This is a genomic window from Streptomyces sp. NPDC000594 (genome assembly GCF_040299965.1).
GTDB lineage: Bacteria > Actinomycetota > Actinomycetes > Streptomycetales > Streptomycetaceae > Streptomyces.
This window is the reverse complement of sequence record NZ_JBEPCY010000025.1, coordinates 1-57671: the sequence shown is the minus strand read 5'-3', so window position 1 is coordinate 57671 and position 57671 is coordinate 1. Positions and strand designations below refer to the sequence as shown.

The window sequence follows — 57671 nt, the reverse complement described above, 5'->3', positions numbered from 1 at the left end:
CACGGGCCCAGCTCTCCGCCTCCAGAACGTCCGCCACGGTGAGCGCGGTTCCCCGGTCGGGGGTGCCGTGCTCGGCGACGACCTCGGTGACGGTGTCCATGATGCCGTTGTAGGGCAGCCGCCCGGCGAGGAACGCGTCGACGCACTCCTCGTTGGCCGCGTTGAAGACGGCCGGGGCGGTCCCGCCCAGCTCCCCGACGTGCCGGGCGAGGGCGACGGCGGGGAAGGCCTCGTTGTCCAGCGGCAGGAACTCCCAGGTGGACGCCTTGGTCCAGTCGAAGGCGGGGGCCGCGTCGGGCACCCGCTCCGGCCAGCCGATGCCCACCGCGATGGAGCCGGTCATATCGGGCGGGGTGGCCTGGGCGATGGTGGAGCCGTCCAGGAACTCGACCATGGAGTGGACATAGGACTGCGGGTGCACCACGACCTCGATCCGGTCGAAGGGCACGTCATAGAGGAGATGCGCCTCGATGACCTCCAGGCCCTTGTTGACCAGCGTGGAGCTGTTGACCGTGATCACCGGGCCCATGGCCCAGGTGGGGTGGGCGAGGGCGTCGGCGGGGGTGACCCCCTCCAGCTCGGCCCGGGTCCGCCCGCGGAAGGGGCCGCCGGAGGCGGTGACGACCAGCTTGCGCACATCGGCCCGGACCCCGGCGGCCAGCGCCTGGAAGATGGCGGTGTGCTCGGAGTCGACGGGGATGATCTGGCCGGGCCGGGCGACTTCCTTGACCAGCGGCCCGCCCACGATGAGCGACTCCTTGTTGGCGAGGGCGAGGGTACGGCCCGCCCTGAGCGCCGCGAGGGTGGGCCGCAGACCGATGGAACCGGTGATGCCGTTGAGCACGGTGTGGCAGTCGGACGCGGCCAGGTCGGCGGCGGCGTCCGGACCCGCCAGGATCTCGGGCAGCGGCTCGCTCCCGTACCGCTCCGCCAGCGCCTCGCGCAGCGCCCCGGCCGCCTCGGGGCGGGAGACGGCGACGGTCGGCACCCGCAGCCGGTGGGCCTGCTCGGCCAGCAGCTCCACCCGCCCGCCCGCGGCGGAGAGCGCGGTGACCCGGAAACGGTCGGGGTTGCGCAGGACGAGGTCGATGGCCTGGGTGCCGATCGACCCGGTGGAGCCGAGGACGACGATGTCCCGGCGGCCCTGGACCGGGTCGAAGGCGATGTGCGGATCGGCGAGAGGGGTTAGGCGGTCGCTCATCCCCCCATTGTGGCCGCCCGTCCCCGGCGGGTGGACAGCGCGTCCGGTACCGATGCGGTACGGGGCCGGATTCCCCCCTCCCGGGCCCGGGCATCGGTACCGACCGGCAGCTCCGGACCTGCGGGGGCCCGGGCTCGCGGGGCCCGGGCTCGCGGAGGGCTCCGGACTCCCGGGGGCTCAGCCGCCGGGGCCGTCCGGTTCCGGATCGCCGGCGGGGTCCGCGCGGGGGACGGTCCGGTGGACCGTGGCGTGCCCGGAGGGCCCCGGCGCCGCGTCCGCGATCCAGGGGCCGTCCCCGCTCGGGTCCACGATCCCCTCCTCCAGCCAGGTGTAGCCCCCGGCGAGCACCCCGTCCACCAGCCGGCCGTCGATGTCGTCGGTGTTGGACCAGAGCCGGCCGAACAGCTCCTCCACCCGCAGGGCGGCCTGCCGGCAGAAGACATCCGCCAGCCGGTACGCCTCCCGCCCGTGCCGCCCGGTGTTCCGCAGCAGCTCCGCGCGGACACAGGCGGCGCTCATCGCGAACAGCTCGGCCCCGATGTCCACGATCCGGCCGAGGAAGGCCTGCTTGGTCTCCATCCGGCCCTGCCAGCGGGACATGGCGTAGAAGGTGGAGCGGGCCAGCTTGCGCGAGGAACGCTCGACGTAGCGCAGATGGGCGGCGAGATCGGCGTACCCGGCGGGGTGGAACTCCCCGTACGCGCCGGGCACCCGGCCGGGCCCGGTGACCAGCTTCGGGAACCAGCGGGCGTAGTACGCGGTGGCCGCCGCGCCCGCACGGGCCTTGTCGCCGAGGGACTTGTCGGGGTCGATCAGATCGCCCGCGACGGTGAGATGGGCGTCGACGGCCTCCCGGGCGATCAGCAGATGCATGATCTCGGTGGAGCCCTCGAAGATCCGGTTGATCCGCAGATCGCGCAGGATCTGCTCGGCGGGGACGGCGCGCTCGCCCCGGGCGGCCAGCGAGTCGGCGGTCTCGTACCCCCGTCCGCCCCGGATCTGGACCAGCTCGTCGGCGATCCGCCAGGCCATCTCGGAGCCGTACAGCTTGGCGATGGCGGCCTCGATACGGATGTCGTTGCGGTCCTCGTCGGCCATCTGGGAGCAGAGGTCGAGCACCGCCTCCAGGGCGAAGGTGGTGGCGGCGATGAAGGAGATCTTGGTGCCGACGGCCTCGTGCCGGGCGACGGGCCGGCCCCACTGCTCGCGGGCGGCGGACCACTCACGGGCGATCTTCAGACACCATTTGCCGGCCCCGGCGCACATCGCGGGGAGCGAGAGCCGGCCGGTGTTGAGGGTGGTGAGGGCGATCTTGAGACCGGCGCCCTCGGGGCCGATGCGCCGGCCGGCGGGGAGCCGTACCCGGTGGAAGCGGGTGACCCCGTTCTCCAGGCCGCGCAGCCCCATGAAGGCGTTGCGGTGCTCGACGGTGATCCCCTCGGAGGCGGCCTCCACCACGAAGGCGGTGATCCCGCCCGGGTGGCCCTCGGAGCGGGGCACCCGGGCCATGACCACCAGCAGATCGGCGATGACGCCATTGGTGGTCCACAGCTTGACGCCGTCCAGGAGGTAGTCGTCGCCGTCGGGGACGGCGGTGGTGGCCAGCCGGGCCGGGTCGGAGCCCACATCGGGCTCGGTGAGCAGGAAGGCGGAGATCTCGCCCCGGGCGAGCCGGGGCAGAAAGGCCTTCTTCTGCTCCTCGGTACCGAAGAGCTTCAGCGGCTGGGGCACCCCGATCGACTGATGGGCGGAGAGCAGCGCGCCGATCGCCGGGCTGGCGGTGCCGACGAGGGCGAGCGCCCTGTTGTAGTAGAGCTGGGTCAGGCCGAGCCCGCCGTAGGAGATGTCGATCTTCATACCGAAGGCGCCGAGGCCGCGCAGCCCCTCGATGACCTCGTCGGGGATCCGCGCCTCGCGCTCGATCAGGGCGCCGTCGATCCGGGTCTCGCAGAAGGCGCGCAGCCGGGTGAGGAACTCCTCGCCCCGGCGGGTGTCCTCGACGGCGGGGGTCGGGTGGGGGTGGATGAGGTCGAGCCGGAAGCGGCCCAGGAAGAGTTCCTTGGCGAAGCTGGGCCGGCGCCACTCGCGTTCGCGCGCCTCCTCGGCGACCCGGCGGGCCTCGCCTTCGCTGACCTTGGGGGGTCGGTCCTTCTCCAGTGGTGCGGTCATGAGGTTCACCTCGCCGCGAGTCGGGAGCGGGGGCCCTGACCCCGGAGACGGTCCGGGCGGGCCGGGGCTCGGGGCCGAGCCCTGTACCGATGGGTGCTACTCGTCCGTACTACCTGATTCCGGACCTCTCCACCAGTCTTCGTACCGCGGTCGGGCGAGAACGGAACGTGTCCGCCGCCGGGCGCGGTGGCCAGGACGCCGGGGGTACGGGGCCGGGCGCACCCGCCGCCGTACGGGGTCCGGGTACGGCGACGGCCGGAACCCCCGCACAGTGGCTCCGGCCGTGGCCCTTCGTGAAGATCGCTCCCCGGTCGCTCCCCGGTGGCTCCCCGGTCGCTCCTAGAGCGCGAGGCCCGTCAGGACCAGGACCCGCTCATAGGTGTAGTCGTCCATCGCGTAGGCGACACCCTCGCGGCCCACGCCGGACTGCTTGGCACCGCCGTACGGCATCTGGTCGGCGCGGTACGAGGGCACATCGCCGACGATCACGCCGCCGACCTCCAGCGCGCGGTGGGCGCGGAACGCCGTCCGGACGTCATGGGTGAAGACACCCGCCTGGAGACCGTAGACGGAGTCGTTGACCGCGGCGAACGCCTCGGCCTCGCCGTCCACCCGGGTCACGGTGAGGACCGGCCCGAAGACCTCCTCACAGGCGATGGTGGTCCGGGCCGGGACCTCGGCGAGCACGGTGGGGGCGTAGGTGGCACCGTCCCGTACCCCGCCGGTGAGCAGCTTGGCGCCGGCGCCGACGGCCTCGTCCACCCAGGACTCCACCCGGCGGGCGGCGTCCTCGCTGACCAGCGGGCCGACATCGGTGGCGGCGTCCGAGGGGTCACCGGTGACCTGGGCCTCGACGGCGGCGACGATCCTCGGCAGCAGCCGGTCGTACACCGAGGTGTCGGCGATCACCCGCTGGACGGAGATGCAGGACTGGCCGCCCTGGTAGTTGGAGAAGGTGGCGATCCTGCTCGCCGCCCAGTCCAGGTCCTGGTCGCTGTTCCAGTCGCCGAGGACGACGGCGGCGCCGTTGCCGCCCAGCTCCAGGGTGCAGTGCTTGCGGGGGACCGAGTCCATGATCGCGTAACCGACCGGGCCGGAGCCGGTGAAGGAGATCACCGGCAGCCGCTCGTCCTGGACCAGGGCGGGCATCCGCTCGTTGGGGACGGTGAGCACGGACCAGGAGCCGGCCGGGAGGTCCGTCTCGGCCAGCAGCTCGCCCAGGATCAGGGAGGAGATCGGGGTCGCCGGGGCGGGCTTGAGGATGATCGGCGCGCCGACGGCGATGGCCGGGGCGACCTTGTGGGCGCTGAGGTTCAGCGGGAAGTTGAACGGCGCGATGCCGAGGACGGTGCCCCGGGGGATCCGGCGGGTGAGCGCCAGGCGGCCGGTGCCGCCCGCGTCGGTGTCGAGGCGCTGGGCCTCGCCGCCGTTGAAGCGCCGGGCCTCCTCCGCCGCGAAGCGGAAGACGGAGACCGCACGGCCGACCTCGCCCCGGGCCCACTTGATCGGCTTGCCGTTCTCGGCGGAGATCAGCTGGGCGATCTCCTCGGTCCGCTCGGCGAGCCGGCGCGAGACATGGTCGAGGGCGGCGGCGCGGACATGCGCGGGGGTGGCGGCGAACTCCTCGCGCACCGCGTGGGCGGCGGCGACGGCCTCCTCGACCTGGGCCTCGGTCGGGACGGAGACCGTGCCGACGAGCCGACCGTCCCACGAGTTGGTGACATCGAAGGAGGTCTCGCCGGTGGCCTGGCGGCCGGCGAGCCAGAAGGCGTAGGTGGAGGTCATGTCCCGGCCCTTCCGAGATAGGGGGTGCGTGCGACCACGGTAGGACCGGGGGGCGGATCGGTCGCTTGTCCGGGGTGGAGTGATCGAACCCCCTATCCCTACGGTTTGTCAGGGCCGACCGCCGCCGGTCCGGAGCGGGCGGGCGGTGCGGCGGGCGGGCGGTGTCAGGCCGGGGGCCGGGTACGGGCGGGGGTGCCGGTGCTCTTGAGGGCCAGCCAGAGTTCCATCCGGACATCGGGGTCGTCCAGCGAGCGGCCCAGGATCTCCTCCACCCGGCGCATGCGGTAGCGCAGGGTGTGCCGGTGGACCCCCAGCTCGGCCGCCGCCGCGTCCCACTGGCCGTGGCGGGAGAGCCAGGCGCGCAGCGAGGCCACCAGATCGCCGCGCCCGGTCGCGTCGTGCTCGTACAGATCCCGGAGCATCCCCTGGGCGAAGGCGCGGACCGCTTCGTCGGCGAGGAGCGGCAGGATGGAGCCGGAGGCCAGCTCCTGGTGTTCGATCAGGGCGAGGCCGCGCCGGCGGGCCACCGAGAGGGCCTGCTCGGCCTGCTGACAGGCGGTGGCGGCGGTGGCGGGTCCGGCGGGGGCGGAGAGCCCGAGGACGAGCCGGGCCTCGTCGGCCTCCCGCCCGCCGTACGCGGCCAGTCCCTCCGCGAGGACCGTACCGCCGTCGGGGATCAGCACCACCAGCCGGCCGGCGCCCTCGGCGACGGTGAGCAGCGGCTCGCCCGACCGGGACGCGGCGGCCTCCAGGGTGTCCGCGAGGAGCGGCAGCGGCCGGGCGGCGGGGTCGTCGGCGGGGGCTGGCTCCGCCCCGGTGGCCGGTTCGCCGCCGGTGGCGGGCTCCGCGATCAGCAGCCGGAAGGGGGCGTCCAGCAGGGTGCCGTAGAGGTCTCCGGCGACGGCGCGGGCGTGGTCGGGCTCGCCCGACAGCAGCAGGCCGAGGACGGCGGCGCCGAGTCGCTGCTCGGCCTCCTGGAGGGAGCGGGAGCGCTCCGAGGAGAGGGTCAGCAGGGCGACGGCGGAGTGCACGGCGTACCGCTCCGCCGTGCCGAGGGCGGCCCCGGTGCCGACCGCGAGGACCCCGCGGGCCCGGCGGCCGGTCCCCAGCGACTGGAGTTCGACGCGGTCGTCCCCGCTGTCGGCGACGACCGCGGTCGCGGGCGCGGGCCGCTCCCGCAGCCGCTTGGCGTCGGAGGCGACCCGGGCGGCCCGGCGCGCGGCCCACTCCGGCGCGGCGGCGGTCACCTCCCCGGAGCGGTCGTACAGCGCGGCCCAGCCGTCGACATGGGCGGCGAGCCGGGCGACGACGGCGGCGGGTCCGCCCGCCAGCGCCGCCCGGGTCAGCTCCCGCTGGGCGTCGAAGCCCGCGGTGACCGCGCGGTACTGGTCGGCGGCGATGGCGGCCGAGACGGCCTTGCTGATGGCAAGGAAGGGGGTTCTGCGGGGCACCGCGAGCAGCGGGAAGTCGGCCTCCGTCGCCGCCTCCAGCAGCGCGTCGGGGATGTCGTCGTAGCTGACGCCGATGGCGAAGCCGAGGCCGACCACCCCGGCCCCGGCGAGTCTGCGCACATAGCGGCGCATGGCGTCGCGGTCCTCCGCGTCCAGGGTCATGGCGGTGACGAGCAGCAGCTCGCCGCCGTCCAGATAGGGGACGGGGTCGGCCAGCTCGCTGACATGGGCCCAGCGCACGGGGGTGTCCAGCCGGTCGGCGCCCGCCCGGACGGTGAGCCGGAGCGCCGAGTGCTGGACGAGGGAGGCGAGCGTGGGCGGCATAGGACCTTCAGGGAACGGCGGGAGGACTCCGGCGGATGAACCGTGCCGTTCTGTAGGAACGGCACGGTTCGATTCTGCCAGCCCGTAGCAGTCCGGGGGCGTCCCCGCCGTGTGGTCCTGCCGCCGGCCGTCCCCCGCTCCCCCGGGTCAGGTGCGGAGATCCACCAGGAGCGGCGGGGCGTGCTCCCCCCGTACCGTCGTCAGGGAGAGCACCGCGTGTCCGGCGGGCACCTGGTGGGCGAGGTCGGAGGCGGACCAGCGGGCCCGCTCGACCTCCCGTACGGTGACCGCCTCGGCGGTGGTGGCCTTTCCGGTGACCAGCCGGCGCATCAGATGCATCGCCTTGGTGAGGGGCTCGTCGGAGATGATCTGGCGGTTGGTGACATCGCGGGTCTGCACCCACTCGGTGCCCCAGGCCTCGGCGAACCGGTTGCCGTCCCAGGAGGTGAGCCCGGCGAACGCCATCCGGCAGCCGACCGCGCCGAGCAGCGGGCCGCGCAGGGGTTCCGGCACGTCCTCCAGGGTGCGCAGGGCGAGCACCACCCCGGCGTTGGCGGAGCGCAGCCGCTGGATGGCGCGGACCGCGTCGGGGGTGACCGCGGCCATGGCGTCGTCGAGGACCAGCGCGGCGAAGAGCGAGCGGTCGGCGCGGCCGAGCGCGGCCTCGGCGAACTGGGCCAGCACCAGCCGGGCGATGATCCGGGAGGCCTCGGCGTGGCCGCGTTCGGGGAGGTCGATCCGGACCCGCAGCGGGTGCTCGATGGCGCGGAGCGAGAGCTGGCGCCCCTTGCCGTCGGTCCGGAAGAAGGGGGCGAAGGCGGGCCGGTCCAGGAAGGCGATCCGCTCCCCGAGGAGCACCCCGATGTCATCGGCGCGGGCGGACTGCCGGGCCCGCGCGTCCAGCTCGCGCAGCTGGGCGGCGGCATCGGTGCCGCCCCGCTCCCGCAGGGTCTCGCGCAGCCGGTCGAACGCCTCGGGGGCGCCGCCGAGCAGCTCCCGCAGTTCGGGGACGGCGGGGAAGCGGCCGTGCACGCTGCGGTAGGGGCCGATGAGCTGGGCGAGCGCGGTGGCGGCGCGTCCGCTGTCGCCGCCGGGGAGACCGGCGGCGAGGTCGCCGATCAACGCCTCGGCGAGGGTACGGGCGGCGTCATCGGGGTCGTCGGTCCCCCCGTAGAGGTCCAGATCATGCCCGGAGTCGGCCCGCCCCACCGCGATGACCAGGTCGAACGCATCATCCGGCGCGAGCGCGCGCCCCTGCGCCGTGACCACCACCACCGCGGCGCGGTTGGCCAGCGCCAGCAGACACATCGACTCCACCACCGGCCGCACCAACCGCGCGCTCTTCCCCACCCCGGAGGGCCCGACCGCGAGCAGCGAGGTCCCGAGCAGCGCGGGGTCGAGCGCGACACCGGTGGTCCGGCGGGGGTAGGGGTTGCGGGGGTCGTCCACCGCGGTGCCGATCCTGACCTGCTCGGTGACCAGATCGTGGACGGCGGCGCGCGGAAGCAGATCCCGTACTCCGGAGGGGTGGGTCCAGGCGGCCACGCCCTGGGTCCGCACCGTCTCGTCGAAGGAGGCGAGCAGATCGGGCCGGGTCCGTACGGAGTGCCAGGCCCGCTGGATCCGGGCGTAGTCCACATCGCTCAGGGATCCGGCGGCGGCTGCCTCGGTCAGGCGGTGGGCCGCCGCGTCGAGTCCGGCCTCGCGCAGCTCGGGCCACTGGGACCGGTCGGCCTCCGGGGCCGGGGGGCTCGGGGGTGCCTGGCGCCTGCGGCGCACATAGCGGTGCCAGATCTCCTGGACATGGCCGAGCCGGGCGCAGAAGACGAGCAGCCCGCCGCCGACGAGCGTGTAGTAGACGTTGCTGACGAGGGAGAAGGTCTCCCCGTCCGCCTTCCAGGCGTCGGGGGTGAGGGCGAGGAGGGGCCAGATCCAGTAGTCGCCGAGATAGCCGTTCCACAGCAGTGACCAGAGGAGCCAGCCGCAGAGGAAGGCGATGATCGCACCGGCGAAGAGCCGGGCGGCGGGTACCTCGTCGGGTTCGACGGCGGGCCGGGGCAGATGGCCGTAGCGCCAGATACCGGGCTCGGCCTCGGGCCGGGGGGTTCGCAGCCACTCCGCCGCCGAGGTCCGGGGGGCGTGGCCGGGCTGGGCGGGGGCCGCCGTGGGCGGTGGGGGGCTCACGGGCGGGGCGGGCGCCGGGGCGCCGGGCGGACGGGGAGGGGCGGTGGGCGGCACCGGGGTGGCGGAGGCGGGCGGATGCACCGGTGGCGGGGGTGTCCGGCCGGCGGGGACCTCGCCCGGCGGCCGGTGATACGGCTCGCCCCGGCCGCCGCCGGCCGGGGTCCCCTGATCCCCCCGGGTGCCGCGTGCGTCGAATGCGCCTTCGGTGTCCATGAACCCTCTGCCCCCTGACCAGCCAGGCCCGCTCTGTGCACGGTCAATGTAGTGCCCCGGAGCGGGCAGTTCACGGCTTCGCCCCGGTGGAGCCGTGAACCCTCCGGGTGTACTCCGGGTGTACGGGGGACGGCGCCGCGCCCGCCGCCTATGTCCGGCAAGGACAACCTCTCCCCCTCAACACTCCCGATCGGCGCATGCCCACCCCCCTCCCCCACCCCTAGCCTGCGCATCAGAGAAATCCAGAGAATGTCGAGCGGCTCCAGCAGATCGAGCGGCTCAAGCAGATCGAACAGATCGAGCACCCCCGGGCGACCCGGGCTCCCGGGCGCCCCCGCCATCGGCGCCCCGGACCCCCCGGGCGCCCCGCATCGCCGGCACCCCGGACCGCCGGGGTCACCCCCGGATCCCCCGGATCCCCGAGTCACCCAGGAGTTCCCATGAGCGCCATCCCGCAGGAGCGCCGCGTCGTCACCGCGATTCCCGGACCGAAGTCGATCGAGCTCCAGGCCCGCCGTACCGCCGCCGTCGCGGCCGGTGTGGGGTCCGTGCTGCCCGTGTTCACCGCGCGGGCCGGGGGCGGGATCATCGAGGACGTGGACGGGAACCGTCTGATCGACTTCGGTTCGGGCATCGCCGTCACCAGCGTGGGCGCGAGCGCGGAGGCCGTGGTGCGCCGGGCGTCGGCGCAGCTGGCCGACTTCACGCACACCTGTTTCATGGTGACGCCGTACGAGGGGTACGTGGAGGTCGCGGAGGCGCTCGCCGAGCTGACCCCGGGTGACCACGCCAAGAAGTCCGCGCTCTTCAACTCGGGCGCCGAGGCCGTCGAGAACGCGGTCAAGATCGCCCGCGCCTGGACCAAGCGCCAGGCGGTCGTCGTCTTCGACCACGGCTACCACGGCCGGACCAACCTCACGATGGCGCTGACGGCGAAGAACATGCCGTACAAGCAGGGCTTCGGCCCGTTCGCGCCGGAGGTCTACCGGGTGCCGGTGGCGTACGGCTACCGCTGGCCGACCGGTGCCGAGAACGCCGGTGCCGAGGCGTCGGCCCAGGCGATCGACCAGATCACCAAGCAGATCGGCGCCGAGAACGTCGCCGCGATCATCATCGAGCCGGTGCTGGGCGAGGGCGGCTTCATCGAGCCGGCGAAGGGCTTCCTGCCCGCCATCGCCCGCTTCGCCCAGGAGAACGGCATCGTCTTCGTCGCGGACGAGATCCAGTCCGGGTTCTGCCGTACCGGCCAGTGGTTCGCCTGTGAGGACGAGGGCATCGTCCCGGACCTGATCACCACGGCCAAGGGCATCGCGGGCGGTCTGCCGCTCGCCGCCGTCACCGGCCGCGCCGAGATCATGGACGCCGCGCACGCGGGCGGCCTGGGCGGTACCTACGGCGGCAACCCGGTGGCCTGCGCCGGTGCCCTCGGGTCGATCGAGACCATGAAGGAGCTGGACCTCAACGCGAAGGCCCGGCGCATCGAGGAGGTCATGAAGGGCCGCCTCACCACCCTTCAGGAGAAGTTCCCGGTCATCGGTGACATCCGGGGCCGCGGTGCGATGATCGCGATCGAGCTGGTGCGGGACCCGGCCACCAAGGAGCCGCACCCGGCCGCCGCCGCGGCGCTGGCGAAGGCCTGCCACGCGGCGGGCGTCCTGGTCCTCACCTGCGGCACCTACGGCAATGTGCTGCGTTTCCTGCCCCCGCTGGTGATCAGCGAGGAGCTGCTCAACGAGGGTCTGGACGTCCTGGAGGAGGCGTTCGCCGCGATCTGAGCGGCGGACGGGACCGGCCCCCGGGCGGACCGGACGGACCGGTGGCGTCCGTTCCGGCGGAACGGTCACGACCTGTGAAGAAGCTGTGGGGGGCCGATGGCGGGATGGGGATCCGGCTGTCGGTCGCCCCGCCGCCTGCCGTACGGTTTCTGCAGATGAGAGAAACACCCCGCTCGCAGGGGAATGCGAGCGACGCCGGAGCGGAGCATCCCCCGCCCTGTTCCGGTCGTGCCTTCGCGCACACCACCGGAGCCTCGGGCTCCGGAACTCCTCACCGGTCGGACGGCCGTACGTTCCACACCCCCCGGGGCGAACGGCGAACCGATCCCGCCGGGCGCTTCGGAACCACCCCCCCGGTTCCGAAGCGCCCGGCCTCTCGCGTTTCCCCGGTTCTCGGCCCGCTGTACGGGGCCGCGCTCTGTCTCCTGGGCTTCGCCCTGATCACCTGGCAGGTGGTGGCCGACGGCCCGCTGCGACGGCTCGACGAACGGATCGGCCGGGCCCTGACCGGCCACGGCCCGCGGCCCCTCACCGAACTCCTCGCCGATCTCGGCTCCCTCGCCGTCGCCCTGCCGGTACTGGCACTGGCGCTGGCCGCCGCGTACACCCCGCGCCGTTCGGGACGGCGGGGGCGGTGCACGGCGGGGTGGACGGCCGCCGCCCTCGCCCTCGTACCCCTGCTCGTCGTTCCGCTGCTCGTCGTACCGCTGAAGGCCCTCACCGACCGGCCGGGACCGCTGACCGACGCCACCGGCTACTTCCCCTCCGGCCATACGGCGACCGCGATGGTCGCCTACACCGGGGCGGCCCTGCTGCTCGCGCCGTACGCGGGACGGCTGCGCCGGGCGGCGGTGCCCGCCGCCGGGGTGCTGACCCTGGCGACGGGCACCGGACTGGTGCTGCGCGGCTACCACTGGCCGCTGGATGTCCTCGGCAGTGTGCTGCTGTGCGGGGCGCTCCTGCTGGTCACCCAGGCAGTCGGCGCGGGGATCAGCTCCAGATGTAGGCGTCGAAGTTCCGCGAGAACTGCCACTGGTTGAAGCGGTCCCAGTTGATCGACCAGGTCATCAGCCCCCGCAGCGCGGGATACGTGGTGCGCGGGCGGTAGGAGCCGCAGTTGGTGCCCTTGGTCAGGCAGTCCAGCGCCCGGTTGATCTCGGCGGGCGCGGTGTGCCCGTTCGCCGCCTGGGTGGAGGCCGGCAGGCCGATCGCGACCTGCTCGGGGCGGAGCGCCGGGAAGACCCGGGACTGGTTGCCCGCCACCGGGAAGCCGGTGAGCAGCATGTCGGTGAGGGCGACATGGAAGTTGGCGGCGCCCATCGAGTGGTACTGGTTGTCCAGACCCATGATCGGTCCGGAGTTGTAGTGCTGGACATGGAGCAGGGTCAGATCGTCCCGGAGCGCGTGGATGACGGGGAGGTAGGAGCCGGCGCGCGGGTCCTGGCCGCCCCACGGCCCGGAGCCGTAGAACTGGTAGCCGAGCTGGACGAAGAAGGTCTCCGGGGCCATCGTGAGCACGAAGTCCCGGCCGTACCGGGCCTTGATGCTCTTCACCGCCGAGATCAGATTGACGATGACGGGGGTGGTCGGGGCGCGGAAGTCGGTGTCCCCGGTGTTCAGCGAGAGGGAGTGGCCCTCGAAGTCGATGTCCAGGCCGTCCAGACCGTACTCGTCGATGATCCGGGAGACGGAGGTGACGAAGGCGTCCCGGGCGGCGGTGGTGGCGAGCTGGACCTGTCCGTTCTGGCCGCCGATGGAGATCAGCACCTTCTTGCCCGCCGCCTGTTTGGCCTTGATGGCCGCCTTGAAGTCGGCGACGGACTCGACGTTCGGGCACTCGGTCACCGGGCAGAGGGAGAAGCGGATGTCCCCGGAGGTGACGGAGGTGGGTTCGCCGAAGGCGAGGTTGATGACGTCCCAGGAGTCGGGGACATCGGCCATCCGGGTGTAGCCGGAGCCATTGGCGAAGCTGCTGTGGAGATAGCCGACCAGGGCGTGCGGCGGGAGCCCGCCGCCGGTGCCGCCCGCCGGGGTGTTCACGTTGACGACGGCGGACTTCGCCGACTCGCCCGCGCTGTTGGCGGCGGAGACCTGGAAGGTGTACGCGGTCTCCGGGGTCAGCCCGCCGACCGTGGTCGAGGTGCCGTTCACCGAGGCGACCCGGGTGGCGCCCCGGTAGATGTGGTACTCGGTGGCGCGGGCGGCCGGGTTCCAGCTGAGCGGTACGGAGGTGGACGAGGGGGTTCCGGCGGCCAGACCGGTGGGCGCGTCGGGCACCCGGACCGGGTCGCCGCCGGGGCCGAAGAGCGAGATGTCGTCGGCGTGATAGGCGGCGGTGCCGTACCAGCCATGGGTGTAGAGGGTGATGGAGGTGGTGGTGGCGCCGGTGCGGAAGGTGGTGCTGAGCTTCTGCCAGCTGGGGGCGGACGGGGTCCAGGCGTACCCGTCGGTGGTCCCGGTGCCGGAGACACCCAGATAGGCGTAGCCGCCCTGGACCCAGCCGCTGAGGGTGTACGCGGAGTTGGGCTGGACCGTGACGGTCTGGGTGCACCGGGCGTTGTCGCCGCCGGACGGGGTGGCCCGCAGTGCGGACGTCCCGCTGCGGACGGGGGTGGTGACCGCGCTGCCGCTGCCGCCGGTGCAGCTCCAGCCGGTGAGTCCCGCCTCGAAGCCGCCGTTGACGGCGAGTTCGGAGTCGGCGGCCTCGGCGGGCAGGGCCGAGGCCACGACTCCGCTGACGGCGAGGGCCAGGGTGGCCAGCAGCGCGGTGAACCGGCTGTGGCCTCTGGCCCCGGGGCGACGGCGCGCCCGGTCTCTGGTGCGTTCCACAACTGCCTCCGTACGTGGGGGACGGGAGTACGTGGGGTGGGAAGTGGGGCGCGCACAATTTGGTCCAGACCAATGCTCTTGTCAAGACATCCCGCAGACATCCGCACCGGTCGCCGGAGTTCCGGGCGGCGGCACCCCGGGCTTCCGCGCACCGGTTCACCGGGCATCCCGGCAGCGGTACGAGGCCCTCCCCCGTACCGGTACGCCGGGCATCCGGACAGCGGTACGAGACCCTCCGCACCGGTACGGGGGAGGGCTCAGCCGTCCTCGCCCCGGGCCAGCATCGCCGCCGCCTCGTGCATCGCCAGCTCCAGCACGACCGGATCGGTGAGGACCCCCGAGCCGTCCGGCTTCACCAGCCAGCGGACCCCGCCGCCGGTGGCCCGGCCCGGGTGCGGAACCACGATCCAGGTCCCCGCCCCGGCGCCGCGCACCCCCGTACCGAGCCAGCCCGACGCCGTACCGGGCGGGACGAAGAAACCGGTTCTGGCGTCCCCGGAGCCGGCGAGCACCGGACCGGTGGGGGCCTCCAGCCGGTCCAGCACATCCAGCGTCCGCAGCCCCAGCTCCCCGGGGAGGATCAGTACGTCCCAGCGCCGCCCGGCGGGCAGCAGGGTGATCCCCAGCGGGCTGCGCTCCCACTCCCACCGGCAGGCGTCCGGGTCGGGCGCCGCCGATACCAGCCACTCCACCGCTGTCCTGGGCCTTGAGCGTGCCATCGCCCGGCCTCCGTCCGTCGTCCCGTGCGCTCACGCGCCTTCACCCCGGGAGAGCGCGCGGCGCGGAGGGTATGACGCGGGTTGACGCACCCCTTCACAGTGATCTGCGTCACTTTGCAGGGCGGGGCCGGGCGTACGGTCACGGCGGCCCCGGCACGGTTCCCGGAGCACACGGCCGGGCAGGGGCGGACCGGCTCAGCTGTCGAAGCCGAGCCCCAGCCGGTCCAGCGTCCGCAGCCAGGCATTGCGGTGCCCGCCCCGGCTGTCCGCCCTGGCCAGCGACCACTTCGTGAGCCCGATCCCGGCCCAGGCGACCGGCTCCGGCGGGAACGGCAGCGGCTTGGTCCGCACCATCTCCAGCGCGGTGCGCTCGGTGCGCTCCCCCGCCAGCAGATCGAGCATCACCTCGGCGCCGAAGCGGCTGGCCCCCACCCCGAGCCCGGTATAGCCCGCCGCATAGCCCACCCGGCCGCCGTGGGCCGTGCCGAAGAAGGCCGAGAAGCGGGAGCAGGTGTCGATCGCCCCGCCCCAGGCATGGGTGAAGCGCACCCCCGCCAGCTGCGGGAAGCAGCGGAAGAAGTGCTCCGCGAGCTTCAGATAGGTCGCGGGCCGCTGGTCCCGCTCGGCGTCGAGCCGCCCGCCGAAGGGGTAGATCGCGTCATAGCCGCCCCAGAGGATCCGGTGGTCGGCGGTGAGCCGGAAGTAGTGGAACTGGTTGGCCGCGTCCCCCAGCCCCTGCCGGCCCCGCCAGCCGATCGCGGCCAGCTGACCGGGGGTCAGCGGTTCGGTCATCAGCGCGTAGTCGTAGACCGGGACGGTGTACGGGCGCACCCGGCGCAGCAGCGAGGGGAAGACATTGGTGCCGAGGGCGACCCGGCGGGCCAGCACCCTGCCGTACGGGGTGCGCACGGCGATGCCGGGACCCGCGGGGGTGAGCCGCAGCCCGCGGGTGTTCTCGTGGATCCGGACCCCGAGCCGCAGACAGGCGTCCTTGAGCCCCCAGGCCAGCCGGGCGGGGTGGAGCATGGCGGTGCCCCGGCGGTCCAGGAGTCCGCCGAGGAAGGTCGGCGAGTCGACCTCGGCGCGTACGGCGTCCCGGTCGAGGAGTTCGAGCCCCTCGCCGAGGCCGTGCCGGCGGGCCGTCTCGTACAGCTCCGTCAGCTCGGCCAGATGGTGGGGGCGGGTGGCGACATCGATGGCGCCGGTACGTTCGAAGTCGCAGTCGATGCCATGGTCGGCGACGGCCCGCTCGATGGCGTCGAGGTTCTCCGTACCGAGCCGTTCGAGGGTGGCGATCTCGGCGGGCCAGCGGGCGAGGCCGTTGGCCAGGCCATGGGTGAGGGAGGCGGCGCAGAAGCCGCCGTTGCGGCCGGAGGCGGCCCAGCCGACTTCCCGGCCCTCGATCAGGACGACATCGCGGTCCGGGTCGCGCTCCTTGGCGAGGAGCGCGGTCCAGAGTCCGGTGTAGCCGCCGCCGACGACGAGCAGATCGCAGCGTGTGTCGCCGGTGAGCGCGGGCAGGGCGGGCGGCCGGGCGGGATCGTCCAGCCAGAAGGGGGTCGGTGAGGCGTCGGCAAGGGATGGTGCACAGGTCATGGCGTCGGGTGCCATGGTTTCCACTCCTTTGGGTGTCCGCCGGCCGGCCGGACCTCTGGGGGGACCGTCAGCGGGCGGACGCGCTGTTCTTTTTTCGCCGGTGGGTCAGCAGTTGTCCGATGACCACGATCAGTACGGCGACGGCGAACATCGCGGTACCGATGACATTGATCTGGACGGGGGTGCCGCGCTGGGCGGAGCCCCAGACGAACATCGGGAAGGTGACAGTACTGCCGGAATTGAAATTGGTGATGATGAAATCGTCGAAGGAGAGCGCGAAGGCGAGCAGCGCGCCCGCGGCGATTCCGGGGGCGGCGATCGGCAGGGTCACCCGGAGGAAGGTCTGCACCGGACCGGCGTAGAGATCGCGGGCGGCCTCTTCCAGCCGGGGGTCCATGGAGAGCACCCGGGCCTTGACCGCCACCACCACAAAGCTCAGACAGAACATGGTGTGGGCGATGAGGACGGTGAGCGGACCGAGTTCGGCGCCGAGATTGAGGAAGAGGGTGAGCAGGGAGGCGGCCATGACCACCTCGGGCATGGCCATGGGCAGGAAGATCAGTGCGTTGACCGCGCCGCGCGCCCGGAAGCGGTAGCGGACCAGGGCAAAAGCGATCATGGTGCCGAGAACGGTCGCCCCGAGCGTCGCCCAGAAGGCGATCTGGAGCGAGAGGCCGAGCGATCCGCAGAGATCGGGGACACCGCACGGGTCCCGCCAGGCGTCGGTGGAGAATTCCCGCCAGTCGTAATTGAACTTGCCGGCCGGCTTGTTGAACGAGAACACCATGACGACGATGTTCGGCAGGATCAGATAGGCGAGGGTGAGAAGCCCCGCGATGACGACGAAATGGCGCCGCAGCCAGCTCATCAGACCAGTTCCTCCGTTCCGGCCCGGCGGATGTAGAAGGTGACCACGATCAGCACGATCGCCATCAGCAGGAAGGAGAGAGCGGCGGCCGTCGGATAGTCGAGCACCCTCAGGAATTGCGACTGGATGACATTGCCGACCATTTTGGTGTCGGTGGAGCCGAGGAGTTCGGCGTTGATGTAGTCACCGCTGGCGGGGATGAAGGTCAGCAGGGTGCCGGAGACGACCCCGGGCAGCGAGAGCGGGAAGGTCACCGTGCGGAAGACCGTGGCGGGCGAGGCGTACAGATCGCCCGCCGCCTCGTGCAGCCGGGGGTCGATCCGTTCCAGTGAGGTGTAGAGCGGCAGGATCATGAAGGGGAGGAAGTTGTAGGTCAGTCCGGTGACCACGGCCAGCGGGGTGGCGAGGACCCGGTCCCCGTCGGTCATGCCGAGCAGCTGGGTGACATCGAGGAAGCCGACCGTGTCGAGGAACTCCACCAGCGGTCCGCTGTCGGCCAGGATCGTCTTCCAGGCCAGGGTGCGGATGAGGAAGCTGGTGAAGAACGGGGCGATGACCAGGACGAGCAGCAGATTCCGCCAGCGTCCGGCGCGGAAGGCGATGAGATAGGCCAGCGGGTAGCCGAGCATCAGACAGAGCACGGTGGCGGTGCCCGCGTACAGCAGGGAGCGGGTGAAGTGCGGCCAGTACTCGGTCAGCGCGTCCCAGTAGGTGGGGAAGTGCCAGGTGACCCGGAACCCCTCCTCCAGGGAGCCGGTCTGGACGGAGGTCGACGCCTGGTAGATCAGCGGCAGGACGAAGAAGACCAGCAGCCACAGGATGCCGGGGAGCAGCAGCCAGTAGGGGACCAGGGTGCGGCGCAGCGGGGGCCGGTGGATGGCGGGGGGCACGGGGGCGGGTGGGGTCCCGGTGCTGGGGGAGGTCCCCGTGGTGGGGGAGGTCATGCGCTGTCCCCCGTGGCGGCGGGTACCTGCGGGGCCGGGTCCGTGCCCGGTGCCTCCGGTGCCGGTGCGTCCGGGCTCTGCGGCTCGGGGTCGAGGGCGAAGGTATGGGCCGGGTTCCAGTGCAGGACCACGGGGGCGCCGGGGGTCAGCCGGGTGTCCCGCTCGATGTTCTGGACGTACACCTCCAGCTTCCGGCCGGCCGGGCTGTCGATGAGGTACTGGGTGGAGACCCCGAGGAAGCTCGCGGCGGCGACCGTACCGGCGAAACGATTCCGCCCGGTGGGGACGGTGGCCGCGTCATCGGCGTGGACCAGGGAGATCTTCTCCGGGCGGATCCCGACGAGCAGCCGGTCCCCGGAGCGCGGGGCGGTGGCGCACCGGTCGGCGGGCAGCCGCAGTACGGTGCCCCCCGCCGTGACGGCGACCTCGCCGCCCGCGCCGGAGACGGTCTCGGCGTCGATGAGGTTGGAGGTGCCGAGGAAGTTGGCGACAAAGGCGGTGCGCGGGGTCTCGTACAGCTCGGTGGGGTCGCCCAGCTGCTCCACCCGGCCGCCGTTCATCACCGCGACGGTGTCGGCCATCGCCATGGCCTCTTCCTGGTCATGGGTGACATGGACGAAGGTGATGCCGACCTCGGTCTGGATCCGCTTCAGCTCCAGCTGCATCTGACGGCGGAGCTTGAGGTCGAGGGCGCCCAGCGGCTCGTCCAGCAGGAGCACCTGCGGGTGGTTGATCAGCGCTCGGGCGACGGCGACCCGCTGCTGCTGGCCGCCGGAGAGCTGATGGGGGCGGCGGCGGGCGAAGTCGCCGAGCTGGACGAGGTCGAGCATCTCCGCGACCTGCTTGCCGACCGAGCGGATGCCGCGCCGGCGCAGACCGAAGGCGATGTTCTCGTGGATCGTCAGATGCGGGAAGAGGGCGTAGCTCTGGAAGACGGTGTTGACCGGGCGCTTGTGCGGCGGGAGCCGGGTCACATCCTGATCGCCGAGGAGGACGGAGCCGGTGGTGGGGTCCTCCAGTCCGGCGATCATCCGCAGGGTGGTGGTCTTTCCGCAGCCGGAGGCGCCGAGGAGGGCGAAGAAGGTGCCCTGGGGGACGGTGAGGTCCAGGGGGTGCACGGCGGTGAAGGAGGTGCCGTAGGTCTTGCTGATCCCCACGAGGCGGACATCGCCGCCCGCTGGTGTCTCTGTCATGGGTGCTGGTCCCAGTGGTAGCGGGTGAAAAGGGGTCACGGGTGCCGGGTGGGCGGGTACCGGGAGGGGCCGGGTGTGCCGGGAGGGGCCGGCGAGGTGCCGAAGAGCCGCCGGAAGAGTGCCGGAGAGGCTCCCGAGGGGTGTGCGCTCCGCGCGGTCAGGCGCCGATGAGCCGGGCGAACTTCTCCTCGTACGCCTTCTCCTCCTCACCGCTCAGCGAGCGGAAGGCATGCGAGCGGGCGGCCATGGCCTTGTCCGGGACGATCAGGGTGTTCTCCGCCAGCGCCGGATCGATCTTCGCCAGCTCGGCGGCGACCCCGTCGACCGGGCAGACGTAGTTGATGTACGCGGCGAGCCGGGCGGCCACCGGGCGCTCGTAGTAGTAGTCGATCAGCCGGGTGGCATTGGCCCGGTGCCGTGCCCCGGCCGGGACCAGCAGATTGTCGGTGGAGGTGAGATATCCGGCGGCGGGGATGGCGTACCGGATATCGGGGTTGTCCGCCTGGAGCTGGATCACATCACCGGCCCAGGCGAGACAGGCGGCGATATCGCCCTTGGAGAGGTCGGAGGTGTAGTCGTTGCCGGTGAAGCGGCGGATCTGCTTGCGGTCGACGGCCTTCTGGAGCCGGTCGACGGCGGTGGCGTAGTCGTCGTCGCTGAACTCCCCCGGGTCGAGGCCCAGGTCGAGCAGGGTCATGCCGACGGTGTCGCGCATCTCGGTGAGCAGCCCGACCCGGCCCTTGAGGGCCCGGTCGTCGAGGAGCTGCCCGACCGATTCGACCTTCCGGCCGCCGGTCGCCTTGATGTTGTAGGCGATGACGGTGGAGATCCCGGTCCAGGGGTACGAGTGGGCCCGGCCCGGATCCCAGTCCGGCGAGCGGAACTGCGCGGAGAGATGGGTGTACGCGTTCGGCAGCAGCGCGGGGTCGAGCTTCTGCACCCAGCCCAGACGGATCATCCGGGCGGCGAGCCAGTCGGTGACACAGATCAGATCGCGGCCGGTGGACTGGCCGGCGGCGAGCTGCGGCTGGATCTTGCCGAAGAACTCGACATTGTCGTTGATGTCCTCGGTGTATCTGACCTTGATCCCGGTGCGCCGGGTGAAGGCGGCCAGGGTGGGACGGGAGGTGTTGTCCTCGCCCACGTCCATGTACTCGGTCCAGTTGGAGAAGACGACGGTCCGCTCCTTGGCGGAGTGGTCGTCCGAGGACTCGGCGCCGCCCTCCCGCTTGGCGGGCGGGATGCCACAGCCGGCGAGGGTGGTGAGCGCGCCGAGACCCAGCGCCCCGGCGCCGCCGGCCCGCAGCAGCGAGCGGCGGGTGAGGGCGCCCCGGCCACCGGCGAGCGAGCGCCGTATCGCCGCCGACTGCGCCGCGGACAGGCCGGAGCCGTCGGGCTCATAGGGGTCCATCAGCTGTGCCCTTTCGGAAAGGCCCTCGCGGGCGGGACTGTTCGGGTCGGGGTCAGCCCCGCCGGGCGCCGAAGACCGTACGGTGCCAGTCCTTGCGGGCCACCGCCGTATTGTCGAACATTACGTGCTTGACCTGCGTGTACTCCTCGAAGGAGTAGGTCGACATGTCCTTGCCGAAGCCGGAGGCGCCATACCCTCCGTGCGGCATCTCGCTGATGATCGGGATGTGGTCGTTGACCCAGACGCACCCCGCCGCGATCTCCCGGGTGGCGCGGTTGGCGCGGAACACGTCCCGGGTCCAGGCGGAGGCGGCGAGGCCGTAGGGGGTGTCATTGGCGAGGGCGATGCCCTCGTCGTCGGTGTCGAAGGGGAGCACCACCAGCACCGGGCCGAAGATCTCGTTCCGCACCACCTCGCTCTCCCGCGCGGCACCGGTGATCAGGGTGGGCGGGAAGTAGGCGCCGTCCCCGGCGGGTGCCCGGCCGGGGGTGAGCACCTTCGCGTACGAGCGGGCCCGCTCCACCACGGCCGCGACCCGGTCGCGCTGGGCGTGGGAGACCAGCGGCCCGAGGTCGGTCGCCGGGTCGAAGGGGTCACCGAGGCGGACGGTGGCCATGGTGTCGGCGATCCCCTCGACCAGCCGGTCGTAGAGCGGGCGCTGGACATACATGCGGGTGGCGGCGGTGCAGTCCTGGCCGGTGTTGATGAGCGACCCGGCGACCGCGCCCTGGATCGCGGCCTCGGCGTCGGCGTCGTCGAAGACCACGAAGGGGGCCTTGCCGCCGAGTTCCAGATGGAGCCGCTTGACCGAGGCGGTGGCCAGCGCGGCGACCCGCTTGCCCACGGCGGTGGAGCCGGTGAAGGAGACCATGGCGACATCGGGGTGGGTGACGAGATGTTCGCCCGCCTCCCGGCCCGTCCCGGAGACGACATTGACCACGCCGTCGGGGATGCCCGCCTCCCGCGCCGCCTCCGCGAACATCAGCGAGGTGAGCGGGGTGATCTCGGCGGGCTTCAGGACCACGGTATTGCCGGCCGCGACGGCCGGCAGGATCTTCCACGCGGCCATCTGGAGCGGATAGTTCCAGGGGGCGATGGAGCCGATGACCCCGATCGGCTCACGGCGGACATAGGAGGTGTGGTCCCCGCTGTACTCCCCGGCGGACTGGCCCTGGAGATGACGGGCGGCGCCCGCGAAGAAGGCGGTGTTGTCGATCGTGCCGGGTACGTCGAACTCCGTGCTCAGCCTGATCGGCTTGCCGCACTGGAGGGTCTCGGCGCGGGCCAGTTCACCGGCGTCGGCGGCGAGGACGGCGGCGAACCGGTGCAGGGCGGCGGAGCGCTCCCCCGGGGTCGCCCCCGCCCAGCCGGGAAGGGCGGTACGGGCCGCCGCGACGGCCGCGTCCACATCGGCGGGCCCCGCCGCGGCATAGCCGAGGACCGTCTCCCCGGTGGCGGGGTCCACGACCCGCTGGGTGTGCTCCGAGGTACCGGGCCGCAGCCGCCCGCCGATGTACTGGGCACCGGCCGTGAAACGGTCCGGCACCTGATAGCGGTTGCTCATGACGCTCTCCGTACTCCGGGCTCCCGGGCGCCCGGAGGGGGTGCCCGCCGTCGCGGGCCGCCGTCCAGAGCGCTCCAAGCGTGGTGCTGAGCTGTCGTCCCAGCTCGAATTGAGTGCCGATCCTGGCAGAGGGTCCCAGAGCCAACAAGTGATTCCGCAGTTGCCTTTTGGTCACGCGACGGAATCGGTTGACCATCTGTCTGGCCGACGGGCCCCTGACCATACGGAGTGTCGGTGGCGAATGTCAGACTCTCCGGCATGAACGGTCCGATGAACACGGAAGAGCTGCTCCAACGGATCAGTGCGGGTGAGCGGGTGAAGTATCTGCACTTCTGGGGGCACACCCCCCGGTGGGACGGAGAGGTCGGGCCGAGCTGTCTGAGCCAGTGGTGGCCCTCGCCCTTCCTGGTCGACGGGGTGGAGTACGCCACCGCCGAGCACTGGATGATGGCGGCCAAGGCCCGGCTCTTCGGCGATGCCGAGGCGGAGCGGGTGGTCCTCGCGGCACGGACCCCGGCGGAGGCGAAGAAGGCCGGGCGGCTGGTGCGCGGCTTCGACGAGACGGTCTGGAAGCGCGAGCGTTTCGGGATCGTCAGCACGGGCAGTGTGCACAAGTTCGCCCACCACGGGGAGCTGCGGGAGTTCCTGCTGACGACCGGGGACCGGGTGCTGGTGGAGGCCAGCCCGCGCGACCGGATCTGGGGCATCGGGCTGACCGCCGACGACGAGCGGACCGGGGACCCGGCCCGCTGGCGCGGGCTCAATCTCCTGGGGTTCGCGCTGATGGCGGCGCGGGAGGAGCTGCGCGAGCGGGCGGCCTGAGCCCCCGGGGCGCGGTGGTCAGAGCTTCCAGGGGGTCGGCACGCCCTCCACGACCGGCAGGCTCTGTACCGCGTACCGCTGGTTCCACTCCTCCGGGTTCTCCTCGATCGCCAGATAGACGCCGTAGACGAAGAAGGCCACGGTGAGCAGGACCCCGAGGGCGCCCAGCACCAGCCCGGCGACGGCCATGCCCTTGCCGGAGCCGAGATGCCGCACCCGGCCGATGCCGATACCGCCGAAGACCACGGCGAGCACACCCAGGATGAACCCGACCCCGGCCCAGGAACTGAGGACGGCGAGCACACCGAGGACCAGGGCGGCGACGGCCATCCCATTGGACCGCCGGACCATCGGCTGCCAGAGGGCGTACGGGTCGCCGGGCGGCGGGAAACCGGGAGGGACGGCGGGGTGGAAGGCGGGGTGGCCGGGTGCGGCCCACACCGGGGGCGGGCCGAACTGCCCGGTGGGCGGGGCGTCCGGCGAGAACGGGACGGCGGCGCCCGGAGCCGTCGGGGCCGGGTGCGGCAGCGGGTGCGGCTGCGACTGCGGTGCACCATCGCCCCGGCCGGGTACGGGCCCGGCCACGGGCGGCGGCCCGCCGGACCAGGGGTCGGCGTAGGGGCGGGCCCGCCCGCGCGGTGGCGGGGCCCAGGGGTCCCGCTCCTGATGGGGCACGCCGGGGCCGGGGCCCGTGCTGCCTGTGCTGCCTGTGCTGCCTGCGGTGTTCTCGACGCCGGTGCTGTCCTCGCGGTCCGTGAGCCGCCGGTGGTCCCCGTCCCCGGTGCCGTCCGGGCGCCGGTCCTCGTACTCCGCCATGCCTCTCCCCCGTCGCTCCGTCCGCCGGACCCGCCGGTCCACCGGTCCGCTCGTCCGCTCGTCCGCTCGTTCGCCGGGAAGCCGGACACCGTCGTGATACCCCGCCCCCGCCCCGGCCGCCGCCTACGATGGCTTCCGCGCCCGCGGCGCCGCCACCAGCGGCGCCGTCTCCTTACTTATATCCTCCTGGAGGCCCCGATGACCGATCTGCACCCCTTTATCGCGGGGCTGCCCAAGGCCGAACTGCATGTCCACCACGTCGGGTCCGCCTCCCCCCGTATCGTCTCCGAGCTGGCCGCCCGCCACCCCGACTCCAAGGTCCCCACCGACCCCGAGGCGCTGGCGGACTACTTCACCTTCACCGACTTCGCGCACTTCATCGAGGTCTACCTCTCGGTGGTGGATCTGATCCGCACCCCGGAGGACGTCCGCCTGCTCACCTTCGAGGTGGCCCGGGACATGGCGCGGCAGAACATCCGGTACGCGGAGCTGACCATCACCCCGTGGAGCTCGACCCGGCGCGGCATCGACGAGCGGGCGTTCATGGAGGCCATCGAGGACGCCCGCAAGGCCGCCGAGGCCGAACTCGGCGTCATCCTGCGGTGGTGCTTCGACATCCCCGGCGAGGCGGGGCTCGAAGCCGCCGAGGAGACCACCCGGCTCGCGGTGGATCTGCGCCCCGAGGGCCTGATCTCCTTCGGACTCGGCGGACCCGAGATCGGGGTTCCCCGGCCGCAGTTCAAGCCGTACTTCGACCGGGCCATCGCCGCCGGTCTCCGCTCGGTGCCGCACGCCGGGGAGACCACCGGGCCGCAGACCATCTGGGACGCCCTCAACGAGCTGCGGGCCGAGCGCATCGGCCATGGCACCAGCGCCCCGCAGGACCCGGCGCTCCTCGCCCATCTCGCCGAGCGGCGGATCCCGCTGGAGGTCTGCCCCACCTCCAACATCGCCACCCGGGCCGTCGCCGACCTCGACCGGCACCCCATCCGCGAGATGGTGGCCGCCGGTGTCCTGGTGACGATCAACAGCGATGACCCGCCGATGTTCGGCACCGACCTCAACAGCGAGTACGGCGTCGCCGCCCGGCTGCTCGACCTGGACGAGCGGGGCCTCGCCGACCTCGCCAAGAACGCGGTGGAGGCCTCCTTCCTCGACCCCGCCGGCAAGGCCAGGATCAGCGCGGAGATCGACACCTACACCGCCGCCTGGCAGGCCCGCTGACCATCGCGCCGGGACCGGATACGGGGTCGGCTCAGGCGTCCGGCCCCGGGTCTCCGGCCCCGGCACGGCCGGGCGTCGGCCCCGGCGCGCGCACGGCGGGCCGGGGCCGGTGAGAATGGGCCCATGCGTACCGTCACCGCCGTGGCCCACCGGGGCGACCCGTATCTGGTCCGGGAGAACACGCTGGCCTCCCTGCGCTCGGCCCTCGGCCGGGGCGCGGACGCCGTGGAGATCGATGTCCGGGTGACCCGCGACGGCGTCCCCGTACTCCTCCACGACGCCACGCTGAAACGCCTCTGGGGCCAGGACCACAGGGTCGACCGGCTCACCCGCGCCGAGGTCGCCGAGGCCACCGCGGGCGGGGTGCCCACCCTGGCGGAGGCGCTGCGCACCCTGGCGGAACGGGACGGGGCCCGGGTGATGATCGACCTCCCGGGCGCCACCGAGGAGACGGTCGGGGCCGTGGTGGCCACCGTCCATGACTCCGGGGCGCCGGAACGGGCGTACTACTGCGCCGGAGCGCGCACCATGCTCGCCGTCCGCGCCGCCGACCCCGCCGCCGAGATCGCCCTGACCTGGACCTCGCTCGCCCCGCCCCGCCCCGTTCTGCTGCGGGCGCTGCGTCCGCGCACCCTCAACTACCGCTTCGGCCTGGTGAGCCGGGAGCTGACGGAGCGGGTGCACGGCGAGGGGCTGCTGGTCTCCGCCTGGACGGTGGACACCCGGCGGGTCATGCGGAGGCTGATCGCGGCGGGGGTGGACTCCATCACCTCCAACCGGGTCGGCACCCTCCGGTCGGTCCTCGGCACCGCCCCCGCCGTCCCCCTCCAGGACAACTCCCCCGCGACCGGGCCTTCTTGATCCTTCCGGCATGATGGGCCGTCCGGGCCATCCGCCCCCGGCCGAGGAGCACAGAAGTGAACGACAGGATCCGTACCGATATCGCCCATAACGCCAGGGTCTGGAACCACTGGCTGCACGGCAAGGACAACTACCCGGTCGACCGGAGGGTCGGGGACCACATCACCGGCCTCTATCCGAGCATCGGCGAGGTGGCCCGTGCCGACCGGGCCTTCCTGGGCCGGGTGGTGACCCATCTCGCCGCCGAGCGGGGCATCCGCCAGTTCCTGGACATCGGTACGGGGCTGCCCACCGCGGACAACACCCATGAGGTGGCCCAGCGCCTCGCCCCGGACTCCCGGATCGTCTATGTCGACAACGATCCGATCGTGCTGGCCCACGCCCGTGCGCTGCTCACCAGCTCCGCCGGGGGGCGTACGGAGTATCTGGACGCGGACGCCCATGACCCGGAGGGGATTCTGCGGGCGGTACGGCCGACGCTGGACCTGGACCGCCCGGTCGCGGTGATCATGCTGGGCATCCTCAACTTCGTCCTCGACACCGACGAGGCCCGTTCGATCGTCCGCACCCTGATGGACGCGGTGCCCCCGGGCAGCTGTCTGGTCGTCACCCACCCCACCCTGGAGCTGGGCGGCGAGGGCAACGCGGAGGCCATGGCCTTCTGGAACGAGAACGCCACCCCGCCGATCACCGCCCGTACCGGTGCGGAGATCGCCTCGTTCCTGGACGGGCTGGAGCTGCTGGAGCCGGGTCTGGTCTCCTGCTCCCGCTGGCGCCCCGGCCCCACCGGGGAGGAGCCGCCCCTGGTGGCGCAGTACGGCGCGGTGGGCCTCAAGCGATAGCGCGGCCGGAGCGCGGGGCGCCTCCGTACCGGCGCGCGGGCATCCGTACGGACGACGAAGGGGGCGCGGGCCCGATGGCCCGCGCCCCCTGATCCGTACCGGGGATCCGTACTCCTGATCCGTACCGGAGACCCGTACCGGGATCCCGGCCGCCGATCAGCCGTCGAGCGAGGTCATGACGTGCTTGATCCGGGTGTAGTCGTCGAACCCGTACGCCGACAGGTCCTTGCCGTAGCCGGACTTCTTGAATCCGCCGTGCGGCATCTCGGCGACCAGCGGGATGTGGGTGTTGATCCAGACGCAGCCGAAGTCGAGCGCCTTGGACATCCGCATGGCGCGCGCGTGGTCCTTGGTCCAGACGGAGGAGGCGAGCGCGTACTCGACATCGTTGGCCCACGCGGTGGCCTGGGCCTCGTCGGTGAAGGACTGGACCGTGATGACCGGGCCGAAGACCTCGTTCTGGACGATCTCGTCGTCCTGCTTGAGGCCGGAGACGACGGTGGGGGCGTAGAAGTAGCCCTTGTCGCCGACCCGGTGGCCGCCCGCCTCGACCTTGGCGTGCGCCGGCAGCCGGTCGATGAAGCCCGAGACCTGGGCGAGCTGGTTGGCGTTGTTGAGCGGACCGTAGAGCACATCCGCGTCGTCCGGGGCGCCGGTCCTGGTCTCGGCGGCGGCCCGGGCCAGCGCCTCGACGAAGGCGTCGTGGATGGACTCCTGGACGAGCACCCGGGTGGCGGCCGTACAGTCCTGGCCCGCGTTGAAGTAGCCCGCGACGGCGATGTCCTCGACGGCCTTGGCGATGTCGGTGTCCTCGAAGACCACGACCGGGGCCTTGCCGCCCAGCTCCAGGTGGACGCGCTTGACGTCCTTGGCGGCGGAGGCCGCGACCTGGATGCCCGCGCGGACGGAGCCGGTGATGGAGGCCATCGCCGGGGTGGTGTGCTCGACCATGGCACGGCCGGTGTCCCGGTCGCCGCAGAGGACGTTGAAGACGCCCTTGGGCACGATCGAGCCGATGATCTCGGCGAGCAGCACGGTGGAGGCAGGGGTGGTGTCCGAGGGCTTCAGCACCACCGAGTTGCCCGCGGCGAGCGCCGGGGCGAACTTCCACACGGCCATCATCATCGGGTAGTTCCACGGCGCGACCTGGGCGCAGACACCGACCGGCTCCCGACGGACGATGGAGGTGAAGCCCTCCATGTACTCACCGGCGGAGCGGCCCTCCAGCATGCGCGCGGCGCCGGCGAAGAAGCGGATCTGGTCCACCATCGGCGGGATCTCTTCGGTGCGGACCAGCTCCAGCGGCTTGCCGGTGTTCTCCGACTCACAGGTGATGAGGTCCTCGGCGCGCTCCTCGATCGCGTCGGCGATCTTGAGCAGTACCCGCTGGCGCTCGGCGGGGGTGGCGTCGCGCCAGGCGGGGAAGGCGGCCGCGGCGGCGTCCATCGCGGCGTCGACGTCGGCCTGTCCGGAGAGCGGCGACGTGGCGTAGGCCTCGCCGGTGGACGGGTTGATGACCTCGATCGTCCGCCCGTCGGCGGCGTCCAGGAACTCCCCGTTGATGTAGTTGCGCAGACGACGCAGCTCGGTGGTCACTGTGGCCACCCTCCTGTCTGAATCTCCATTGGGTCCAATGGGTGAGACACCCTCCCCCACCCTAGTCCCCGGAGTGACGCTTTCGACAGCCCCGACCCACACCACCTACGGATTTCGCGTAATCAGGCATGATCGACAACGAATTTCATCGATCAGGGGTTGCGTGACCGACGACTCCCGGTGCATGGTGAATTTGTGGCCAGTCGAAGCGCAGACTCCAGGAACGGGTCAGCCGGGAAAGCACCCTCCCCGGCGATCGACGCCGTCTCCCTCGCGATCATCGAGCAGCTCCAACAGGACGGACGCCGTCCCTACGCGGCGATCGGCAAGGCCGTGGGCCTCTCCGAAGCCGCCGTACGGCAGCGCGTCCAGAAGCTGCTCGACCAGGGCGTGATGCAGATCGTCGCCGTCACCGACCCGCTCACCGTGGGCTTCCGGCGGCAGGCGATGGTCGGCGTCCGGGTGGAGGGAGACCTCGACCCGGTGGCGGACGCGCTGACGGCCATGGCCGAATGCGAGTACGTGGTGATGACCGCGGGCTCCTTCGACCTGATGGTGGAGATCGTCTGCGAGGACGACGACCACCTGCTCGAAGTGATCAACAAGCGGATCCGCGCGCTCCCCGGTGTGCGGTCCACCGAGAGCTTCGTCTATCTCAAGCTCAAGAAGCAGACCTACATGTGGGGAACCCGATAGCCGTGAGCCGCAGCGACCTTTCCCAGACCGCCTACGACCACCTGTGGATGCACTTCACCCGCATGTCGTCGTACGAGAACGCCCCCGTCCCCACCATCGTCCGCGGTGAGGGCACCTATATCTACGACGACAAGGGCAAGCGCTACCTCGACGGCCTCGCCGGCCTCTTTGTGGTGAACGCGGGTCACGGCCGCACCGAGCTGGCCGAGACCGCCTTCAAGCAGGCCCAGGAGCTGGCCTTCTTCCCGGTGTGGTCCTACGCCCACCCGAAGGCCGTCGAGCTGGCCGAGCGCCTGGCGCACGAGGCCCCCGGCGACCTCAACAAGGTCTTCTTCACCACCGGCGGCGGCGAGGCGGTCGAGACCGCCTGGAAGCTCGCCAAGCAGTACTTCAAGCTCCAGGGGAAGCCGACCAAGTACAAGGTCATCTCCCGTGCGGTCGCCTACCACGGCACCCCGCAGGGCGCCCTGTCCATCACCGGTCTGCCCGCCCTCAAGGCCCCCTTCGAGCCGCTGGTCCCCGGCGCGCACAAGGTGCCGAACACCAACATCTACCGCGCCCCGCTCTTCGGCGACGACCCGGAGGCCTTCGGCCGCTGGGCCGCCGACCAGATCGAGCAGCAGATCCTCTTCGAGGGCCCGGAGACGGTCGCCGCCGTCTTCCTGGAGCCGGTGCAGAACGCCGGTGGCTGCTTCCCGCCGCCGCCCGGCTACTTCCGGCGGGTCCGCGAGATCTGCGACCAGTACGACGTACTGCTCGTCTCCGACGAGGTCATCTGCGCCTTCGGCCGCCTCGGCACCACCTTCGCCTGTGACAAGTTCGGCTACATCCCGGACATGATCACCTGCGCCAAGGGCATGACCTCGGGCTACTCCCCGATCGGCGCCTGCATCATCTCGGACCGGATCGCCGAGCCGTTCTACCAGGGCGACAACACCTTCCTGCACGGCTACACCTTCGGCGGCCACCCGGTCTCCGCGGCGGTCGGCGTCGCCAACCTCGACATCTTCGAGCGCGAGCGCCTCAACCAGCATGTTCTCGACAACGAGGGCGCCTTCCGGGCCACCCTGGAGAAGCTGTACGACCTGCCGATCGTCGGCGATGTCCGCGGCAACGGCTACTTCTACGGCATCGAGCTGGTGAAGGACAAGGCCACCAAGGAGACCTTCACCGACGAGGAGACCGAGCGCGTCCTGTACGGCTTCCTCTCCAAGGCCCTCTTCGAGAACGGTCTGTACTGCCGGGCCGACGACCGCGGCGACCCGGTCATCCAGCTCGCGCCGCCGCTGATCGCCGACCAGTCGACCTTCGACGAGATCGAGCAGATCCTGCGGAACGTCCTCACCGAGGCCTGGACCAAGCTCTGATCCCGGTGCTCTGATCCCGGTGCTCTGATTCCGGTGCTCTGATTCCGGTGCTCTGAGTTCTTGTCCTCCGAGCGACCGCCGCCCCGCGCGGCGGCACGGCCCGGGTACGCCCATCCGAGTGGATGGCGCGTACCCGGGCCGTGTGGTTTTCCCCGGACCCCGCGTCCGGCTGCCTAGCGTGCGAGGGACCGGTCGCCCGACCGCCGTCCCCCGACCGACGCGAGGGACCCTCGCGACGCACGGGAGCTCAGCCGAGAACCGAGGTGTACGCCATGGCCACCCCGCCGGACGACGACGCGCTCCGGGCCCGCTCCCTGCACTGCTCCCGGGCCGGGGACCCGGTCCTCACCGATGTCTCGCTCGGGGTCCGCGCCGGTGAGGTCGTCGCCGTCCTCGGACCGCGCGGCAGCGGCAAGACCGCCCTGCTGGACTGTCTCAGCGGGCGCCGCCTCCCCGACCAGGGCGAGGTACGGTTCGGCGACCTCGCCGTGCACACCCTCACCGCCCCCCAGCGCGAACGGCTGCGACGCGAGCGCTTCGGCTGGATCGGCCCCGACCCCGCCCTCGTCCCCGAGCTGACCGTCTGGGAGAACGCGGCCCTGCCCCTGCTGCTCCGCGGCGAACGGGCCGGCGCCGCCCGCTCCCGCGTCCTGGAGTGGCTGGAACGGCTGGACATCGACGCCCTCGCCGACCACCGGCCCACCGCCCTGACCGGCTCCCAGCGCCGGCGCACCGCACTCGCCCGCGCCCTCGCCGGCCCCCCGTCGGTGCTCTTCGCCGATGAACCCACCGCCGCCCTGCACAGCGCCGACGCCGCCCTGATGCTGCGGACCATGCTCGCCGCCGTGCGCAGCCATGGGGTCACCACCGTCCTCGCCACCTGCGACCCGGCGGTCGCCGCCCTCGCGAACCGTACGGTGGCGCTGTTCGACGGCCGCCGCACCGATGGACCGGCCACCGCCGAAGCGGAAGGCCTGGCCGCGTGCTCGCTCTCCGTCTGACCCTGGGTACGGGCCCCCTCGCCCTGCTGCGCCGGCTGCTGGTGACGGTGGCCTCGGCCGGTGTGGGGCTGCTGCTGCTCTCCTCCCTCGGGCACGCCCTGGCCCACCCCGGGGACCCGGCCCCCGCACTGCTCCGGCTGGCGTGGTGCGCGATCCCGCTCGCCGCCGTGGCCCAGCTGGCGGTGGCGGTGGCGCGGACGGACCCGGCGACCCGCCCCCGGGACGGACTGGACGCCTTCGGGCTCGGACCCGCCCGCCTCGCCCTGCTGGCCGCCACCTCCATCGCACCCGCCGCGCTGCTCGGCAGCGGACTCGCCCTGCTGGTCTTCCTCCAGCTGCGGGGCGATCTGGTGCTGCCGTCGGCGGGCGGGACCATCGCCCGGGCACTGGGCGCGGGGGCGCCGCTGCCGCTGGGCGGGGTCCTGCTGCTGCTCACCCTGGCGCCCCTGGTCACCACCGGGGCGACGGCACTGGCCCTGCGCTCGCGGCGCTGCGGACCGTCGGCGGAGCGGGAGCCCGAGCCCCCGCCGGGCGGGCTGCCCTGGGGATGTGCGCTGGTCACCGCGGGGCTGGCGATCGGCACCTTCGCGGCGATGGACGAGCGGGGCACGGCCGTCCGGCTGCCCGGCGCCTTCGGCTCGGACCGGGCCGGGGTGCTGGTGGGGTGGGCGCTCACCGCGCTCGGCCTCGCCTGCGCCGGACCGGCGCTCACCCGGTTCTGCGGGCGGCTCCTCCAGTCGGTACGGCCCGGCGCGGTACGGCTGCTCGCGGGGCGGATCCTGATGGCGGAGGCGCGCCGGGTCGGCCGCCCGCTGGGGGTGGTGGCGGCGGTCGCCTCGGCGGCGATCACCGCCTGGGCGCTCTACGGCACCGGGCCGCGCCCCTTCGGGCCGCTGACCGGGCTCGGCGCCGGGCTGGTGATCGCCTGCACCACGGCCACCCTGCTGACCTCGGCGATCGAGGCCCGCCAGGACCGGGTGGCGCTCGTCGGCCAGCTGCGGGGGCTGGGCGCGCCCGCCGCCCCGCTGCGGCTGGCGGCGCTGCTGCGGGTGGGAACGCTGCTGCTGGTCTTCACCCCGGTGATCTGGGCGGTGGGCATGCTGGCGGCGATGCCGGGGGCGGGCTGAGCCCCCGGGCCCGTACCGCCCGCACACCCGCCCGTACCGCCCGCACTGCCCGTACTGCCCGTATCAGGGGTCAGCCCAGCACCACGACCTCGTCGGCGTCGAAGACCACCCCGACCTCGGCACCCGCCGGGGGAGCCGTCCTCGGCGGCACCTCCGCCTCCAGGGCCGGGCCCCGGTCGGGACGGAGCCGTACCGCCGCGTGGTCGCCCCGGAAGACCGCGGGCTCCGCGACACAGCGCAGCCCCTCCCCCGGCGGACCGATCCGTACCCCCGCCGGGCGGATCAGCACCGAGCGCTCCCCCTGCGGCGAACCCGCCGGAACCGGCACCCGGCCCCAGACCGTCTCCGCCGCATCGCCGGAGACGGTCGCGGGCACCACATTGTCGAAGCCCAGGAAGCGGGCCACAAAAGCATCGGCGGGCCTGCTCCAGACCTCCAGCGGGGTGCCGCTCTGGGCGATCCGGCCGTCCCGCATCACCACCACCCGGTCGGCCAGCGTGAACGCCTCGCCCTGGTCATGGGTGACCGCGAGCACCGTGGTGCCCAGCCGGGCGAAGAGCCCCCGCAACTCCACCACCAGCCGCTCCCGCAGCCCCCGGTCCAGCTGGCCCAGCGGCTCGTCCAGCATCAGCAGCCGGGGCTCGGGGGCCAGCGCCCGCGCCAGCGCCACCCGCTGCTGCTCCCCGCCGGAGAGCGACGCGACCGCCCGCCGCTCCGCCCCCGGCAGCCCGACCAGCTCCAGCAGCCCGGCGACCCGGCGCCGCCGCTCCACCGCGCCGTCACCGCGCATCCGCAGCCCGAAGTCGACATTGCCGCCGACATCGCGCTGGGGGAAGAGCTGATGGTCCTGGAACATCAGCCCGACACCCCGGCGGTGCACCGGGACACCCGCCTGGTCGCTCCCGGAGAGCAGCACCCGGCCGCCGTCCACCGGCTGGAGACCGGCGACCACCCGCAGCAGGGTGGACTTCCCGCTGCCGCTCGGTCCCAGCACACACACCGTCTGGTGCGCGGCCACCTCCAGGGAGACCGCGTCCAGCACGGCGCGCTCGCCGAACCGCACGGTGACCCCGTCCAGCGTGAGCAGGGCCATCAGAAGCCCCCCGCCGATGCGGTACGGACACGGGTCCGCTCCAGCAGAAACAGCGCCACCGCGCACACCACCATCAGAATCGTGCTCAGGGCCATCGCCTGTCCGTAGTTGAGTTCTCCCGGGCGGCTGAGCAGCCGGGCCACCGCCACCGGCAGCGTCGGCCGGTCCGGCCGGGCGAGGAAGACCGTCGCGCCGAACTCGCCCAGCGAGATCGCGAAGGCGAACCCCGCCGCGATCAGCAGCGCCCGGCTGACCATCGGCAGATCCACCTCCCGCCACACCCGCAGCGGCGACGCGCCCAGGACCGCCGCCGCCTCCCGCAGCCGCCCGTCGACCGCGCGCAGCACCGGCAGCATCACCCGTACCACGAAGGGGACACCGACCAGCGCCTGGGCGAGCGGCACCAGGATCCAGGAGGAGCGCAGATCCAGCGGCGGCTCGTCCAGGGTGATCAGGAAGCCGAAGCCGACGGTGACCGCGGAGACCCCCAGCGGCAGCATCAGCAGCGCGTCGAAGCCCCGGGTCAGCCGCCCGGAGCGGCGGCTGAGGGCGGCGGCGGCCAGGGAGCCGATCACCACCGCCACGGCGGTCGCGGCCAGTGCGTACTCCAGCGAGTTCCCCACCGCCTCGATGGGCGGTACGAGGAACGCCCCGCCCTCCTCGTCCAGGGTGAACAGCGAGCGGTAGTGGGCGAGGCCATGGCCGGACGGGGTGTCGAGGGAGCGCTCCACCAGCACCCCCAGCGGGGTCAGCAGCAGCACGGCCACGGTGGCGAGCACCCCGCCGAGCAGCGCCCACTGCCCGGCGCCGCGCGGCCGGCGGGCGGTGCGGTCCGGGTCCACCAGCCGCAGCGCGCCCTCCCGGCGCCGTACCGTCCGGGCGTGCACCGCGAGCACCGTACCGACCGCGGCGAACTGCACCAGGGTCAGCACCGCCGCCGTCCGCAGATCGAGCAGCTGCGCGGTCTGGCGGTAGATCTCCACCTCCAGCGTGGCGTAGGTGGGGCCGCCGAGGATCTGGACGACGCCGAAGGAGGTGAAGGTGAAGAGGAAGACCATCAGGGCGGCGGCGGCCACGGCGGGCGCGAGCGCGGGCAGGGTGATCCGGCGCCAGGCGCTCAGGCGGCTCGCGCCGAGCACCCGGGCGGCCTCCTCCTGCCGGGGGTCGAGCTGCGCCCAGAGTCCGCCGACGGTCCGGACCACGACGGCGTAGTTGAAGAAGACATGGGCCAGCAGAATGGCCCAGACCGTGGTGTCGAGCCGGATGCCCCAGAGTTCGTCCAGGAGTCCGCCACGGCCCAGCAGCGCCAGGAAGGCGCTGCCGACCACCACGGTCGGCAGCACGAAGGGCACGGTGATCACCGCGCGCAGCAGCCGCTTGCCGGGGAAGGCGAAGCGGGCCATCACATAGGAACCGGGGAGCGCGATCAGCAGGGTGAGGACGGTCGAGGCGACCGCCTGCCAGGTGGTGAACCAGAGCATCCCCTGGAGGTCGGCGCGGCCCAGCACCTCCCCGAGGTGGCCGAGCCGCCAGATCCCGTCGGGCCGCAGCCCCCGGCCGACGATGGCGGCGACCGGGTAGGCGAAGAAGACGGCGAAGAACGCGACGGGCACGGCCATCAGGGCGAGCCGGGGCCCGACGCGCCGCAGCGCCCGGCCGGCCCGCGCACGGGGCGGGACGGCCGGACCCGCGGTCGGCGGAAGGCCCGCACCCGCCGCGGGGGAGGGTGCCCGGTCCGCTACTTCAGGACGGTCGAGGTCCACGCCTGGATCCACTGCTCACGGTTCTTCGCGATGGTCTCGGGGGCGACCGTCGGCGGGGCGGGGACCTCGGTGCCGTACCGGGTGAAGATCTCCGGCAGCTTCGCGTCCCGGAGCACCGGGTTGACGAACATCTTCAGCGGCAGGTCCTCCTGGAAGGACCGGGAGAGCAGGAAGTCCAGCAGTGCCTTGCCGCCCTTCTCGTTCTTCGCGCCGTCCAGGAGTCCGGCGAACTCGATCTGGCGGAAGCAGGTGCCGGCCGCCACCCCGGTGGGCGCCTTCGCGGGCCGGGGGTCGGAGTACAGCACCTCCACGGGCGGGCTGGAGGCGTAGGAGACGACCAGCGGCCGGTCGCCCTTGGCCTTGCGACCGCCGGCGGAGCCGGAGAACTCCTCGTTGTACGCCTCGGACCAGCCGTCGACCACCTTGACGCCGTTCTTCCTGAGGTCCTTCCAGTACTCCTGCCAGCCGTCCTCGCCGTAGCGGGCGACGGTGCCGAGGAGGAAGCCGAGACCGGGCGAGGAGGTGGCCGCGTTCTCCACCACCAGCAGATCCTTGTAGGCGGGCTTCACCAGGTCGTCAAAGGTGCGCGGCGGGTCCAGCTTCTTGTCGGCGAAGTACTTCTTGTCGTAGTTGACGCAGATGTCGCCGGTGTCGACGGGGGTGACCCGGTGCCGCTCCCCGTCGAGCCGCACCCCGTCCGCGACCCCGTCCAGGCCCTTGGCCCGGTGCGGGGTGAAGAGCCCGTTGTCGAGGGCGCGGGAGAGCAGGGTGTTGTCGACGCCGAAGAAGACATCGCCCTGCGGGGAGCCCTTGGTCAGGATCTCCTTGTTCAGCGCCTCGCCCGCGTCGCCGCTCTTGAGCACCTTGACGGTGTACCCGGTCTCACGGGTGAACTCCTTGAGCACCTTCCCGGAGACGGCGAAGGACTCATGGGTGACCAGGGTGACCGTCTTGGAGGCGGTGCCGCCGGAGTCGTCCTTGCCTCCGGAGTCACCGCCGCAGGCGGCGAGCGTGCCGACGCCCAAGGCGGCCACGACCGCGGTGACGGCCAGCTTCTTGGTGTTCACTGATTCCTCCTGGGACCGTACGGCCAGGAAGAGACGCGGCCCCGCCCGGTTCTCCGAGGAGAATCCGGGCAGGGCGCAACAGCTTGAGTGATGACCGAACTTCCTACCCGGAATGACCCGGGCGAGGTTCAGAGGGTCTGCGGACCGGTGGTTACCGCACTCTCAGCGCTGTGGCGCTCCCCTGTCGGATGACTGTGCAGATATAGGTGGATCTTCATCCCTATGGATGTCGGGGCCCAGCGTACAAGGTCGTACCGGGGCCCCGGCAGCCCCCGCCGGGGCGGGGGCGCTGCTCAGCGCTCTGCCGGGACAGCGGCTCAGCGCTCGGCGGCGGCGAGCTGTCCGCAGGCGCCGTCGATCTCCTGGCCCCGGGTGTCACGGACGGTGACGGGCACCCCATGGGCGGCGATGGCCTCGACGAAGGCCTTCTCGTCCTCGGGCCGGGAGGCGGTCCACTTGGAGCCCGGGGTGGGGTTGAGCGGGATCAGGTTGACATGGACCCGCTTGCCCTTCAGCAGCCGGCCCAGGAGGTCGCCCCGCCAGGCGTGGTCGTTGATGTCCCGGATGAGGGCGTACTCGATGGAGACCCGGCGGCCGGACTTCTCCGCGTACTCCCAGGCGGCGTCCAGCACCTCCCGGACCTTCCAGCGGGTGTTCACCGGGACGAGGGTGTCGCGCAGCTCGTCGTCGGGCGCGTGCAGCGAGACCGCGAGCCGGCACTTGAAGCCCTCGTCGGCGAAGCGCAGCATCGCGGGGACCAGACCGACGGTGGAGACGGTGATCCCGCGCTGGGAGAGTCCGAGGCCGTCGGGCTCGGGGTCGGTGAGGCGGCGGATGGCGCCGACGACCCGCTTGTAGTTGGCGAGCGGCTCGCCCATGCCCATGAAGACGATGTTCGACAGCCGGGCGGGGCCGCCGGGGACCTCTCCGTCGCGCAGCGCGCGCATGCCGTCCACGATCTGGTGGACGATCTCGGCGGTGGAGAGATTGCGGTCGAGGCCCGCCTGCCCGGTGGCGCAGAACGGGCAGTTCATCCCGCAGCCCGCCTGGGAGGAGATGCACATGGTGACCCGGTCCGGGTAGCGCATCAGTACGGACTCGACCAGGGTGCCGTCGTGCAGCCGCCACAGGGTCTTGCGCGTGGTGTCGTCGTCGCAGGACACATGGCGGAGGACGGACATCAGATCGGGCAGCAGCTCGGAGGCGAGCCGGTCCCGCGCGGCGGCCGGGATATCGGTCCACTGGGCCGGGTCGTGGGCGTACCGCGCGAAATAGTGCTGCGACAGCTGCTTGGCGCGGAACGGCTTCTCGCCGATGGCGGCGACGGCTTCCTTGCGCTCGGCGGGGGTGAGGTCGGCAAGGTGCCGCGGCGGCTTCTTGGCTCCGCGCGGCGCGACAAAGGTGAGTTCTCCGGGCTTGGGCATGGTCCTACCAGTGTCGCAGAGATACGACAAAGGGCTCGCCACCCTGTGGATAACGAGCCCTTCCCCGAAGAAACAGCAGGTCAGCAGCGTGTGCGGTCCGTACGGAAGCCTGCGCCGACCGAAGCCGTGCCGGCCGGATCCGTGTCAGCCGGAGCCGACGAAGAGGACCAGCAGCAGCCAGACCACGGGTGCGGTCGGCAGGAGGGAGTCCAGCCGGTCCATGATGCCGCCGTGGCCCGGCAGCAGCGCACCCATGTCCTTGATGCCCAGATCCCGCTTGATCATGGATTCACCCAGGTCGCCCAGGGTGGCGCTGATCGCGACCGCCAGACCGAGCAGCAGCCCCTGCCACCAGCTGCCGCCGTCGATCAGGAACTCCATGAAGAGCGCGCCCGCCACCATCGCGAAGCCGATCGCCCCGAGGAGACCCTCCCAGGTCTTGCCGGGACTGATCCTCGGTGCCAGCCTGCGCCTGCCGAAGCGCCAGCCGACCGCGTACGCCCCGGTGTCACTGATCACCGTCAGCGCCAGGAAGACCAGGACCCGCCAGGCCCCGTCGTCCGCGGCGAGCATCAGCGCCACGAAGGTCGCCAGGAACGGCACATAGAAGGCGGCGAAGACCCCGGCGGTGACATCCCTCAGATATCCCTCGGGAGGCTCCGTCATCCGCCACACCAGCACCGCCAGCGCGGTCAGTGCCATGGCGACCCAGGCACCCTCCGCCCCACGCGCGTAACCGGCCACCACCATGGCCGCGCCGCCCACGGCGAGCGGCACCAGGGGCGCCTTGATCTCCTTGCGCTCCCGCAGCCGGCTCGTCAGCTCCCAGAGCCCGACGACGACGGCGACCACGATGACCCCGACGAACACCGCTTTGACGACGAAGAGCGAGGCACCGATGACCGCGCCGAGCCCGACGCCGACCCCTATCGCCGCCCGCAGATCCCGCCCGGCCTTCTTCTTCTCGCGCGCGGCCCGGCCCGACCGCGCGGCCCGGCCGGCGGTCGGCGGTGCGGACGGCGGGGTCGGTACGGGGCCGGACGCGGGATCCGGCTGGTCGTCGCGGAACAGGGGGCCGCTCAACGGAGCGGCCCCCCTCTCGCGCTGCTCACGGGCGTCGCGGTCACGGTCTTCGGCGTCTCTACCTGCGTCGGGAAAGTCCGGCACGATGGGCATGGGCCGAGTCTGCTGTGCGTCACGCTCGTCGTACGTGGGACCCGCCGAAACAGGGCCCTGGTCGGACGGTCGCCAGCCGCCGACGTAGTCGGCCCTCGGCAGGGCCCCCCAGGAAGAGTCGTTCATCAGACTTCGAGCAGCTCGGCTTCCTTGTGCTTCAGCAGCTCGTCCACCTGCGCGACGTACTTCGCGGTGGTGTCGTCGAGCTCCTTCTCCCCGCGACGGCCCTCGTCCTCGCCGACCTCGCCGTCCTTGACCAGCTTGTCCATGGTCTCCTTGGCCTTGCGGCGGATGGAGCGGATCGAGATCTTCGAGTCCTCGGCCTTGGTCTTGGCGACCTTGATGTACTCCCGGCGGCGCTCACCGGTCAGCTCGGGGAAGACCACCCGGATGATGTTGCCGTCGTTGCTCGGGTTGACCCCGAGGTCGGAGTCGCGGATCGCCTGCTCGATGTTGCGCAGGGCGGTCTTGTCGAACGGGGTCACCACGGCCATCCGGGGCTCCGGCACCGAGAAGGAGGCCAGCTGGTTGATCGGGGTCAGCGCGCCGTAGTAGTCGGCGACGATCTTGTTGAACATCGCCGGGTGCGCACGGCCGGTGCGGATCGCGGCGAAGTCCTCCTTGGCGACCACGACGGCCTTCTCCATCTTCTCCTCGGCTTCGAGGAGGGTCTCTTCGATCACCACTTGCTCCTGCGTGTCTTGAGTAGGCTGAGGTTCCCCCGGGCCGGTGGCCGCGGGGGGAAGGCCCGGACCTGGAGGAACCCTGTCGCGTCTTTCCTGCACGGTGTCCGACCGGCAGGATTTTGTCCATCCCCGGACGGCCGCGAGGAGCGGACGTCCGGAGATGTCCCGGTATCAGGACCGGGTGCCCTCGTCACTCACCAGCGTGCCGATCTTCTCACCCTTGACGGCGCGGGCGATATTGCCCTCGGCGAGAAGTTCGAAGACGAGGATCGGCAGCGCGTTGTCCCGGCAGAGGGTGATGGCGGTGGCGTCGGCGACCTTCAGGTTCCGCGCCAGTACCTCGCCGTACTCCAGCGCGTCGAACTTCACCGCGTCCGGGTTGGCCTTCGGGTCGGAGTCATAGACCCCGTCGACACCGTTCTTGCCCATCAGCAGGGCCTCGGCCTCGATCTCCAGGGCACGCTGGGCGGCCGTGGTGTCGGTGGAGAAGTAGGGCATGCCCATACCCGCGCCGAAGATCACGACGCGGCCCTTCTCCAGATGGCGCACGGCGCGCAGCGGGATATAGGGCTCCGCGACCTGGGCCATCGTGATCGCGGTCTGGACCCGGGAGTCGATGCCCTCCTTCTCCAGGAAGTCCTGGAGGGCGAGGCAGTTCATCACGGTGCCGAGCATGCCCATGTAGTCGGAGCGGGCCCGGTCCATGCCGCGGACCTGGAGTTCGGCGCCGCGGAAGAAGTTGCCGCCACCGATGACCACGGCGATCTCGGCACCGTCACGGACGACCGCGGCGATCTCGCGGGCGATGGCGTGGACGACATCGGGGTCGACGCCGAGCCCTCCGCCGCCGGAGAACGCCTCACCGGAGAGCTTCAGCATGAAGCGCCCGGCCTTCTTCACGTCATGCTTCCCGTCGTGGTCGCTGTTGTCGCCGGCAGCCTTGATGGCGTCCGCGCCCTTGTTCATGGAGATCTCCTCGTGCACATACGAAGAAGGCCATTGCGGCTCGGGTGCTGGTGTCCCTGCCGACAATGGCCTCCTCGTCAGATCTGCGGTCGTCCGGCGCCTCAGCGTCGCGGTGCCACGGGGCACACACGGCCACTGACAGCGTGAGAAACCCTAGCGGGCTCCCGGCTCGATCGCTTACTCGCCGTACTCGCTCAGGCGCCGACGCGGATGCGCGCGAAACGCTTCAGCTCGACACCGGCCTCGTCAAGAATCTTCTTGACGGACTTCTTGTTGTCCTTGGCGAACGGCTGGTCAAGAAGGGTGACCTCCTTGAAGAAGCCGTTGAGCCGACCCTCGACGATCTTCGGCAGGGCGGCCTCGGGCTTGCCCTCCTCGCGCGAGGTGGCCTCGGCGAGACGACGCTCGTTCTCCACGATCTCGGCCGGGACCTCCTCACGGGTGAGGTAGGTCGGCGCGAAGGCGGCGATGTGCTGGGCGACGTCCTTGCCGGTGAGGGCGGCGTCGTCGCCACCCTTGTCCAGCTCCACCAGCACGCCGACCTGCGGGGGCAGGTCAGGCATGGTGCGGTGCAGGTAGACGCCGACGTAACCGCCGGTGAACTGCGCGAAGCGGTCGAGAACGATCTTCTCGCCCAGGTTGGCGTTGGCCTCGTCCACGAACGCCTGGACGGTCTTGCCGGCCTCGATCTCGGAGGCGAGCAGCGCGGCGATGTCGGCCGGGGAGATGGCGGCGACATGCGCGGCCAGCTGGTCGGCGACGGCGACGAACTTCGGGCTCTTGGCGACGAAGTCGGTCTCGCACTTGAGCTCCAGCAGCACGCCGGAGGTCTTGTCCTCGGAGATCAGCGCGACGACGGCGCCGTTGCTGGCGTCACGGCCCTCGCGCTTGGCGACGCCCTTCTGACCCTTGACGCGCAGCAGCTCGACGGCCTTCTCGACGTTGCCATCGGCCTCGTCCAGCGCCTTCTTGCAGTCCATCATGCCGGCGCCGGTGAGCTCGCGGAGCTTCTTGACGTCAGCAGCGGTGTAGTTCGCCATGTCCTTGAATCTCTTCTCGAAAAGTCGAAAGTCGAAGATCTGTCGCCGGATGCGGTCGTGGGGCAGGAGTGCCGTCCCACGACAGTCTGGCGCAGATCGACGGGTGAGCGGCGGGGGCCGGTGCGTGTGTCACCGTCCCCCGCCGTTCACCTACCGAAGCTGTGCGGGCGGTCAGGCCTGCTCGGCGTCCGCGGCGGGCTGCTCGGCCTCGACGGCCGGGGCCTCGGCGGCGGGGGCCTCAGCGGCCGGAGCCTCGACCTCGGCCTCAGCGGCCTCGACGGCCTCGGCGGGCTTCTCGGCGTCGGCCTTCTTGTCGCCCTCGAGCAGGTCGCGCTCCCACTCGGCGAGGGGCTCGCCGGCGGCCTTGTCACCCGGCTTGGAGTCACCGGTGGCGACGCCGGAGCGGGCGATGAGGCCCTCGGCGACGGCGTCGGCGATCACGCGGGTGAGCAGGGTGACGGAGCGGATCGCGTCGTCGTTGCCCGGGATCTTGTAGTCGACCTCGTCGGGGTCGCAGTTGGTGTCGAGGATCGCGACGACCGGGATGTGGAGCTTGCGCGCCTCACCGACGGCGATGTGCTCCTTCTTGGTGTCGACGATCCAGACAGCGCTCGGCACCTTCTGCATCTCGCGGATGCCGCCGAGGGTCTTCTCCAGCTTGGCCTTCTCGCGGGAGAGGACCAGCAGCTCCTTCTTGGTGAGGCCGGAGGCGGCCACATCCTCGAAGTCGATCTGCTCAAGCTCCTTGAGGCGCTGCAGGCGCTTGTAGACCGTGGAGAAGTTGGTCAGCATGCCGCCGAGCCAGCGCTGGTTGACGTAGGGCATGCCCACGCGCGTGGCCTGCTCGGCGATGGCCTCCTGGGCCTGCTTCTTGGTGCCGACGAACATGATGGAGCCGCCGTGCGCGACGGTCTCCTTGACGAACTCGTAGGCGCGGTCGATGTACGACAGCGACTGGAGCAGGTCGATGATGTAGATGCCGTTGCGCTCGGTGAAGATGAAGCGCTTCATCTTCGGGTTCCAGCGACGGGTCTGGTGACCGAAGTGGACGCCGCTTTCCAGCAGCTCCCGCATCGTGACGACGGCCATGGCCGTATCTCCTTGAGTTCTCGGTTGTGTCCTGACGCCCCGAACGCGCCGTGCCACTGAGGACCGAGGAGCGCGGCCACCACACCCTGAAAGGTGAACGGTGGCGGGGCGTGCGAAGTCGACCCGGTGACCCGGGCCGCCAGAAGAAGTGTACGGGACCATCACGGCTGCGGGTGACGGCGATGTCCACAAGCGGCCCTTCATCCACAGATCGGGAGCATGATCCGCACGCCGGGGGTCCGATGGTGCACGGTCGGTGCCATGGATCTTTCGCGTGGTGCGGGACCCCGGGCAGGACTGGCGGGACGGGCGGCGGTACGAGCGCCACTCCGGGCGGTACGGGCAGGGGCCCGGGCGGTACGAGCGGCGGGCCGGGCGGTACGCCGTCGGGGCGTGCGGGGCCGGGCCGCTCCGGTGGCGGCCCTCGCGACGGCCCTGCTGGTGGCGCTGGTGGTGACGCCGCTGATGACCCTCTCCCCGGCTGTGGGACAGCCTCCCGGACCCCCCGCGGGGTACGGCGGGGCGGGGCCGCCCGCCGCCGTGCCGGGGGATGTGCGGGGGTTACGGGAGCGGGGCGCGGTATGGCCGGTGGGGCCGGGCCGGCCCCGGGTGGTGCGGGGCTGGGAGCCACCGTCGTCGCCGTACGGCCCCGGCCATCGCGGGGTGGACCTCCTGGCGCCGCCGGGGACGGTGGTCCGGGCGGCGGCCGGGGGCCGGATCGCCTTCGCGGGGCCGGTGGGCGGGCGCGGGGTGCTCACCCTCACCCTCGGAGGGCACGGGGAGGGGCCCGGCACGGGAGCCGGTACGCGGCCGGGTGCGGGGCCCCGGTCGGCGACGGGGGCGGAGGAGCCCTTGCGGATCACCTATGAGCCGGTGACCCCGGCACTGCCGGTGGGCTCGCGGGTGGCGGCGGGCGACCCGGTGGCCCGGGTGGCCGAGGGCCGCTCGCACTGCGTCACGGGCTGTCTGCACTGGGGGCTGCTGCGGGGCCGGGTGTATCTGGACCCGCTGTCGCTGCTGCCGCCGGAGCTGCTGCGGGGCGGGCCCTCCCGGCTGCTGCCGCTCACGGCGGGAGGGCCCCCGGCCGGCGCTCCGGCGGCCCGGCGCCGGGAGCGGGTCAGGCCAGGACACCCCGGAGGGCCATGGAGACGGCCGCGTCGGCGATGGATCCGGGGTCCTCGGCGGCCCCCAGCTCGATCCGGCGGACCGCCGCGTCCACCACTCCCTGGAGGAGCATCGCGGCCAGCCGGGGCTGCTCGTGCCCCAGCTCCGCCAGGGCCTCCACGATCATGGCGATCAGCCCGCCATGGGCGGCACGGATCTTCTCCCGGGCCCCGGCGTCCAGCTCACTGGCGGATATGGCGACCACCGCACGGTGCCGCCGGTCACCCACCAGCTCCAGCTGGCAGCGGACATACGCCTCGACCTTGGCGTCCGGGGTGTCCGACCGCTCCATGGCGGCCTCCACCTCGGCCGCCCAGACGGGGAAGTCGACGGCGCACAGCTCCTCGACCACCGCCGCCCGGGAGCGGAAGTACTCGTACACCGATGACCGGGCGAGGCCGGTGCGCTCGGCGAGGGCGGGGAAGGTCAGCGCCTCCGTGCCGCCGTCGGACAGCAGGGAGCGCGCGGCGTCGAGCAGGGCGTCGCGCTGCATGGTCCGGTGCTCGGCCACGGAGGCCGCTCGAATCCTGGGCACGTCTCCACTTTACGGATGCCATGGCCTGCCCGGCCACGGTTGTGGCCCAACATCCGGTGGCGCGCCCGGCTTCGGGCTCAGCGTCCGACATCGGCGAGTTTGGCCCGTAGCTGGAGCACCGACTTGGTGTGGATCTGGCTGACCCGGCTCTCCGTGACCCCCAGGACATTGCCGATCTCGGCGAGGGTCAGCCCCTCGTAGTAGTAGAGCGTGACGACGGTCTTCTCGCGGTCGGGGAGGGTATTGATGGCGCGGGCCAGCAGCCGGCGCAGCTCGCGGCCCTCGGCCACCTCGACGGGGTCGTCGGCGGCGGTGTCCTCCAGGGTGTCCATCAGACTGAGCCGGTCCCCGCCCTCGCCGCCGACATGCAGCAGCTCCTCCAGGGCGACCACATTGGCGAGGGACAACTGGCTGAAGACCGCGTGCAGTTCCTCCACCGCGATCCCCATCTCGGCGGCCACCTCGCCCTCCGAGGGGGTCCGTCTGAGCTGGGCCTCCAGGGTGGCGTAGGCGCGCTCCACCGCGCGGGCCTTCTGCCGCACGGAGCGGGGGATCCAGTCCAGTGCGCGCAGTTCGTCGATCATCGCGCCCCGGATCCGGGTGATGGCGTAGGTCTCGAACTTGATCGACCGTTCGACATCGAACTTCTCGATGGCGTCGATCAGTCCGAAGACCCCGGAGGAGACAAAGTCGGCCTGCTCCACATTGGACGGAAGCCCGACGCTCACCCGGCCCGCCACATACTTCACCAGGGGTGAGTAGTGCAGGATCAGCTGCTCGCGCAGCCGTTCGTCCCCGGAGGTCTTGTAGGCGCGCCACAGCTCGTCGAGCGAGGTGGGAGCGGGGGGACGCACGGCGCCAGGGGCAGCGGGGGGCGCTGCCGCGCGATCAGACCCGGAGGTGTGCTGGGGCATGCGTTGCCTTGAGCCGTTCTACCGTGAGGGACGTCGGGGAGGGGAGCGGACAGGCGTCTGGGCCATGGGATGGTGAGCGTAGCGTGACTGCACGGTCGCTGTGGGCGAAGGCCGGGCGAACACCCCGGTACGGGGACGGCGCCGTCGCACGCTCCCGCGCAAGGGCCCCGGGGAGTCCCGCGGGGATCGCGCGGGTCGCCCCGGCCGGCCGCGCGGGGTGCGCGGCCGACACCTTTTCACCCGAATGCTCCAGTTCATCACCCGCCTCAACGGCGACCGTGCGACCGGATCGCCGAGGGCGTCAACCGCCATGTGTCGCCGTCCCGTTCGACGAACCCCAGCGCGTGCAGTTCGTACAGCTTGCCGAGGACGGTGTCGGGACCGGCTCCCGTCTCCCGGGCGAGTCGCGGCAGGGGAAGCGCGCCCCGGGCGGGCAGGGTCTCCAGCAGCTGCCGGGCGAGCGGGTCCAGCAGATCGCGGGGGACCACCGGCCCCCGGCGGCGGGGGGCCAGCTCCCCCATCTCCCCGATCAGCTCGGCCACTTCGTCGGCGTCGGTGACCAGCACGGCACCCTCGCGCAGAAGATCGTGCACCCCGGCGGAGAGCGCGCTGGTGGCGGGCCCGGGAACCCCCATCACCGGACGGGCGAGCCGCTGGGCGCGGCGCGCGGTGACCAGGGCTCCGCTGCGGTGGGCGGCCTCCACCACGACGGTGCCCCGGGTGAGGGCGGCGATGACGCGGTTGCGGAGGACGAAGCGGGGCGCCGTGGGGTGGTCGCCGGGCGGCAGCTCCCCGACGAGCAGCCCCTGTGCGGCGATCCGGTCGAGCAGCCGGGCATGGCCCCGGGGGTAGGGCACATCCACCCCGCAGGCGAGGACCGCGACGGTGGCCCCGTCGGTGGCGAGGGCGCCCCGATGGGCCGCGCCGTCGACACCGAAGGCTCCGCCGGAGACCACGATCCAGCCCAGCTCGGCGAGTCCGGTGGCGAGAGCGGTGGCCATATGGGCGCCATAGGGCGTACAGGCACGGGCGCCGACGACGGCGACCGAGCGCAGGGCCCAGGCCCGCAGATCGGGGCCGCCGCGCACCCAGAGGCCGAGGGGGACCCCGTCGCCGAGGGCGTCGAGCTGGGTGGGCCACTCCGCGTCGCCCGGACAGATGAACCGGCCCCCGGCCCCGGTGACGGCGGCCAGATCGCGGTGCGGGTCGGCGGCGCGGGCGCGGGCCCGCCAGCGGGCGATCCGGCGCGGTCCGGCGCCCGGCGGCAGGGCGGCGGACTCCGGGCCGGTGAGCCGGGCCAGCACCTCCCGCGCGCCCAGCTCGCGCAGCCAGCGCCCGGCGCACTCGTCTCCCGGCTCGACCACCCGGGTCAGGGCGGCGCGGGCGAGGCGGTCGTCCTCGTCCATACGACCGTCCTCGTGCGTGCGCTCACCGTCGTCCATGCCCGCTCCCCCTTGGCCGCCGTGCCCCGTCACCGATTCCGTACCGGGGCGCCCGCCGCCGGACCCGGTGGGCCCGCCGCCCCGGTCGCCCCGCCCCTCGGCGGGGGTCATGACCCGGTGGGGAGGGCACCCCGGGCGACCCCGGTGCGCAGCTCCAGGGCGAGGGCGAGGTCCTCGGTGCGCGGCCGGTCGTGACCCGCGAGGTCGGCCACGGTCCAGGCGACCCGGAGCACCCGGTCGAGCCCCCGGGCGGTGAGCAGACCGCGCTCCAGGTCCCGCTCGGCGGCGGCGAGCGCCCCGGGGGTGACGGGCCAGCGGGTGCGCAGCTCATGGCCGGGCACTTCGCTGTTGACGGTCCAGGGGGTGTCGCGCAGCCGGTCGGCGGCGCGCTCCCGGGCGGCCCGGACCCGGGCGGCGACCATGGCCGTGGGCTCGCCGGACCCGCCCCGCCCCAGCAGCTCCGCCCGCTGGACGGGCTCCACCCGGACCCGCAGGTCCACCCGGTCGAGCAGCGGCCCGGAGAGCCGGGCCTGGTAGCGCCGGATCACCGAGGGCGGGCACTCGCACCCTCCGCCGTGCAGGGCGTGCCGTCCGCAGGGGCAGGGGTTGGCCGCGAGGACCAGCAGAAAGCGGGCCGGGAGCCGGACCACTCCGCCGCTGCGGGCGACCACCACATGGCCCGCCTCCAGCGGTTGCCGCAGGGCGTCCAGGACCTTGGCCGCGAACTCGGGGGTCTCGTCCAGAAAAAGGACCCCCCGGTGGGCGAGGGAGACCGCACCGGGCCGGGGCAGTCCATTGCCGCCGCCGACCAGGGAGGGCATGGTGGCCGAGTGGTGCGGGGCGCAGTAGGGCGGGGTGCCGACCAGGGGCTGGCCGGGCGGCAGGATGCCCGCGACCGAGTGGACGGCCGTGACCTCCAACGCCTCCTGCCGGGTCAGCGGCGGCAGCACGCCGGGCAGCCGCTCCGCCAGCATCGTCTTCCCGGCCCCCGGCGGGCCGTGGAGCATCAGATGGTGGGCCCCGGCGGCGGCGATCTCCAGGGCCGCGCGGGGCATCCGCTGGCCGGCGACATCGGCGAGGTCCGGGCCGCCCGGCAGCGCGGTGGGGGCCAGACCGGTGCCGACCCCGGCGCCGGGCACCGCGAGCCCCGCGAGCATCGGATCGGGGGCGCCCTCGGGGAGCGGCTCCTCGTCCGGGACGGGCTCATCGGTGAGCACGGCGATCAGCTGCCGCAGGCTGCGCACCCCGAGGACGGAGACCCCGGGGACCAGGGCGGCCTCCCCGGCGGTCTGCTCCGGCACCACCACCTGGCGGTATCCGGCCGCCGCAGCGGCGAGCACGGCGGGCAGCACTCCGCGCACCGGCCGGACCCGCCCGTCCAGGCCCAGCTCCCCGATGAGGACCAGATCGGCGATGGCGGCCGGGTCGATCCGCTCGGCCGCGCCGAGAACGGCAACAGCGACAGCGAGATCGAATCCGCTGCCCCCTTTGGGCACGGAGGCGGGGCTGAGCCCGACGGTGAGCTTCTTCTGCGGCCACTCGGCACCCGAGTTGACCAGGGCGGCCCTGACCCGGTCCCGGCTCTCCACCAGGCTCTTGTCGGGGAGGCCGACCAGGGTGAAGGCGGCGACGCCGCGCTCCAGGTCGGCCTGGACCTCGACCACCACGCCCTCGACGCCGACCAGGGCCACCGAACAGGTACGGGCGAACATCGTCAGACCACCCCCCGGACATGCTCGACCCGGGGCGCGCCCCGGTGGGGCAGCACCACCCCCACCAGGTCGATCCGCACCCCGCCCGGCGGGGCGCCCTCGCGCTCCAGCCAGCAGGCGGCGAGATGCCGCAGCCGCTCCGCCTTGGCGGGGGTGACCGCCGCCATCGGATGCTCGAACCGGCCCGCTCTGCGGGTCTTGACCTCGCAGACCACGACGGTGTCGCCGTCCCGGGCGACGATGTCGATCTCACCCGCCCGGCCGTACCGCCAGTTCCTCGCCAGAACCGTCATCCCCGACGCGGCCAGCAGCCGCGCCGCCAGCTCCTCGCCGTACCGTCCCAGTGCCCCCGTCGTGTTCATCCGGCACCACCTCCGGTACCGACGATGACGGGTGATGCCCTCGGCCGTGGATCTCTGTGGACAACCTCCGGCCTGTGGACAACTCAGCCACCCGGAAGTTCGAGATCGCTCTTGCTCAACTCCTCGATGTTCACATCCTTGAAGGTGAGAACGCGGACCTGCTTGACGAACCGGGCCGGTCTATACATGTCCCAGACCCAGGCATCCGCCATCGTGACCTCGAAGAACACCTCACCCTGGACCGAGTGGACCTGCATCTCGTAGTCATTGGTGAGATAGAAACGACGCTCGGTCTCGATCACGTACTTGAACAGTCCGACGACGTCGCGGTACTCCCGGTAGAGCTTCAGCTCCATCTCGGTCTCGTACTTTTCGAGGTCCTCGGCGCTCATGACTTGTTCCCCTTCAGCCGTGCGTCCCCCCTCATGGTGCGCCCGGTGCTCCCGCTCCTAGACGATTTCCGGAGCGAGGACCACGGGCATGCTCGGAGGGCCCTCGTCGAGCAGTGTGCGCAACAGCCCGGCGAGCTTGGTCGGGTACACCGTCTCACGCGCGGCGGACAGTTCGGCGGAAGTCCACCATCTGAGCCCGGAGACACTGCGCCGCTCCAGCTCGGTCAGGGCGCGCGGGGCGACGGCGGTCCGTTCCGTACGGGCCAGGAAGTACCACTCGTCCTGGTACCAGCGGCGGCCGTCGAAGGGAAAGGAGCAGATCCGCTGCCAGATCACCGGGCCGAGTTCGACCTCGGTGATCCCGGTCTCCTCGGCCAGCTCCCGCAGCGCGGCCTCCTGCCGGGTCTCGGCGCCCTCCACCCCTCCCCCGGGGGTGAACCACCAGTCGTCGTCCGGGGCACCCGGTTCGAAGCCGTGCATCAGCAGGATGCGGTCCCGGGGATCGAGCAGCACCACCCGGGCGACCGGACGCAGCGGGGTCAGGGGCCCCGGTGCCGCCGGACGCTCAGGCCCCGGCACCCGCGACCGTCCTTCCGGCCCCCGCGCCCGCCCGGCGGCGGGCGGTGAGCGGACCATGGGCCGCGCCGCCGATGATCAGAACCGCCCCGGCGGCCACCGCGAGCGTGATCAGCCGGATCGGGCCCGGCTCGGAGACACCCCCCGGCAGCGCGGCGAAGCCCTCGGGGCGCTCGATCGTCCCCCCGGTCAACGGCCAGGCGAAGGCGTCGAGCCGCCCCCGTACCGCCGAGCCCGGCACCGAGCCGCCGCCCGCCTCCTGGAGGTGCGAACGGGAGTCCAGGGACCCCATCCGTTCGTCCCCCAGCAGGAAGAGCCGGCCCTCGGGGACCTTCGCGGTGAAGGTCTCGGACGTCCCCTGTCCCGTGGAGCGGGAGAGATAGGGCTCCTCGACCGGGCGCCCGTTGACCGTCAGCCGACCGCCCTCACCACAGCAGGAGACGGTGTCCCCGCCGACCCCGACCACCCGCTTCAGCATCGGCCCGCCGCCCCACTGCCCGTCCTCGAAGACCACGATGTCCCCGCGCCGGGCCTCGGCGCCGTCGATGCGCTCGGCCAGCACCCGGTCGCCCGGCCGGACGGTCGGGTACATGGAGTCGGTGGGCACGGCGTACGGCCGGTAGACCAGCGCACCCCAGGCGAATCCGCCGAGAAACAGCAGACAGCCGACGGCCACGGCCACCCCGGACAGCTTCCTGCCGAGCCGGCCGCCGCTCCCGCGTTCCGTTCCCATCCCGCGCTCCCACCCCTCGGAGATACGGCAGCCGGCCCCCGGCGCGGATCGCGCGGGGGGCCGGAGTGCCACGATCCGGGACGGAACCCTATCGGGCGGTGCCCCCGGCGGTCAGCCGCTTGCGCCGCCAGAGCACCAGCGGCAGCGCGCCCAGGGCACCCATGGCCAGCGGTGCGGAGGAGACCGCGACCGACGCCGCCGCGTTCAGGCCGGGCTGGTCGTAGGTGTCGGGGACGGAGAGGGTCGTCCAGCGGTCGACCGGCCAGGCGATGACGACGGCACGGCCCACGACCTTGTCGACCGGAACGAAGCCGCCGTTGACATCCTCCATGTGGTAGCGGGAGTCGCGGGAGTTCTGCCGGTGGTCGCCCATCACCCAGAGCTTGTCGTCGGGCACCTTGAAGGGGCCGAACGGCTGGTCGTCACAGGCGCTGTTGCCGGGGAAGACATAGGGCTCGTCCAGCGTCTTCCCGTTCACCTTCACGGGGCCGCCCTTACGGCACTCCACGGTGTCACCGCCGACCGCGATGACCCGCTTGATCAGGTCCTTCTCCTCGGCCGACGGCATCAGACCGATAAAGCTGAGGAACTTCTGGAGAGCGTTGGGGTCGGGGGTGGGCTCACCCTCCAGCCAGCCGCCCGGGTCATGGAAGACCACGACCTCGCCGCGCTCGGGCTCCGAGCCGAACCACGGCGTCAGCTTGTCCACCAGCACCCGGTCACCGCGCTGAAGGGTGTTCTGCATCGAATCCGAGGGAATCGAGAACGCCTGGACCAGGAAGGTCTTGATCAGCAGCGCCAGCACCAGCGCGATACCGATCAGGAGCGGCAGCTCCTTCCAGAAGGACCGCTGTCCCTTCTTCCGCTCGCCCCCGTCGGATCCATCGGCCCCTTCCTCGACGGGGGTCTCCCCGCCCGGGGGGACATCGCCCGGCACGGCCGAAGAGGAGTCGAGGGGCTCCCTGGGCCCGTCCTCCGGCTGCTCGTGCCCGGACCGTGCGCCGACCGCCACGTCCCCCACATCCACTCCTCACTCCGTGCGAACCGCCTGCCCCGAAGAAGAAGCAGGCCCACTACTCCCATAACGAGCGGGAGTTCCGCAAGGGTCGGGAGCAGGACCATTCCATTGCGATCCTGGGAAGACAGCCTATGCGACGCGGGTGACGACACAGCCGAATCCCCACGCGCGTCCCCGCTCCGGTCCCCCTGCGCGTCCCCGCTCGGGTACCCCTGGGTGATCCCGTTCCGGCCCGGGGGCGGGACCTCTTCGGCCGACCCGCCCGCCGCCGTGGACCGCTCCGTTCCGCCCGCCGCCGCCGTGGAGCGCTCCGTTCCGGCCACCGACCCGTCCACCGCCGGGACCGGGTCAAAGGTCTCCGGCTCCGCCAGCCGGCGCCAGTGGCCCACCGGCCAGGCGATGACCACGGCCCGTCCCACCACCTGGTCCTCGGAGATCGTCCCCTGGTCGCCGTCGCCGAGGTGGAAGCGGGAGTCGGCCGAGTGGGACCGGTGGTCGCCCAGGACGAAGAGCCGCCCGGGGGCCACCTTCACCTCGAAGCTCACCGTCGACGGCGCCTCGCCCGGCTTCAGATACGGCTCGTCCAGCGGGACACCGTTGACGCTGACCCGTCCGTCCGCCCCGCAGCAGCGCACCGTGTCGCCGCCGACCGCGACCACGCGCTTGATCAGGTCCCGCTGATTGCCGGAGGGAAGCAGTCCGACAAAGGTCAGCGCCTGCTTGATCTGTTTCACGCCAACCGGGTCGTCGCCCGGGGCGGGGGCGCTCTCCCCCTGGAGCCAGCCGCCGGGGTCCCTGAAGACCACCACGTCCCCGCGCTCCGGCGCGGCGCCGAACCAGGGGGTCAGCTTGTCCACCAGCACCCGGTCCTGGACCCGGATGGTGTTCTCCATCGAGCCCGAGGGGATGACGAACGCCTGCACCAGGAAGGTCTTGAGCAGCAGGGCGATCCCCAGGGCCACCCCGACCATCAGCGGGATCTCCCGCAGCGCGGTCCGGCGCCGGCGGCGCTCGACCTTGCGGGCGAGGCGTCGGCGCTCGGCCCGGCCCGACGGCACAGGGCCGTCGGCACCGGGTCCCGGCGCCACCCGGGAGGCGTGGGAAACCCGGCCAGGACCCCGGTCGGCACCGGCGGGCCCCTCGGCCGGTCCATCGGCGGGGCCTCCGGCGGGGCGGGGCCCGCCCCCGGCGGATGGGCGGGTATCCGCCCGATGGCCGGGGGGCCGTCCGCGTCTACCCATGCGCACCGCCCGGGTCGGTGGCCCGTACATCACCCGGGTCCGGGTCCCGCGCAGCACCCGGGTCCCGCGTAGTGCCCTGATCGGGGGCCCGGGTAGCGCCGGAGCGGCCGGGACCCGTGACATGTCCACCGGGCGGCGGCCCAGGGACCCGGTCGAAAGCCTCGGTCCGTTCCAGCGAGTCCCAGCGCCCCATCGGCCAGCCGATCCAGTCCACCCGGCCGATGACCTGCTCCACCGGGACCATGCCACCACCCGGGGCGCCCAGCAGATCCCGGGAGTCCCGGGAGTCGGAGCGGTGGTCGCCCATCACCCACAGTCGACCCGGCGGGACGACCACATCGAACGGCACCTCGGAGGGGGCGTCGCCGGGCGACAGATACTCCCTCTCGTCCACCGCCACCCCGTTCACCCGGAGCCGTCCGTCCCGGTCGCAGCAGACCACCCGGTCGCCGCCGACGCCCACCACCCGCTTCACGAAGTCGCTGGCGTCGGACTCCCTGAGCCCCACGGTGGTCAGCGCGCTCCTGACGGCGGCGCTCACCGGGTTCCCGTCGGCCGCCCCGCCATGGACAAAGGAGCCCTCACCGTCAAAGACCACCAGATCGCCACGGGCCGGAGGGTCGTCGTCACCGTAGGCGAGCTTGTTGACGAGGACCCGGTCCCCGGTACGGAGGGTGGGTTCCATCGAGCCGCTGGGGATCTGGAAGGGCTGGATCACAAACCGGCTGAAAAGCAGCACACCCAGGGTGACGACCACGGCCTGGAGCAGCAGCCGGCGCCAGGAGCGCGCGACCCCGGAGGACACCTCCGTACCACCCGTCCCCTGCCCCTCACCATCGCCGTCACCGTCAGTGAGCGCGGCGGGTTCCGCACGCTCCATGAGGGACGAGGAGGACGAAGCCGGGTCGGCGGCGTCACGCTCGGTGTTCATCGCTGTGGTGTCCATACGAGGGCGAAGCCTAGCGGCCCCCGCTGAACGGCCGGGCACCCGCGCGGGCCCCCGGCCACCGATCGGCCGTCGCACACAGAGACGACCCATCCCCCGTTCGCGAAGCGGAGCGGCGCCACCGGGCCCCTGCCCCCGGCGGGCCGGGCACACAACGCGACGAGCCGCCGCTCGGAGAGAGCGACGGCTCGTGGAGTCGGTACCTCACCGGGTACCGGCAGCGGGACAACCTCAGTTGTCGCGCTTCTCCTTGATCTTCGCGGCCTTGCCGCGCAGCTCACGGAGGTAGTACAGCTTCGCGCGGCGGACGTCACCACGGGTGACCAGCTCGATCTTCTCGAAGATCGGGCTGTGCACCGGGAAGGTCCGCTCGACACCGACGGAGAAGGAGACCTTGCGGACCGTGAAGGTCTCGCTGACGCCCGCACCCTGGCGGCGGATGACGACACCCTTGAACTGCTGGATACGGGAGCGGTTGCCCTCGATGACGCGAACGTGGACGTTCACGGTGTCACCGGGACGGAAGGCCGGGACGTCGGTCCGCAGCGAGGCGGAGTTGACGGCGTCGAGCACGTGCGTCATGTTCGTCTGCTTTCTTCGCCGATGCCACAGGTCATCAGCGGGAGAGAGGATGAGGTTCAGGGGCCTGCACATCGGAGCGGGCGTCGTGTCCCCCTGCGGCAGGGGCGCACGCCGGACGTACGGCAGCGGCCTATTCTTCCACGACCGACGGCCTGCGCCAAAATCGGCCACCGGGCTCCGGCGCCCAGCCCAGGATCGAGAGGGTCTCGCGGTCCTTCTTGTCGAACCCGGCGGGGTCGCACCGCTCGATCAGGTCGGGCCGCATCTCGGCCGTACGGGCCAGCGCCTCGTCCCGGCGCCAGCGGGCGATCTTCCCATGGTGTCCGCTGGTCAGCATCGACGGAATGGCCCGGCCGCGCCAGACGGGCGGCTTGGTGTAGACGGGCCCCTCCAGCAGATCGGCCATGGCACCCGGCGCGAAGGAGTCGTCCCGGTGGGACTCGGCATTGCCCAGCACCCCCGGCAGCAGCCGGGCGACCGCCTCGGTGATCACCAGAACGGGGGCCTCACCGCCCGCCAGGACGTAGTCGCCGATGGAGACCTCGTACACCGGCATCCGGGTGGCGTACTCGTCCATGACCCGGCGGTCGATGCCCTCGTACCGGGCCGGGGCGAAGATCAGCCAGGGCCGCTCGGAGAGTTCGACGGCGAGTTCCTGGGTGAAGGGCCGGCCGCTGGGAGTGGGCACCACCAGGGCCGGGGTGTGCGCCCCGGCCTCGTATCCATCGGCGAGGACGGTGTCGAGCGCCTCCCCCCAGGGGTCGGGCTTCATCACCATGCCGGGACCGCCGCCGTACGGGGTGTCGTCCACGGTGTTGTGCCGGTCGTACGTCCACTCCCGCAGATCGCTCACCCGGACGTCGAGGACGCCCCGGGCGCACGCCTTGCCGACGAGCGAGACATTCAGCGGCGCCAGATACTCGGGAAAGATCGTGAGAACGTCCAGCCGCATCAGGCATCGCCCTCGCCGGTGCCGGTGCCACGGGAGGCGGAACCGGAGCCGGTGTCACGCGCGGCGGAGTCCGGGGCCTCGTCGCGCGACGAAGCGATCTCCGCACGGTCGTCGATCAGACCCGGCGGCGGATCGATCACGGCCCGCTGCTCCTCCAGGTCCACCTCGGTGACGATCTCCGTGACGAACGGGATCATGACCTCGCTGCCGTCCGGGCGCTCCACGATGAACAGGTCCTGCGAGGGCAGATGGCTGATCTCGGTGATCCGCCCGACCTCGGTGCCGTCCACGGTGACCACATCGAGGTCGATGAGCTGGTGGTCGTAGTACTCGCCGTCGCCGTCGGGCGTCGCCTCGGGGTCGACATCGGCGATGAGCAGGGTCTCCCGCAGCGCCTCGGCGCCATTGCGGTCCCGTACGCCCACGAAGCGCAGCAGCAGCCTGCCGCTGTGCACCCGCCCGGTCTCGATCGTCAGCGGTCCCCGGGAGGCGGGGTCGGTGCGCAGCACCGCGCCGGGGCCGAGCCGCAGCTCCGGCTCGTCCGTGCGGACCTCCACACTGACCTCGCCCTTGACGCCATGGGCCCGGCCGATCCGGCCCACTACCAACTGCACGGTGCTCTCTCTTCTGTCGTCACTGCGGCTCCACGGGCCGGACCGTCCGTCGTCACTGCGGCTCCACGGCCGGGACCGTCTGCCGTCACCACGGCTCCGGCCGTACCGGATCGCCGGCGCCACCGGGAACCCGCGGTACGCGCCCCGGCTCCGGGGCGGGTACGACTACGGGCCGGGGAGGGCTGTTGCCCCTCCCCGGCCCGAGCCGGTGTTCAACTGTCTCAGTGGACCTGGTCCACATCGACGAGGTCGACACGGATGCCGCGACCGCCGATGGCGCCCACGACGGTCCGCAGGGCACGTGCGGTGCGGCCATTACGGCCGATCACCTTGCCGAGGTCATCGGGGTGGACCCGGACCTCAAGCACCCGCCCACGGCGCAGATTGCGCGAGGCCACCTGCACGTCGTCGGGGTTGTCGACGATGCCCTTCACGAGGTGCTCCAGCGCCTCTTCGAGCATGCTCAGGCCTCGGTCGACTCGGCGGCGTCAGCCGCGTCGTCCGCCTTCTTGTCGGCCTTCTTCGCCTTCGGAGTGATGGCCTCACCCTTGGCGTCGCCGCCCTCAAGGGCCTTGGCGAACTCGTCGAACGCGGCGCGCTTGTCGGCCTTGGGCTCGGCAACGAGCAGCGGCGCCGGGGCCGGCAGGCCCTTGTGCTTCTGCCAGTCACCGGTGAGCTTCAGGATGGCCAGCACGGGCTCGGTCGGCTGGGCGCCGACGGAGAGCCAGTACTGCGCACGCTCCGCGTTGACCTCGATGCGGGAGGGGTTCTGCACCGGGTGGTACAGGCCGATCTCCTCGATGGCCCGGCCGTCACGGCGGGTACGGGAGTCGGCGACGACGATGCGGTAGTGAGGCGAACGGATCTTGCCCAGACGCTTCAGCTTGATCTTGACTGCCACGGAAGTGGTGTCTCCTGGTCTTGACGTGGTTGGGCACAACGAGATGCCACGTGGGGTTGCGGTACTCGGGGTGCCCGATGGACGCGTCAGCCGGAGGAGAGAGGGGTCCTATGCGGCCGTCGAGTACAGCTGTCCATTGTGCCACACGCCGATGACGTGCTCTCCCCCGGACCTGCGCCGCCCCCGTCAGGCGGCCGGGCCGGGGGTCAGCTCGCAGCGGCGACCGGCTCGGGGATACGGAAGGGCTTGCCGCAGCCGCCGCAGACGATGGGCGCCTGGGCGAGGACCGAGGGCACCACCCGCACATTGCGACCGCAGTCGCAGACGGCCTTGACCCGGACGCCACCGCCCGAGGAGCCGTGCCGGGCGGCCGGCCCCCGGAAGGAGCGCTTGGTGTCGGAGGCCGTGGCGACCGTGTGCGCCTTGAGGGCGCGCTGGAGCCGGTCGATGGTGGGCCGGTACCGGCGCTTGGCCTCGGGTGTGAGGGCGACCAGCGAGAAGCCACTGCTGGGATGCGGCTCCTCGGCGTGGTCGAGCCCCATCTCCTCGGCAATCGCCAGGAATCTGCGGTTGTGATAACGGCCGGCGCGCGAGGTGTCCCGGACACCTCGCCGGCGGGGGGGAGCGAGGAATAGGCTATGGGGCGGGGGGAGAACGGGGGGGCGGGGGCGCCGGCGGCGGGAGGGGCAGACCGAAGGGGAGCGG

Annotated in this window: 50 protein-coding genes and 1 pseudogene (1 of these 51 running past the window's edge); 10 read left to right on the top strand and 41 right to left on the bottom strand. The window is 72.3% G+C overall.

The window, feature by feature from the left end; translation table 11 throughout:
• From dxr to ABT354_RS27420, 5 genes are all read right to left on the bottom strand, one after another.
• A protein-coding gene (gene dxr / locus ABT354_RS27440) for a 1-deoxy-D-xylulose-5-phosphate reductoisomerase (RefSeq protein ID WP_351498515.1) crosses the window boundary here: on the bottom strand, window positions 1-1201 show its 5' portion. It extends 50 nt beyond the left edge of the window; the window shows 1201 of its 1251 coding nt (coding positions 1-1201); its start codon is at window positions 1199-1201; its stop codon lies off the left edge, out of view.
• A 177-nt stretch (window positions 1202-1378) separates the two neighbouring features.
• A complete protein-coding gene (locus ABT354_RS27435) occupies window positions 1379-3370 on the bottom strand; it encodes an acyl-CoA dehydrogenase family protein (RefSeq protein WP_351498513.1) in 1992 nt (663 codons plus the stop codon).
• Window positions 3371-3709: 339 nt separating this feature from the next.
• Window positions 3710-5155: an aldehyde dehydrogenase family protein gene (locus tag ABT354_RS27430; RefSeq protein ID WP_351498510.1), complete on the bottom strand. Its 1446-nt coding sequence runs from the start codon at window positions 5153-5155 to the stop codon at window positions 3710-3712.
• Between the two features lie 164 nt (window positions 5156-5319).
• On the bottom strand, window positions 5320-6930 hold the full coding sequence (locus ABT354_RS27425; protein WP_351498508.1) for a PucR family transcriptional regulator: 1611 nt from the start codon (window positions 6928-6930) through the stop codon (window positions 5320-5322).
• A 147-nt stretch (window positions 6931-7077) separates the two neighbouring features.
• On the bottom strand, window positions 7078-9327 hold the full coding sequence (locus ABT354_RS27420; protein WP_351498507.1) for a type IV secretory system conjugative DNA transfer family protein: 2250 nt from the start codon (window positions 9325-9327) through the stop codon (window positions 7078-7080).
• 440 nt (window positions 9328-9767) lie between these two features.
• Here ABT354_RS27420 and gabT point away from each other — a divergent pair, with 440 nt between their 5' ends.
• Entirely contained in the window at window positions 9768-11102 is a 1335-nt protein-coding gene (gabT, locus tag ABT354_RS27415; protein WP_351498505.1) for a 4-aminobutyrate--2-oxoglutarate transaminase, read from the top strand.
• 155 nt (window positions 11103-11257) lie between these two features.
• A complete protein-coding gene (locus tag ABT354_RS27410) occupies window positions 11258-12142 on the top strand; it encodes a phosphatase PAP2 family protein (RefSeq protein ID WP_351498503.1) in 885 nt (294 codons plus the stop codon).
• On the opposite strand, the gene ABT354_RS27405 is transcribed toward ABT354_RS27410, so the two are convergent.
• The 8 genes from ABT354_RS27405 to ABT354_RS27370 all read right to left on the bottom strand — a co-directional run bounded on the left by ABT354_RS27405 (window position 12093) and on the right by ABT354_RS27370 (window position 22226).
• Window positions 12093-13931, bottom strand: coding sequence for a chitinase (locus ABT354_RS27405; protein ID WP_351498501.1), 1839 nt, complete (start codon window positions 13929-13931; stop codon window positions 12093-12095). The genes ABT354_RS27410 and ABT354_RS27405 overlap by 50 nt on opposite strands.
• A gap of 257 nt (window positions 13932-14188) precedes the next feature.
• A complete protein-coding gene (locus tag ABT354_RS27400; protein ID WP_351498499.1) occupies window positions 14189-14650 on the bottom strand; it encodes a bifunctional DNA primase/polymerase in 462 nt (153 codons plus the stop codon).
• 195 nt (window positions 14651-14845) lie between these two features.
• The gene (locus tag ABT354_RS27395; protein ID WP_351498497.1) at window positions 14846-16261 is read right to left on the bottom strand and encodes an NAD(P)/FAD-dependent oxidoreductase; all 1416 of its coding nucleotides are present in this window, start codon (window positions 16259-16261) and stop codon (window positions 14846-14848) included.
• Window positions 16262-16313: 52 nt separating this feature from the next.
• Window positions 16314-17114 carry an ABC transporter permease gene (locus tag ABT354_RS27390; RefSeq protein ID WP_351498495.1) on the bottom strand — a complete coding sequence of 267 codons (801 nt, stop codon included), beginning with the start codon at window positions 17112-17114 and terminating at the stop codon, window positions 16314-16316.
• Window positions 17114-18058: an ABC transporter permease gene (locus ABT354_RS27385; protein ID WP_351498493.1), complete on the bottom strand. Its 945-nt coding sequence runs from the start codon at window positions 18056-18058 to the stop codon at window positions 17114-17116. The genes ABT354_RS27390 and ABT354_RS27385 overlap by 1 nt, the downstream gene beginning before the upstream one ends.
• Window positions 18055-19251, bottom strand: coding sequence for an ABC transporter ATP-binding protein (locus ABT354_RS27380; protein WP_351498491.1), 1197 nt, complete (start codon window positions 19249-19251; stop codon window positions 18055-18057). Before ABT354_RS27380 ends, ABT354_RS27385 begins: the two co-directional genes overlap by 4 nt.
• 157 nt (window positions 19252-19408) lie before the next feature.
• Entirely contained in the window at window positions 19409-20662 is a 1254-nt protein-coding gene (locus ABT354_RS27375; RefSeq protein ID WP_351498489.1) for a polyamine ABC transporter substrate-binding protein, read from the bottom strand.
• Between the two features lie 52 nt (window positions 20663-20714).
• Window positions 20715-22226 carry a gamma-aminobutyraldehyde dehydrogenase gene (locus ABT354_RS27370; protein WP_351498486.1) on the bottom strand — a complete coding sequence of 504 codons (1512 nt, stop codon included), beginning with the start codon at window positions 22224-22226 and terminating at the stop codon, window positions 20715-20717.
• A 258-nt stretch (window positions 22227-22484) separates the two neighbouring features.
• Here ABT354_RS27370 and ybiA point away from each other — a divergent pair, with 258 nt between their 5' ends.
• Complete coding sequence (gene ybiA, locus ABT354_RS27365; protein ID WP_351498616.1) at window positions 22485-23048, top strand: riboflavin biosynthesis intermediates N-glycosidase; 564 nt, start codon at window positions 22485-22487, stop codon at window positions 23046-23048.
• Between the two features lie 18 nt (window positions 23049-23066).
• Here the strand turns inward: ybiA and ABT354_RS27360 are convergent, their stop codons facing one another.
• Window positions 23067-23864: a DUF4190 domain-containing protein gene (locus ABT354_RS27360; protein ID WP_351498484.1), complete on the bottom strand. Its 798-nt coding sequence runs from the start codon at window positions 23862-23864 to the stop codon at window positions 23067-23069.
• Between the two features lie 198 nt (window positions 23865-24062).
• Between ABT354_RS27360 and ABT354_RS27355 the strand changes: the two genes are divergently transcribed.
• The 3 genes from ABT354_RS27355 (at window position 24063) to ABT354_RS27345 (ending at window position 26791) form a co-directional block, all read left to right on the top strand.
• The gene (locus ABT354_RS27355) at window positions 24063-25088 is read left to right on the top strand and encodes an adenosine deaminase (protein WP_351498482.1); all 1026 of its coding nucleotides are present in this window, start codon (window positions 24063-24065) and stop codon (window positions 25086-25088) included.
• A gap of 123 nt (window positions 25089-25211) precedes the next feature.
• On the top strand, window positions 25212-25949 hold the full coding sequence (locus tag ABT354_RS27350) for a glycerophosphodiester phosphodiesterase (protein ID WP_351498480.1): 738 nt from the start codon (window positions 25212-25214) through the stop codon (window positions 25947-25949).
• Window positions 25950-26005: 56 nt separating this feature from the next.
• Window positions 26006-26791, top strand: coding sequence for an SAM-dependent methyltransferase (locus tag ABT354_RS27345; RefSeq protein ID WP_502983513.1), 786 nt, complete (start codon window positions 26006-26008; stop codon window positions 26789-26791).
• 156 nt (window positions 26792-26947) lie between these two features.
• On the opposite strand, the gene ABT354_RS27340 is transcribed toward ABT354_RS27345, so the two are convergent.
• A complete protein-coding gene (locus ABT354_RS27340; protein ID WP_351498611.1) occupies window positions 26948-28387 on the bottom strand; it encodes a gamma-aminobutyraldehyde dehydrogenase in 1440 nt (479 codons plus the stop codon).
• Between the two features lie 180 nt (window positions 28388-28567).
• On the opposite strand from ABT354_RS27340, the gene ABT354_RS27335 reads away from it, so the two are divergent.
• The 4 genes from ABT354_RS27335 to ABT354_RS27320 all read left to right on the top strand — a co-directional run bounded on the left by ABT354_RS27335 (window position 28568) and on the right by ABT354_RS27320 (window position 32578).
• Entirely contained in the window at window positions 28568-29083 is a 516-nt protein-coding gene (locus tag ABT354_RS27335) for an Lrp/AsnC family transcriptional regulator (RefSeq protein ID WP_351498609.1), read from the top strand.
• Window positions 29068-30450 (top strand): aspartate aminotransferase family protein, encoded by a 1383-nt coding sequence (locus ABT354_RS27330; RefSeq protein ID WP_351498478.1) that lies wholly within the window; start codon window positions 29068-29070, stop codon window positions 30448-30450. Before ABT354_RS27335 ends, ABT354_RS27330 begins: the two co-directional genes overlap by 16 nt.
• A 272-nt stretch (window positions 30451-30722) precedes the next feature.
• Window positions 30723-31451 carry an ABC transporter ATP-binding protein gene (locus tag ABT354_RS27325; RefSeq protein WP_351498476.1) on the top strand — a complete coding sequence of 243 codons (729 nt, stop codon included), beginning with the start codon at window positions 30723-30725 and terminating at the stop codon, window positions 31449-31451.
• Complete coding sequence (locus ABT354_RS27320) at window positions 31433-32578, top strand: hypothetical protein (protein WP_351498474.1); 1146 nt, start codon at window positions 31433-31435, stop codon at window positions 32576-32578. The genes ABT354_RS27325 and ABT354_RS27320 overlap by 19 nt, the downstream gene beginning before the upstream one ends.
• A gap of 70 nt (window positions 32579-32648) precedes the next feature.
• Here the strand turns inward: ABT354_RS27320 and ABT354_RS27315 are convergent, their stop codons facing one another.
• The 26 genes and pseudogenes from ABT354_RS27315 to ABT354_RS27185 all read right to left on the bottom strand — a co-directional run.
• Window positions 32649-33671: an ABC transporter ATP-binding protein gene (locus ABT354_RS27315; RefSeq protein WP_351498472.1), complete on the bottom strand. Its 1023-nt coding sequence runs from the start codon at window positions 33669-33671 to the stop codon at window positions 32649-32651.
• The gene (locus ABT354_RS27310; RefSeq protein WP_351498607.1) at window positions 33671-35290 is read right to left on the bottom strand and encodes an ABC transporter permease; all 1620 of its coding nucleotides are present in this window, start codon (window positions 35288-35290) and stop codon (window positions 33671-33673) included. Before ABT354_RS27310 ends, ABT354_RS27315 begins: the two co-directional genes overlap by 1 nt.
• A gap of 119 nt (window positions 35291-35409) precedes the next feature.
• Window positions 35410-36501, bottom strand: coding sequence for a thiamine ABC transporter substrate-binding protein (locus ABT354_RS27305; protein ID WP_351498470.1), 1092 nt, complete (start codon window positions 36499-36501; stop codon window positions 35410-35412).
• Between the two features lie 317 nt (window positions 36502-36818).
• Window positions 36819-37925, bottom strand: coding sequence for a dual-specificity RNA methyltransferase RlmN (rlmN, locus tag ABT354_RS27300; protein WP_351498467.1), 1107 nt, complete (start codon window positions 37923-37925; stop codon window positions 36819-36821).
• Window positions 37926-38069: 144 nt separating this feature from the next.
• Entirely contained in the window at window positions 38070-39227 is a 1158-nt protein-coding gene (locus ABT354_RS27295) for a phosphatidate cytidylyltransferase (RefSeq protein ID WP_351498465.1), read from the bottom strand.
• Complete coding sequence (gene frr / locus ABT354_RS27290; protein ID WP_351498463.1) at window positions 39227-39784, bottom strand: ribosome recycling factor; 558 nt, start codon at window positions 39782-39784, stop codon at window positions 39227-39229. The genes ABT354_RS27295 and frr overlap by 1 nt, the downstream gene beginning before the upstream one ends.
• Window positions 39785-39958: 174 nt before the next feature.
• On the bottom strand, window positions 39959-40753 hold the full coding sequence (pyrH, locus tag ABT354_RS27285) for a UMP kinase (RefSeq protein WP_351498461.1): 795 nt from the start codon (window positions 40751-40753) through the stop codon (window positions 39959-39961).
• A 194-nt stretch (window positions 40754-40947) separates the two neighbouring features.
• Entirely contained in the window at window positions 40948-41793 is an 846-nt protein-coding gene (tsf, locus tag ABT354_RS27280; protein ID WP_351498459.1) for a translation elongation factor Ts, read from the bottom strand.
• Between the two features lie 171 nt (window positions 41794-41964).
• A complete protein-coding gene (gene rpsB, locus ABT354_RS27275; RefSeq protein WP_351498457.1) occupies window positions 41965-42882 on the bottom strand; it encodes a 30S ribosomal protein S2 in 918 nt (305 codons plus the stop codon).
• 1117 nt (window positions 42883-43999) lie between these two features.
• Entirely contained in the window at window positions 44000-44557 is a 558-nt protein-coding gene (locus ABT354_RS27265; protein WP_351498605.1) for a TetR/AcrR family transcriptional regulator, read from the bottom strand.
• Between the two features lie 101 nt (window positions 44558-44658).
• On the bottom strand, window positions 44659-45495 hold the full coding sequence (gene whiG, locus ABT354_RS27260; protein ID WP_351498455.1) for an RNA polymerase sigma factor WhiG: 837 nt from the start codon (window positions 45493-45495) through the stop codon (window positions 44659-44661).
• Between the two features lie 266 nt (window positions 45496-45761).
• Window positions 45762-46901, bottom strand: a complete 1140-nt coding sequence (gene dprA / locus ABT354_RS27255) for a DNA-processing protein DprA (protein WP_351498603.1) — start codon at window positions 46899-46901, stop codon at window positions 45762-45764.
• Window positions 46902-47044: 143 nt separating this feature from the next.
• Complete coding sequence (locus tag ABT354_RS27250) at window positions 47045-48649, bottom strand: YifB family Mg chelatase-like AAA ATPase (protein WP_351498453.1); 1605 nt, start codon at window positions 48647-48649, stop codon at window positions 47045-47047.
• Between the two features lie 2 nt (window positions 48650-48651).
• The gene (locus ABT354_RS27245; RefSeq protein WP_351498451.1) at window positions 48652-49011 is read right to left on the bottom strand and encodes a YraN family protein; all 360 of its coding nucleotides are present in this window, start codon (window positions 49009-49011) and stop codon (window positions 48652-48654) included.
• Window positions 49012-49094: 83 nt separating this feature from the next.
• Entirely contained in the window at window positions 49095-49403 is a 309-nt protein-coding gene (locus ABT354_RS27240; protein WP_003962020.1) for a DUF2469 domain-containing protein, read from the bottom strand.
• A 57-nt stretch (window positions 49404-49460) separates the two neighbouring features.
• Window positions 49461-49982 carry an NUDIX hydrolase gene (locus tag ABT354_RS27235; protein ID WP_351498448.1) on the bottom strand — a complete coding sequence of 174 codons (522 nt, stop codon included), beginning with the start codon at window positions 49980-49982 and terminating at the stop codon, window positions 49461-49463.
• Entirely contained in the window at window positions 49969-50712 is a 744-nt protein-coding gene (gene lepB, locus ABT354_RS27230) for a signal peptidase I (RefSeq protein ID WP_351498445.1), read from the bottom strand. Before lepB (ABT354_RS27230) ends, ABT354_RS27235 begins: the two co-directional genes overlap by 14 nt.
• A gap of 88 nt (window positions 50713-50800) precedes the next feature.
• A complete protein-coding gene (gene lepB, locus ABT354_RS27225) occupies window positions 50801-51649 on the bottom strand; it encodes a signal peptidase I (protein WP_351498443.1) in 849 nt (282 codons plus the stop codon).
• Window positions 51532-52971, bottom strand: coding sequence for a signal peptidase I (gene lepB / locus ABT354_RS27220; protein WP_502983512.1), 1440 nt, complete (start codon window positions 52969-52971; stop codon window positions 51532-51534). Before lepB (ABT354_RS27220) ends, lepB (ABT354_RS27225) begins: the two co-directional genes overlap by 118 nt.
• On the bottom strand, window positions 52964-53917 hold the full coding sequence (gene lepB, locus ABT354_RS27215; RefSeq protein ID WP_351498439.1) for a signal peptidase I: 954 nt from the start codon (window positions 53915-53917) through the stop codon (window positions 52964-52966). The genes lepB (ABT354_RS27220) and lepB (ABT354_RS27215) overlap by 8 nt, the downstream gene beginning before the upstream one ends.
• 231 nt (window positions 53918-54148) lie before the next feature.
• Complete coding sequence (gene rplS, locus ABT354_RS27210; protein ID WP_323450956.1) at window positions 54149-54499, bottom strand: 50S ribosomal protein L19; 351 nt, start codon at window positions 54497-54499, stop codon at window positions 54149-54151.
• Between the two features lie 130 nt (window positions 54500-54629).
• Entirely contained in the window at window positions 54630-55451 is an 822-nt protein-coding gene (gene trmD, locus ABT354_RS27205; RefSeq protein WP_351498436.1) for a tRNA (guanosine(37)-N1)-methyltransferase TrmD, read from the bottom strand.
• Window positions 55451-56065: a ribosome maturation factor RimM gene (rimM, locus tag ABT354_RS27200; protein WP_351498434.1), complete on the bottom strand. Its 615-nt coding sequence runs from the start codon at window positions 56063-56065 to the stop codon at window positions 55451-55453. Before rimM ends, trmD begins: the two co-directional genes overlap by 1 nt.
• A 221-nt stretch (window positions 56066-56286) precedes the next feature.
• Entirely contained in the window at window positions 56287-56526 is a 240-nt protein-coding gene (locus ABT354_RS27195) for an RNA-binding protein (RefSeq protein WP_018850017.1), read from the bottom strand.
• A gap of 2 nt (window positions 56527-56528) precedes the next feature.
• Window positions 56529-56966: a 30S ribosomal protein S16 gene (rpsP, locus tag ABT354_RS27190; RefSeq protein ID WP_351498431.1), complete on the bottom strand. Its 438-nt coding sequence runs from the start codon at window positions 56964-56966 to the stop codon at window positions 56529-56531.
• Between the two features lie 206 nt (window positions 56967-57172).
• Window positions 57173-57577 (bottom strand): annotated as a pseudogene (locus ABT354_RS27185) (hypothetical protein); the annotation flags it as partial.
• Window positions 57578-57671: the final 94 nt, after the last annotated feature.

Coding starts and splice junctions, on each gene's coding strand:
- rpsB (WP_351498457.1), bottom strand. CDS start 42,882: ATGGCCGTCGTCACGATGCGGGAGCTGCTGGAAAGCGGCGTCCACTTC.
- lepB (WP_351498445.1), bottom strand. CDS start 50,712: ATGGGAACGGAACGCGGGAGCGGCGGCCGGCTCGGCAGGAAGCTGTCC.
- dprA (WP_351498603.1), bottom strand. CDS start 46,901: ATGGACGAGGACGACCGCCTCGCCCGCGCCGCCCTGACCCGGGTGGTC.
- ABT354_RS27195 (WP_018850017.1), bottom strand. CDS start 56,526: ATGCTCGAAGAGGCGCTGGAGCACCTCGTGAAGGGCATCGTCGACAAC.
- ABT354_RS27295 (WP_351498465.1), bottom strand. CDS start 39,227: ATGAACGACTCTTCCTGGGGGGCCCTGCCGAGGGCCGACTACGTCGGC.
- ABT354_RS27245 (WP_351498451.1), bottom strand. CDS start 49,011: ATGAACACGACGGGGGCACTGGGACGGTACGGCGAGGAGCTGGCGGCG.
- pyrH (WP_351498461.1), bottom strand. CDS start 40,753: ATGAACAAGGGCGCGGACGCCATCAAGGCTGCCGGCGACAACAGCGAC.
- ABT354_RS27370 (WP_351498486.1), bottom strand. CDS start 22,226: ATGAGCAACCGCTATCAGGTGCCGGACCGTTTCACGGCCGGTGCCCAG.
- ABT354_RS27385 (WP_351498493.1), bottom strand. CDS start 18,058: ATGACCTCCCCCACCACGGGGACCTCCCCCAGCACCGGGACCCCACCC.
- tsf (WP_351498459.1), bottom strand. CDS start 41,793: ATGGCGAACTACACCGCTGCTGACGTCAAGAAGCTCCGCGAGCTCACC.
- ABT354_RS27435 (WP_351498513.1), bottom strand. CDS start 3,370: ATGACCGCACCACTGGAGAAGGACCGACCCCCCAAGGTCAGCGAAGGC.
- ABT354_RS27375 (WP_351498489.1), bottom strand. CDS start 20,662: ATGGACCCCTATGAGCCCGACGGCTCCGGCCTGTCCGCGGCGCAGTCG.
- ABT354_RS27395 (WP_351498497.1), bottom strand. CDS start 16,261: ATGGCACCCGACGCCATGACCTGTGCACCATCCCTTGCCGACGCCTCA.
- ABT354_RS27380 (WP_351498491.1), bottom strand. CDS start 19,251: ATGACAGAGACACCAGCGGGCGGCGATGTCCGCCTCGTGGGGATCAGC.
- ABT354_RS27310 (WP_351498607.1), bottom strand. CDS start 35,290: ATGGCCGTGCCCGTCGCGTTCTTCGCCGTCTTCTTCGCCTACCCGGTC.
- ABT354_RS27390 (WP_351498495.1), bottom strand. CDS start 17,114: ATGAGCTGGCTGCGGCGCCATTTCGTCGTCATCGCGGGGCTTCTCACC.
- lepB (WP_502983512.1), bottom strand. CDS start 52,971: ATGGGTAGACGCGGACGGCCCCCCGGCCATCGGGCGGATACCCGCCCA.
- ABT354_RS27355 (WP_351498482.1), top strand. CDS start 24,063: ATGACCGATCTGCACCCCTTTATCGCGGGGCTGCCCAAGGCCGAACTG.
- gabT (WP_351498505.1), top strand. CDS start 9,768: ATGAGCGCCATCCCGCAGGAGCGCCGCGTCGTCACCGCGATTCCCGGA.
- ABT354_RS27430 (WP_351498510.1), bottom strand. CDS start 5,155: ATGACCTCCACCTACGCCTTCTGGCTCGCCGGCCGCCAGGCCACCGGC.
- lepB (WP_351498439.1), bottom strand. CDS start 53,917: ATGGACACCACAGCGATGAACACCGAGCGTGACGCCGCCGACCCGGCT.
- ybiA (WP_351498616.1), top strand. CDS start 22,485: ATGAACGGTCCGATGAACACGGAAGAGCTGCTCCAACGGATCAGTGCG.
- ABT354_RS27240 (WP_003962020.1), bottom strand. CDS start 49,403: ATGAGCGCCGAGGACCTCGAAAAGTACGAGACCGAGATGGAGCTGAAG.
- rplS (WP_323450956.1), bottom strand. CDS start 54,499: ATGACGCACGTGCTCGACGCCGTCAACTCCGCCTCGCTGCGGACCGAC.
- ABT354_RS27360 (WP_351498484.1), bottom strand. CDS start 23,864: ATGGCGGAGTACGAGGACCGGCGCCCGGACGGCACCGGGGACGGGGAC.
- whiG (WP_351498455.1), bottom strand. CDS start 45,495: ATGCCCCAGCACACCTCCGGGTCTGATCGCGCGGCAGCGCCCCCCGCT.
- ABT354_RS27425 (WP_351498508.1), bottom strand. CDS start 6,930: ATGCCGCCCACGCTCGCCTCCCTCGTCCAGCACTCGGCGCTCCGGCTC.
- ABT354_RS27315 (WP_351498472.1), bottom strand. CDS start 33,671: ATGGCCCTGCTCACGCTGGACGGGGTCACCGTGCGGTTCGGCGAGCGC.
- ABT354_RS27350 (WP_351498480.1), top strand. CDS start 25,212: ATGCGTACCGTCACCGCCGTGGCCCACCGGGGCGACCCGTATCTGGTC.
- ABT354_RS27250 (WP_351498453.1), bottom strand. CDS start 48,649: ATGTTCGCCCGTACCTGTTCGGTGGCCCTGGTCGGCGTCGAGGGCGTG.
- ABT354_RS27400 (WP_351498499.1), bottom strand. CDS start 14,650: ATGGCACGCTCAAGGCCCAGGACAGCGGTGGAGTGGCTGGTATCGGCG.
- rlmN (WP_351498467.1), bottom strand. CDS start 37,925: ATGCCCAAGCCCGGAGAACTCACCTTTGTCGCGCCGCGCGGAGCCAAG.
- trmD (WP_351498436.1), bottom strand. CDS start 55,451: ATGCGGCTGGACGTTCTCACGATCTTTCCCGAGTATCTGGCGCCGCTG.
- ABT354_RS27420 (WP_351498507.1), bottom strand. CDS start 9,327: ATGGACACCGAAGGCGCATTCGACGCACGCGGCACCCGGGGGGATCAG.
- ABT354_RS27325 (WP_351498476.1), top strand. CDS start 30,723: ATGGCCACCCCGCCGGACGACGACGCGCTCCGGGCCCGCTCCCTGCAC.
- ABT354_RS27410 (WP_351498503.1), top strand. CDS start 11,258: ATGAGAGAAACACCCCGCTCGCAGGGGAATGCGAGCGACGCCGGAGCG.